Annotated in this window: 55 protein-coding genes, 3 tRNA genes and 1 pseudogene (2 of these 59 cut by a window edge); 43 read left to right on the top strand and 16 right to left on the bottom strand. The window is 55.0% G+C overall.

Annotated elements, in window-relative coordinates:
- The 3 genes from efp to ecnB all read left to right on the top strand — a co-directional run.
- Nucleotides 1-368, top strand: partial view of an elongation factor P gene (gene efp / locus ACUY4Q_RS22025; protein ID WP_458044778.1) — the 3' portion only. Its footprint begins 199 nt before the window's first position; only the last 368 of its 567 coding nucleotides appear in the window; its start codon lies beyond the left edge, outside the window; it ends in the stop codon at nt 366-368.
- A gap of 97 nt (nt 369-465) precedes the next feature.
- Nucleotides 466-600 (top strand): entericidin A/B family lipoprotein, encoded by a 135-nt coding sequence (locus ACUY4Q_RS22020; RefSeq protein WP_458044777.1) that lies wholly within the window; start codon nt 466-468, stop codon nt 598-600.
- Nucleotides 601-707: 107 nt separating this feature from the next.
- Nucleotides 708-854 carry a lipoprotein toxin entericidin B gene (gene ecnB, locus ACUY4Q_RS22015; RefSeq protein ID WP_458044776.1) on the top strand — a complete coding sequence of 49 codons (147 nt, stop codon included), beginning with the start codon at nt 708-710 and terminating at the stop codon, nt 852-854.
- A gap of 29 nt (nt 855-883) precedes the next feature.
- On the opposite strand, the gene ACUY4Q_RS22010 is transcribed toward ecnB, so the two are convergent.
- Entirely contained in the window at nt 884-1,516 is a 633-nt protein-coding gene (locus ACUY4Q_RS22010) for a LuxR C-terminal-related transcriptional regulator (protein ID WP_458044775.1), read from the bottom strand.
- 263 nt (nt 1,517-1,779) lie between these two features.
- Between ACUY4Q_RS22010 and sugE the strand changes: the two genes are divergently transcribed.
- Nucleotides 1,780-2,097, top strand: coding sequence for a quaternary ammonium compound efflux SMR transporter SugE (sugE, locus tag ACUY4Q_RS22005; protein ID WP_458044774.1), 318 nt, complete (start codon nt 1,780-1,782; stop codon nt 2,095-2,097).
- Here the strand turns inward: sugE and ACUY4Q_RS22000 are convergent.
- From ACUY4Q_RS22000 to frdA, 5 genes are all read right to left on the bottom strand, one after another.
- Nucleotides 2,094-2,624, bottom strand: a complete 531-nt coding sequence (locus ACUY4Q_RS22000; RefSeq protein WP_458044773.1) for a lipocalin family protein — start codon at nt 2,622-2,624, stop codon at nt 2,094-2,096. The two genes, sugE and ACUY4Q_RS22000, sit on opposite strands and share 4 nt — an antisense overlap.
- 84 nt (nt 2,625-2,708) lie before the next feature.
- Nucleotides 2,709-3,068, bottom strand: coding sequence for a fumarate reductase subunit FrdD (frdD, locus tag ACUY4Q_RS21995; protein ID WP_458044772.1), 360 nt, complete (start codon nt 3,066-3,068; stop codon nt 2,709-2,711).
- A gap of 10 nt (nt 3,069-3,078) precedes the next feature.
- A complete protein-coding gene (gene frdC, locus ACUY4Q_RS21990; RefSeq protein ID WP_458044771.1) occupies nt 3,079-3,471 on the bottom strand; it encodes a fumarate reductase subunit FrdC in 393 nt (130 codons plus the stop codon).
- A gap of 10 nt (nt 3,472-3,481) precedes the next feature.
- Nucleotides 3,482-4,216: a succinate dehydrogenase/fumarate reductase iron-sulfur subunit gene (locus ACUY4Q_RS21985; protein WP_458044770.1), complete on the bottom strand. Its 735-nt coding sequence runs from the start codon at nt 4,214-4,216 to the stop codon at nt 3,482-3,484.
- Nucleotides 4,209-5,999 (bottom strand): fumarate reductase (quinol) flavoprotein subunit, encoded by a 1,791-nt coding sequence (gene frdA / locus ACUY4Q_RS21980; RefSeq protein WP_458044769.1) that lies wholly within the window; start codon nt 5,997-5,999, stop codon nt 4,209-4,211. Before frdA ends, ACUY4Q_RS21985 begins: the two co-directional genes overlap by 8 nt.
- A gap of 292 nt (nt 6,000-6,291) precedes the next feature.
- Here frdA and epmA point away from each other — a divergent pair, with 292 nt between their 5' ends.
- Nucleotides 6,292-7,269 (top strand): elongation factor P--(R)-beta-lysine ligase, encoded by a 978-nt coding sequence (gene epmA / locus ACUY4Q_RS21975; RefSeq protein ID WP_458044768.1) that lies wholly within the window; start codon nt 6,292-6,294, stop codon nt 7,267-7,269.
- A 331-nt stretch (nt 7,270-7,600) separates the two neighbouring features.
- On the opposite strand, the gene mscM is transcribed toward epmA, so the two are convergent.
- The 3 genes from mscM to rsgA form a co-directional block, all read right to left on the bottom strand.
- On the bottom strand, nt 7,601-10,933 hold the full coding sequence (gene mscM / locus ACUY4Q_RS21970) for a miniconductance mechanosensitive channel MscM (RefSeq protein WP_458044767.1): 3,333 nt from the start codon (nt 10,931-10,933) through the stop codon (nt 7,601-7,603).
- 17 nt (nt 10,934-10,950) lie between these two features.
- Nucleotides 10,951-11,919, bottom strand: coding sequence for an archaetidylserine decarboxylase (gene asd / locus ACUY4Q_RS21965; RefSeq protein ID WP_458044766.1), 969 nt, complete (start codon nt 11,917-11,919; stop codon nt 10,951-10,953).
- Nucleotides 11,920-12,015: 96 nt separating this feature from the next.
- Nucleotides 12,016-13,068 (bottom strand): small ribosomal subunit biogenesis GTPase RsgA, encoded by a 1,053-nt coding sequence (gene rsgA / locus ACUY4Q_RS21960; protein WP_458044765.1) that lies wholly within the window; start codon nt 13,066-13,068, stop codon nt 12,016-12,018.
- A 105-nt stretch (nt 13,069-13,173) separates the two neighbouring features.
- Between rsgA and orn the strand changes: the two genes are divergently transcribed.
- From orn to ACUY4Q_RS21940, 4 genes are all read left to right on the top strand, one after another.
- Nucleotides 13,174-13,719 (top strand): oligoribonuclease, encoded by a 546-nt coding sequence (gene orn / locus ACUY4Q_RS21955; protein WP_458044764.1) that lies wholly within the window; start codon nt 13,174-13,176, stop codon nt 13,717-13,719.
- A 224-nt stretch (nt 13,720-13,943) separates the two neighbouring features.
- Nucleotides 13,944-14,019 (top strand) — tRNA-Gly (locus ACUY4Q_RS21950).
- A 73-nt stretch (nt 14,020-14,092) separates the two neighbouring features.
- Nucleotides 14,093-14,168 (top strand) — tRNA-Gly (locus tag ACUY4Q_RS21945).
- 35 nt (nt 14,169-14,203) lie between these two features.
- Nucleotides 14,204-14,279: transfer RNA gene (locus tag ACUY4Q_RS21940), tRNA-Gly, on the top strand.
- Nucleotides 14,280-14,548: 269 nt separating this feature from the next.
- Here the strand turns inward: ACUY4Q_RS21940 and queG are convergent.
- On the bottom strand, nt 14,549-15,688 hold the full coding sequence (queG, locus tag ACUY4Q_RS21935; protein WP_458044763.1) for a tRNA epoxyqueuosine(34) reductase QueG: 1,140 nt from the start codon (nt 15,686-15,688) through the stop codon (nt 14,549-14,551).
- Between queG and nnr the strand changes: the two are divergent.
- From nnr to ACUY4Q_RS21800, 27 genes and pseudogenes are all read left to right on the top strand, one after another.
- Nucleotides 15,687-17,232 (top strand): annotated as a pseudogene (gene nnr, locus ACUY4Q_RS21930) (bifunctional ADP-dependent NAD(P)H-hydrate dehydratase/NAD(P)H-hydrate epimerase). The gene queG and the pseudogene nnr sit on opposite strands and share 2 nt — an antisense overlap.
- Nucleotides 17,204-17,671, top strand: coding sequence for a tRNA (adenosine(37)-N6)-threonylcarbamoyltransferase complex ATPase subunit type 1 TsaE (gene tsaE, locus ACUY4Q_RS21925; protein ID WP_458044762.1), 468 nt, complete (start codon nt 17,204-17,206; stop codon nt 17,669-17,671). The pseudogene nnr and the gene tsaE overlap by 29 nt, the downstream one beginning before the upstream one ends.
- Nucleotides 17,672-17,681: 10 nt before the next feature.
- Entirely contained in the window at nt 17,682-19,013 is a 1,332-nt protein-coding gene (gene amiB / locus ACUY4Q_RS21920) for an N-acetylmuramoyl-L-alanine amidase AmiB (RefSeq protein WP_458044761.1), read from the top strand.
- A gap of 9 nt (nt 19,014-19,022) precedes the next feature.
- On the top strand, nt 19,023-20,891 hold the full coding sequence (mutL, locus tag ACUY4Q_RS21915) for a DNA mismatch repair endonuclease MutL (protein WP_458044760.1): 1,869 nt from the start codon (nt 19,023-19,025) through the stop codon (nt 20,889-20,891).
- Nucleotides 20,884-21,834 (top strand): tRNA (adenosine(37)-N6)-dimethylallyltransferase MiaA, encoded by a 951-nt coding sequence (miaA, locus tag ACUY4Q_RS21910; RefSeq protein ID WP_458044759.1) that lies wholly within the window; start codon nt 20,884-20,886, stop codon nt 21,832-21,834. Before mutL ends, miaA begins: the two co-directional genes overlap by 8 nt.
- Before the next feature lie 96 nt (nt 21,835-21,930).
- The gene (gene hfq, locus ACUY4Q_RS21905) at nt 21,931-22,236 is read left to right on the top strand and encodes an RNA chaperone Hfq (RefSeq protein ID WP_458044758.1); all 306 of its coding nucleotides are present in this window, start codon (nt 21,931-21,933) and stop codon (nt 22,234-22,236) included.
- A gap of 74 nt (nt 22,237-22,310) precedes the next feature.
- A complete protein-coding gene (gene hflX / locus ACUY4Q_RS21900) occupies nt 22,311-23,591 on the top strand; it encodes a ribosome rescue GTPase HflX (RefSeq protein WP_458044757.1) in 1,281 nt (426 codons plus the stop codon).
- Between the two features lie 189 nt (nt 23,592-23,780).
- Complete coding sequence (gene hflK, locus ACUY4Q_RS21895) at nt 23,781-25,046, top strand: FtsH protease activity modulator HflK (RefSeq protein WP_458044756.1); 1,266 nt, start codon at nt 23,781-23,783, stop codon at nt 25,044-25,046.
- A gap of 2 nt (nt 25,047-25,048) precedes the next feature.
- Nucleotides 25,049-26,053 (top strand): protease modulator HflC, encoded by a 1,005-nt coding sequence (hflC, locus tag ACUY4Q_RS21890; RefSeq protein ID WP_458044755.1) that lies wholly within the window; start codon nt 25,049-25,051, stop codon nt 26,051-26,053.
- A 73-nt stretch (nt 26,054-26,126) separates the two neighbouring features.
- Nucleotides 26,127-26,324 (top strand): DUF2065 domain-containing protein, encoded by a 198-nt coding sequence (locus ACUY4Q_RS21885; RefSeq protein WP_458044754.1) that lies wholly within the window; start codon nt 26,127-26,129, stop codon nt 26,322-26,324.
- 102 nt (nt 26,325-26,426) lie between these two features.
- Nucleotides 26,427-27,725, top strand: coding sequence for an adenylosuccinate synthase (locus ACUY4Q_RS21880; RefSeq protein WP_458044753.1), 1,299 nt, complete (start codon nt 26,427-26,429; stop codon nt 27,723-27,725).
- Nucleotides 27,726-27,875: 150 nt separating this feature from the next.
- Entirely contained in the window at nt 27,876-28,304 is a 429-nt protein-coding gene (gene nsrR, locus ACUY4Q_RS21875) for a nitric oxide-sensing transcriptional repressor NsrR (protein ID WP_458044752.1), read from the top strand.
- A 51-nt stretch (nt 28,305-28,355) separates the two neighbouring features.
- Nucleotides 28,356-30,788: a ribonuclease R gene (gene rnr, locus ACUY4Q_RS21870; RefSeq protein WP_458044751.1), complete on the top strand. Its 2,433-nt coding sequence runs from the start codon at nt 28,356-28,358 to the stop codon at nt 30,786-30,788.
- A 222-nt stretch (nt 30,789-31,010) separates the two neighbouring features.
- The gene (cuyA, locus tag ACUY4Q_RS21865; RefSeq protein ID WP_458044750.1) at nt 31,011-32,027 is read left to right on the top strand and encodes a D-cysteate sulfo-lyase; all 1,017 of its coding nucleotides are present in this window, start codon (nt 31,011-31,013) and stop codon (nt 32,025-32,027) included.
- Nucleotides 32,020-32,745 (top strand): cysteate racemase, encoded by a 726-nt coding sequence (cuyB, locus tag ACUY4Q_RS21860; RefSeq protein WP_458044749.1) that lies wholly within the window; start codon nt 32,020-32,022, stop codon nt 32,743-32,745. The genes cuyA and cuyB overlap by 8 nt, the downstream gene beginning before the upstream one ends.
- Before the next feature lie 75 nt (nt 32,746-32,820).
- On the top strand, nt 32,821-33,822 hold the full coding sequence (locus ACUY4Q_RS21855; protein WP_458044748.1) for a taurine ABC transporter substrate-binding protein: 1,002 nt from the start codon (nt 32,821-32,823) through the stop codon (nt 33,820-33,822).
- Nucleotides 33,819-34,589, top strand: a complete 771-nt coding sequence (locus ACUY4Q_RS21850) for an ABC transporter permease (RefSeq protein ID WP_079497688.1) — start codon at nt 33,819-33,821, stop codon at nt 34,587-34,589. The genes ACUY4Q_RS21855 and ACUY4Q_RS21850 overlap by 4 nt, the downstream gene beginning before the upstream one ends.
- The gene (locus ACUY4Q_RS21845) at nt 34,589-35,365 is read left to right on the top strand and encodes an ABC transporter ATP-binding protein (protein WP_079497689.1); all 777 of its coding nucleotides are present in this window, start codon (nt 34,589-34,591) and stop codon (nt 35,363-35,365) included. Before ACUY4Q_RS21850 ends, ACUY4Q_RS21845 begins: the two co-directional genes overlap by 1 nt.
- Before the next feature lie 54 nt (nt 35,366-35,419).
- Nucleotides 35,420-36,637 carry a M20 family metallopeptidase gene (locus ACUY4Q_RS21840; protein WP_458044747.1) on the top strand — a complete coding sequence of 406 codons (1,218 nt, stop codon included), beginning with the start codon at nt 35,420-35,422 and terminating at the stop codon, nt 36,635-36,637.
- Between the two features lie 23 nt (nt 36,638-36,660).
- Entirely contained in the window at nt 36,661-38,223 is a 1,563-nt protein-coding gene (locus tag ACUY4Q_RS21835; RefSeq protein ID WP_458044746.1) for an ABC transporter substrate-binding protein, read from the top strand.
- A gap of 12 nt (nt 38,224-38,235) precedes the next feature.
- Nucleotides 38,236-39,192 (top strand): ABC transporter permease, encoded by a 957-nt coding sequence (locus ACUY4Q_RS21830; RefSeq protein ID WP_458044745.1) that lies wholly within the window; start codon nt 38,236-38,238, stop codon nt 39,190-39,192.
- Nucleotides 39,192-40,049: an ABC transporter permease gene (locus ACUY4Q_RS21825; RefSeq protein ID WP_458044744.1), complete on the top strand. Its 858-nt coding sequence runs from the start codon at nt 39,192-39,194 to the stop codon at nt 40,047-40,049. Before ACUY4Q_RS21830 ends, ACUY4Q_RS21825 begins: the two co-directional genes overlap by 1 nt.
- Nucleotides 40,042-41,034 (top strand): ABC transporter ATP-binding protein, encoded by a 993-nt coding sequence (locus ACUY4Q_RS21820; protein WP_458044743.1) that lies wholly within the window; start codon nt 40,042-40,044, stop codon nt 41,032-41,034. The genes ACUY4Q_RS21825 and ACUY4Q_RS21820 overlap by 8 nt, the downstream gene beginning before the upstream one ends.
- A complete protein-coding gene (locus tag ACUY4Q_RS21815) occupies nt 41,031-41,828 on the top strand; it encodes an ABC transporter ATP-binding protein (protein ID WP_458044742.1) in 798 nt (265 codons plus the stop codon). The genes ACUY4Q_RS21820 and ACUY4Q_RS21815 overlap by 4 nt, the downstream gene beginning before the upstream one ends.
- A gap of 103 nt (nt 41,829-41,931) precedes the next feature.
- Nucleotides 41,932-42,666, top strand: coding sequence for a 23S rRNA (guanosine(2251)-2'-O)-methyltransferase RlmB (rlmB, locus tag ACUY4Q_RS21810; RefSeq protein ID WP_039077803.1), 735 nt, complete (start codon nt 41,932-41,934; stop codon nt 42,664-42,666).
- 532 nt (nt 42,667-43,198) lie between these two features.
- Nucleotides 43,199-43,711, top strand: a complete 513-nt coding sequence (locus ACUY4Q_RS21805; RefSeq protein ID WP_072042734.1) for a helix-turn-helix domain-containing protein — start codon at nt 43,199-43,201, stop codon at nt 43,709-43,711.
- A complete protein-coding gene (locus tag ACUY4Q_RS21800; protein ID WP_458047417.1) occupies nt 43,696-44,541 on the top strand; it encodes an IS3 family transposase in 846 nt (281 codons plus the stop codon). The genes ACUY4Q_RS21805 and ACUY4Q_RS21800 overlap by 16 nt, the downstream gene beginning before the upstream one ends.
- Nucleotides 44,542-44,660: 119 nt before the next feature.
- Here the strand turns inward: ACUY4Q_RS21800 and ACUY4Q_RS21795 are convergent, their stop codons facing one another.
- Nucleotides 44,661-45,941 carry an MFS transporter gene (locus ACUY4Q_RS21795; protein ID WP_458044741.1) on the bottom strand — a complete coding sequence of 427 codons (1,281 nt, stop codon included), beginning with the start codon at nt 45,939-45,941 and terminating at the stop codon, nt 44,661-44,663.
- Nucleotides 45,942-46,103: 162 nt separating this feature from the next.
- Between ACUY4Q_RS21795 and ACUY4Q_RS21790 the strand changes: the two genes are divergently transcribed.
- Complete coding sequence (locus ACUY4Q_RS21790) at nt 46,104-47,723, top strand: isovaleryl-CoA dehydrogenase (protein ID WP_458044740.1); 1,620 nt, start codon at nt 46,104-46,106, stop codon at nt 47,721-47,723.
- Here ACUY4Q_RS21790 and ACUY4Q_RS21785 read toward each other — a convergent pair.
- The 3 genes from ACUY4Q_RS21785 to bsmA all read right to left on the bottom strand — a co-directional run bounded on the left by ACUY4Q_RS21785 (nt 47,720) and on the right by bsmA (nt 50,565).
- Nucleotides 47,720-49,654 carry a methyl-accepting chemotaxis protein gene (locus ACUY4Q_RS21785; protein ID WP_458044739.1) on the bottom strand — a complete coding sequence of 645 codons (1,935 nt, stop codon included), beginning with the start codon at nt 49,652-49,654 and terminating at the stop codon, nt 47,720-47,722. The genes ACUY4Q_RS21790 and ACUY4Q_RS21785 overlap by 4 nt on opposite strands.
- A gap of 174 nt (nt 49,655-49,828) precedes the next feature.
- Nucleotides 49,829-50,104, bottom strand: a complete 276-nt coding sequence (yjfN, locus tag ACUY4Q_RS21780; protein WP_458044738.1) for a DUF1471 family protease activator YjfN — start codon at nt 50,102-50,104, stop codon at nt 49,829-49,831.
- Between the two features lie 131 nt (nt 50,105-50,235).
- The gene (bsmA, locus tag ACUY4Q_RS21775) at nt 50,236-50,565 is read right to left on the bottom strand and encodes a biofilm peroxide resistance protein BsmA (protein ID WP_458044737.1); all 330 of its coding nucleotides are present in this window, start codon (nt 50,563-50,565) and stop codon (nt 50,236-50,238) included.
- 186 nt (nt 50,566-50,751) lie between these two features.
- Between bsmA and yjfP the strand changes: the two genes are divergently transcribed.
- Nucleotides 50,752-51,501 (top strand): esterase, encoded by a 750-nt coding sequence (gene yjfP / locus ACUY4Q_RS21770; protein ID WP_458044736.1) that lies wholly within the window; start codon nt 50,752-50,754, stop codon nt 51,499-51,501.
- Here yjfP and ulaR read toward each other — a convergent pair whose 3' ends face one another.
- Together ulaR and ulaG are read right to left on the bottom strand one after the other, a co-directional pair.
- Complete coding sequence (ulaR, locus tag ACUY4Q_RS21765; RefSeq protein ID WP_458044735.1) at nt 51,502-52,257, bottom strand: HTH-type transcriptional regulator UlaR; 756 nt, start codon at nt 52,255-52,257, stop codon at nt 51,502-51,504.
- Between the two features lie 119 nt (nt 52,258-52,376).
- Complete coding sequence (gene ulaG / locus ACUY4Q_RS21760) at nt 52,377-53,441, bottom strand: L-ascorbate 6-phosphate lactonase (protein ID WP_458044734.1); 1,065 nt, start codon at nt 53,439-53,441, stop codon at nt 52,377-52,379.
- Nucleotides 53,442-53,807: 366 nt separating this feature from the next.
- On the opposite strand from ulaG, the gene ulaA reads away from it, so the two are divergent.
- The 5 genes in view from ulaA to ACUY4Q_RS21735 are tightly spaced (at most 14 nt apart) and all read left to right on the top strand, a layout consistent with a single transcriptional unit that may run on beyond the window.
- The gene (ulaA, locus tag ACUY4Q_RS21755; RefSeq protein WP_458044733.1) at nt 53,808-55,202 is read left to right on the top strand and encodes a PTS ascorbate transporter subunit IIC; all 1,395 of its coding nucleotides are present in this window, start codon (nt 53,808-53,810) and stop codon (nt 55,200-55,202) included.
- 14 nt (nt 55,203-55,216) lie between these two features.
- A complete protein-coding gene (gene ulaB, locus ACUY4Q_RS21750) occupies nt 55,217-55,522 on the top strand; it encodes a PTS ascorbate transporter subunit IIB (RefSeq protein WP_437886883.1) in 306 nt (101 codons plus the stop codon).
- 9 nt (nt 55,523-55,531) lie between these two features.
- Complete coding sequence (ulaC, locus tag ACUY4Q_RS21745) at nt 55,532-55,999, top strand: PTS ascorbate transporter subunit IIA (protein WP_458044732.1); 468 nt, start codon at nt 55,532-55,534, stop codon at nt 55,997-55,999.
- A gap of 13 nt (nt 56,000-56,012) precedes the next feature.
- The gene (locus ACUY4Q_RS21740; protein ID WP_458044731.1) at nt 56,013-56,666 is read left to right on the top strand and encodes a 3-keto-L-gulonate-6-phosphate decarboxylase UlaD; all 654 of its coding nucleotides are present in this window, start codon (nt 56,013-56,015) and stop codon (nt 56,664-56,666) included.
- 9 nt (nt 56,667-56,675) lie between these two features.
- A protein-coding gene (locus ACUY4Q_RS21735; RefSeq protein ID WP_458044730.1) for an L-ribulose-5-phosphate 3-epimerase crosses the window boundary here: on the top strand, nt 56,676-56,704 show its 5' end (the start). Its footprint extends 826 nt past the window's final position; the window shows 29 of its 855 coding nt (coding positions 1-29); the start codon lies at nt 56,676-56,678; the stop codon falls past the right edge of the window.

Raw genomic sequence — 56,704 nt, 5'->3', positions numbered from 1 at the left:
TTGTCGATATGAACCTGACTTACCTGTACAACGACGGTGAGTTCTACCACTTCATGAACAACGAGACCTTCGAGCAGCTGGCTGCTGACGAGAAAGCGGTTGGCGACAACGCGAAATGGCTGCTGGATCAGGCTGAATGTATCGTTACCCTGTGGAACGGTCGTCCGATCGCGGTTCTGCCGCCGAACTTCGTTGAGCTGGAAATCATTGAAACCGACCCAGGCCTGAAAGGCGACACCGCAGGTACCGGCGGTAAACCAGCAACGCTGAGCACTGGCGCAGTGGTTAAAGTTCCGCTGTTCGTACAGATTGGCGAAGTGATCAAAGTGGATACCCGCTCAGGCGAATACGTATCCCGCGTTAAGTAATCCACGTTATCTTTTAAGCGGCCTTATCGCAGCTTGAAGATTTTGTGTTGAGTGATGGCGCAGCAGCCCTGTTGCGCCATTATTTTTCAGGGCAGAAATGATGAAACGTCTTCTCAGTCTTGTCGCGCTTATTCTTGTCGCCACTACCTTGCTCGCCGGGTGCAATACCGCACGTGGTTTTGGTGAAGACATTAAACACCTCGGCAGTTCTATTTCCCACGCTGCCAGCTAATACTTTCACATCGTCCTAAAAATCATCTCTCTTCCGGCATGTTGCGCAATCTTGTCTATGCTTAAGTGGCTATACACAAACAATATTGGCTATAAAAGGAAGATATTATGGTTAAGAAGACAATTGCTGCGATCTTTTCTGTTCTGGTACTTTCTACTGTGCTGACTGGCTGTAACACCACCCGTGGTGTGGGTCAGGATATCTCCGATGGCGGCAGCGCTATCTCGGGCGCAGCAACGAAAGCGCAGCAGTAATCCCTGTCGGTACGGCGTATGCCGTACCGTTAATTCAGGCTTTCTGGCAAAGAATGCGCGATTGCGGTCACTTCTGGCAGTGACAGAAACGGTGTAAAACGAGTCCCCATCCCCAGCTTCATTCTGATATTTCGCTTATAGGTATAAACCGTTTTTCCGTTGATGCTGAGCTTACTGGCGATTGACTGGTTACTTCTGCCTTCCATCCATAGCGATAACACTTTCTCTTCCTGACGTGTCAAAAGCGGCGTGGCAAGTTGTGGCACATGACGAATAGGGCGTGCCAACACCGCAGCATCAATCGCGTAGGCCAGTGTCTCCAGCGGAACCGTCTTCAACAGGCTCGCATGAACGGCATATTGTGCACAGTACTCCGTAAGCGCTTCATCCTTCCCTGAATCAAGAAGAATCAGGCGGTTCTCTTCGCTGCATGCGGAGAACAAAGAGGAGAGCTGGTGGATATGGTGCAGATCGTTTTTGAAGCCAAACAGATCGGCAATGATCAGATCGGGTTGCCATTGTGCAATATGCTCTTTAGCGAGCATTAAGTTATTCAGTGCCGTCACCAGGAATGAGGCGGGGAAAAGATCGGTTTGATTGAGCCAGGTTTCCAGCCCCGTTCGGGTGAAATAACAACGGTCAATCAAGAGGATTTTGAACATTTTTTTCTTCGCAGTAGAGTAGTGGCGCACGGCTTCCTTTTCCCGGATAGCACCTCATCATAGGGGGTAGAGATGGCGAATAAATGCCTGAACTACGCTGCTAACAGTGGCTATTTCTTGCTTTAAGTCACTTAAATCGATGCAATTGCAAAAATATTGCATTGTGACTGTTGCTGAGCCAGAATTTACTTTCTCTCACCAGCCTGTCGGGACGACCCGATAGCGCCATTCACAACGGGGACGGCCCCACACTGGAGCCAAACATGTCCTGGTTAATTCTTCTTATTGCAGGTCTTCTGGAAGTGGTTTGGGCTATCGGCCTGAAGTACACGCAGGGATTCACGCGTTTAACGCCCAGCATTATTACCGTAACGGCAATGATTGCCAGCGTCGTCCTGCTGTCATGGGCGATGAAAAGCCTGCCGGTCGGTACGGCTTATGCGATCTGGACCGGCATTGGCGCGGTGGGGGCAGCGATTACGGGGATGGTGCTGCTCGGCGAGTCAGCCAGCCCCGCCCGATTGCTCAGTCTGGGGCTGATTGTTGCAGGTATTATTGGGCTTAAACTCAGCACCCATTAATAGGTCTGATTAATCCACATCAGTTTTTCTACCGCAAAGCCTTCGCGGGCGGCGATATCAACCATCTGTTTTTTCACTGTATCCGGTAATGTCGGCGTGCGGGACAAAATCCACAGATAGTCGCGATTCGGCCCGCACACCAGCGCATGCTGGTAATCTTTATCGAGCGCAATGATGTTATAGCCGCCGTAGAATGGCCCGAAGAACGACACTTTCAGTGCAGCACGGCGGGTATCGCCGGTGAAATAGGCTTTACCCACCGACTGTTGCCACTTACCCCTTTCCCGATTGTATCCCCGGTTGATGACCTGAATGCCCCCATCGTCCATGGTGCTGTAGGTGGCAGTGACCTTTTCGAGACCGCGTTCAAAGCTGTGGTCGAGACGCGCGATTTCATACCAGCGGCCGAGATAACGCTGGGCATCAAAATTTTCAACAACGGTTACACCAGAGGGTGGGGTGGGAGTGCTACAGGCCACAAGCAAAAACGCAGCGGCAGCAGTGGCAATGACAGGCAGCAAGCGCATGATATTTTCCTTTCAGGTTTTTTAGCTAAGTGTAGAACCTGGCGGAAAAATTGCTCCCCTGCCGATGCAGGAGAGCAAGCAATATCAAATAAAAATCACGCCTACCAGGGTTACCACACTCAGGATGGCAGCGAGACCGTAAAACACCCACTTGCCGTTTGGCACATGGACTTTGATATCGTGCATGGCGTGGTGCAAGCGGTGAAGACCGCACCAGAGCGGCAGGACGATCATCAGGAACAGGAAGGCGCGGCCCATCAAGCTCTGGGCGAAGGCCAGTACGCGTTCATAGCCGAGCGCCTCGCCTGGGTAGAGTCCTAGCGGCAGCAGTATACCGACCAGCAGCACTATCACCGGGGCAACGATAGCCCCCCACATGCCGCCTGCGCCAAACAATCCCCAGAAGACGGGTTCGTCAGAACGTTTTGGATTTGGATTAATCATCGTGGTCTCCTTACCAGAACAGGGCGATGAAGAGGATGACCAGGGTCACCAGCACGGTTACCGCCCACAGCCCTTTAATAATCGGCCCGGGTTTCAGCTTCTCATCTTTAATGATGACGTTCGCCGCCTTCGGCGCCAGCTCAAACCAGGTTTTGGTATGCAGGAGTGCAGCGGCCAGGGTTATCAGATTTAAGATCACCACAATCGGGTTTTGCAGAAAACTGACAAAGCTCATCCAGGACTCTGGACCATGCTTAAGAGAAAAAAGGCCGAAGATCAGCACAATACTGAACCATACGGTGGGCAGAGCGGTACCTTCACGCAGCATGTAGAAGCGATAAAACGGCAGCGATTTCCACCAGCTCGACGGCATGGGCCGGACATAAGGTTTGCGTTGGGTCATTTTGCGTTCCTTAGCGTGGTTTCAGGGTGGCGATAAGAAAGTCTTTCGAGCTTTCTACTTTGCCCTGTTGGATGGCGGCAGCCGGATCGACATGTTTCGGGCACACTTCCGAACAGTAACCGACGAAGGTGCAGCTCCAGACCCCGTTCGGGCTGTTCAGTTGCGCCATTCGCTGCTGCTGGCCTTTGTCCCGGCTGTCGAGGTTGTAACGGTGCGCCAGGGTGATCGCCGCCGGGCCTATAAACTCTGGGTTCAGCCCAAACTGCGGGCAGGCTGCATAGCACAGGCCGCAGTTGATACAGCCGGAGAACTGATGGTATTTCGCCATCTGTGCCGGGGTTTGCTTGTTAGGCCCCTGATCCGGCGTACGGGGATTACCAATAATGTACGGTTTGATGGCTTCCAGGCTTTCGATAAAGTGGGTCATGTCGACCACCAGATCGCGCTCAATGGGGAAGTTTGCCAGCGCTTCGATTTTCATCCCTTTACTGTATTCACGTAAAAAGGTTTTACAGGCAAGCTTCGGCACTTTATTGACCATCATGCCGCAGGAACCGCAAATCGCCATACGGCATGACCAGCGGTAGCTAAGGTCGGGCGCCAGGTTATCTTTAATGTACCCGAGCGCATCCAGCAGCGAGGTTTGCTCATCATAAGGCACATCGTAAAAGGCACTGTGAGGGGCAACGTCTGCTTCCGGGTTGTAGCGGACCACCTCAACTTTTAAGGTCTTCATCTCAGCCATGGGTCGCTTCCTTCTTCTCAGCGGCTTCCGCTTCAGCACCATAAACGCGTTTTGCAGGCGGTAACGTGGTGATTTTCACGTCGCTGTAGTCAAGACGCGTGGTGCCGTCTGCATCACGGTATGCCAGCGTATGTTTCAGGAAATTCACGTCATCGCGCTCGGTGCAGCCTTCATCCAGCCGCTGGTGCGCGCCGCGTGACTCTTTGCGGGCCAGTGCGGAATGCGCCATACATTCCGCCACGTTCAGGCCGTGTCCCAATTCGATGGTGTAAAGAATGTCGGTATTAAAGACGCTGGAGGTGTCGGTAATACGCACCCGTTTAAAACGCTCTTGCAGTTCCGCCAGTTTATCGACGGTTTTTTGCATCAGCTCTGGCGTACGGTAAATGCCGCAGCCTTCCTCCATCGACTCGCCCATCTCATCACGGATTTTTGCCCAGTTTTCCGTGCCTTCCTGGTTAACCAGATTTTTGAGGCGCTGTTCAACGTCTTTAGCCTGCGCATTCAGTGCGGCATCATTCGCGGTATTCACAGAGTTTGCCCGCGCCATGGCCTGCTCACCGGCCAGTCGACCAAATACCACCAGTTCAGCCAGCGAATTGGAACCGAGGCGGTTAGCGCCGTGCAGTCCTACCGAGGAACATTCGCCTACGGCAAACAGCCCCTGAATCTGGGTTTCGCATTGTTGATTGGTTTCGATACCGCCCATGGTGTAGTGCGCGGTTGGACGAACCGGAATCGGCTCTTTCACCGGGTCGACACCCACATAGGCTTTCGCCAGTTCACAGATGAACGGTAAGCGCTCCAGCAGTTTTTTCTCGCCCAGGTGGCGCAGGTCGAGGTGCACCACGTCGCCGCGTGGGGTGGGGATGGTGTTGCCTTTCCGCCATTCGTGCCAGAAGGCCTGGGAGACTTTGTCGCGCGGGCCAAGCTCCATGTATTTGTTTTTCGGCTCGCCCAGCGGAGTTTCGGGCCCCATGCCGTAATCCTGCAGATAACGGTAGCCATTTTTATTTACCAAAATGCCGCCTTCACCACGGCAACCCTCTGTCATGAGAATGCCGGAACCCGGCAACCCGGTTGGGTGGTATTGTACAAACTCCATATCCCGCAGCGGGACGCCATGCGCGAGCGCCATCCCCATGCCATCGCCAGTGACGATGCCGCCGTTAGTATTGAAGCGGTAGACGCGGCCTGCGCCGCCAGTAGCCATGATCACGGCGTTGGCGCGAATCTGCACCAGCGTGCCCTCCATCATATTCATTGCGACCAGGCCTCGCGCCTGGCCATCGTCGACGAGAATGTCGAGCACGAAATGCTCGTCAAAACGCTGAATTTGTGGGAACTGAAGTGAAGCCTGGAAGAGGGTGTGCAGCATATGGAAGCCGGTTTTGTCGGCGGCAAACCAGGTACGCTCAATTTTCATCCCGCCAAAGCGGCGAACGTTCACTGAGCCATCGGGTCGACGGCTCCACGGACAGCCCCACTGCTCCAGTTGGGTCATCTCTGTCGGGCATTGATGCACGAAATAATCGACAACATCCTGTTCGCACAGCCAGTCACCGCCAGCGACCGTGTCATGGAAATGATATTCAAAGCTGTCATGATCCTGCGCGACAGCGGCGGATCCACCCTCTGCGGCCACGGTATGGCTTCGCATTGGGTAAACTTTGGAAATGAGGGCGATTTTGGCATCAGGATTCGCTTGGGCGGCAGCGATAGCGGCGCGAAGTCCCGCTCCGCCTGCGCCTATCACAGCAAGATCGGCTTGAAAGGTATGCACGACATTCCTCCAGGTTTTATTATTTCGCACAACGGCATGCGCCGAAGACGAACGTGTTTACTACTCCTTTTTGTCGGGGGGAGTATAACCTTAGGAGAAAAAGGGAAATTTGATGTGTTCGATTGTTTTGCCGTTCTTCACCACCCATTAATCACTCAGGTTGATAAATGTCAGTCTGGAAGCGTGATCTGGCGTCCATTTATCATGTTCAGTAAATGTATTGCGCAAAATTTGTCTCTCCTGGCCGATGCGGGTAGACTTCGTGCCCTTATCAGAATTCGGAGAAAGTACCATGAGCGAGACGGCAACCTGGCAGCCGAGCGCATCCATTCCTAACTTGTTGAAACGCGCGGCTATCATGGCAGAAGTTCGCCGCTTCTTTGCCGATCGCGGTGTGCTGGAAGTGGAAACGCCTTGCATGAGCCAGGCCACGGTAACAGATATTCACCTGTTCCCGTTTGAAACTCGCTTTGTGGGACCGGGTCATTCTCAGGGAATGAACCTCTACCTGATGACCAGCCCCGAGTACCATATGAAGCGCCTGCTGGCCGCTGGGTGTGGGCCGGTGTTCCAGCTGTGCCGCAGTTTCCGTAATGAAGAGATGGGGCGTCACCACAACCCGGAATTCACCATGCTGGAGTGGTACAGACCGCACTACGACATGTACCGACTGATGAATGAAGTAGACGATCTTTTACAGCAGGTGCTGGAGTGCCCGGCCGCAGAGTCACTTTCTTATCAGCAGGCTTTCCAGCGTCATCTGGATATTGACCCGCTTTCTGCTGACAAAACCGCGTTACGCGGCGTAGCGGCAAAGCTCGATCTAAGCAATATTGCCGATACCGAAGAAGACCGTGACACCTTGCTGCAATTACTCTTCACCATGGGCGTTGAGCCGCATATTGGTAAAGACCGTCCGGCATTTGTCTACCACTTCCCGGCAAGCCAGGCCGCGCTGGCGCAGATCAGTACCGAAGATCACCGCGTGGCAGAGCGTTTTGAGGTTTACTTCAAAGGTATTGAGCTGGCGAATGGGTTCCATGAACTGACGGATGCCCGTGAGCAGCAGCAGCGTTTTGATCAGGATAACCGTAAACGTGCGGCCCGTGGTTTACCACAGCAGCCGGTAGATACCAACCTGCTGGATGCACTGAAGGCCGGCATGCCAGATTGCTCCGGCGTGGCGCTGGGCGTGGACCGCCTGGTAATGCTGGCGCTGGGCGCAGAAAGCCTGGCAGACGTGATGGCGTTTACCGTCGACCGGGCTTGATGTAAAAGCAAACGGCAACCATCGGGTTGCCGTTTTGGGGTTTTCTCCCTCTCCCAGTGGGGCTGAGGAATCCCCAGTAATATTACGTTTTACAGCGATAACACTGCGCCATGAGAATAAAACCGTCACCGCGATGACAGGGTCCTGTTGCTATAGAAAAGCAAGAAACATAAGGTGAATGGAATACCCCTCTAAGCCGCATGTTTCCCCTCACCCTTGCCCTCTCCCCAAAGAGGAGAGGGAACTGTCCGTGCTCGTATTATTTGGTAGGGCTCCCTCTTCCCGTGGGTGAGGGCCGCAGGCTGCTCTAACCCCTAATGCCCCCGTCTTCCTACAAACTTCCTGCCGGACGCTTATTGTTACCTGCCGACGTTAAGGTGCGCGCTGTTTTACGCCCATCCAGACTTTCCAGACGCATCTGGAAGGGTGGGAATGGCAGCTCGATCCCATGCTCACGGAAGCCTGCCAGTATCAACTGGTGGATTTCGTGGCGCAGCGGCATACGATGGCCCATCTCTGCTGCATAAATTCGCAGTTCAAATAGTTGAATACCCTGCTGGAGATCCACCAGGAATACTTCCGGCGGCGGGTTATCAATCACCAGAGAACAGCGCTCTGCCGCGGTATGCAGGATTTGCGTCACCTCTTCGCTATTGGCATCGCCCGGCGCAGGTACCGTCAGCACCACACGCGTTACCGAATCCGACAACGACCAGTTAATAAACTGCTCGGTGATGAACGCCTTGTTTGGCACGATGATCTCTTTACGATCCCAGTCGCTGATGGTCGTAGCACGGGTGTTGATCTTGGTGATGCTTCCCGTGAGATCGCGGATTGTCACGGTATCGCCAATACGAATCGGTTTCTCAAAGAGGATAATCAGGCCTGAGATAAAGTTGGCAAAGATTTCCTGCAAGCCAAAGCCCAAACCGACGCCGAGCGCCGCCACCAGCCACTGCAGTTTTGCCCATTCAATGCCGATCATTGAGAAGCCCACCAGGCCGCCAAACAGCATCAACAGGTATTTGGTGATGGTGGTGATGGCGTAGCCGGTACCCGGCGTTAAATCCAGGTGTTGCAGCAGCGCCAGTTCGAGCAGGGCAGGGAAGTTACGCACCAGTTGGGTGGTAATGATAAAGACCAGAATAGCGATCAGCACCGCGCCCAGGGTGATAGGCTCAAGGCTTTCCACGCCCTGTACGGTGGAGGTGACATCCCAGAGCGAAATGTTTTCCAGGAAACCAAACGCAGAGTGGATTTCCGACCACAGCACGATGACCGAAAGCAGCGCAATCAGCATCAGAATCGAACGGACCAGGCGCAACGACTGCACGCTGATGGCATCCAGATCCAGCTCTTTTTCATCAATTTCAACAGAACCTTCGGTGCTGGTGGCATGCGCCGCGTCATCTTCGCCTTTCGCACGCTGAGCAAGAATTTCAGCACGGCGATGGCGGGCACGATCGAAGGCGAGGCGACGGCGCTGGATCAGCATCCAGCGACGTATGACGTGGTAAACCACCAGCAACAGGAACCAGATGGCGACCGAAGTTTCAAGACGCGCCAGCAGCGCTTGCGACGTGGCCAGATAACCCACGGCAGCGGCAAGAATGGCCAGCAGAGGCGCACTCAGCAGCATATTCCACAACAGACGGTTCGCCATGTTGTCACCGCTGCCGGTTTTGTCGACATACAGGGGAATGCCTGCACGTTTCAGGCTCAGGGTCACCACGGTTAACGCGCCGCAGATCAGAATGAAGCACAAGCGTCCCAGCGAGCCGGAGAATTCCCGGTCGTTGAGATTATCAAACATGATGAGCGCCATAATCAGAGGCACAATAAAGCCGATGCTCATCAGGTAGTTACGCATTCCACGCGCCACCCGGTGGCGCGGCCAGCCAAAGTGGGCAACAAACAAGCCGGTCGGGCGGGCAAAGGTGGCGCAAATCATCACCACCCACAGTAACGGTACGGTAGCCGTTACCCCATCGCCAATGGCAACCGCCAGCGGATAGGGCCAGGCTTCGCGCAGACCGTAGCCGAGCGTAGCCCACAGAACCGGGAGCGGCAGGGCAACGAGAATCGACCAGAACACCGTTCGCAAGGTGAGCCAGAAGTGGTCCTGGGTGACCTTGCCGACTTTAGCGCTGGAGCGCTCAAGGAAGCGGGTAAAATGTTTGCGGGAATAGAGACTGAAACCCACCAGCACCAGCGCGCCAAAGAGTGGGAACAACGTCTCTTTGCTGGTAACCATCATTAGCCCCGCTTTGCCCAACTGACTGAAGGTGTCGAGCGAGATGAGGCGCTGCAGATCCTGGACGATTTCAATCGGCCAGGCGAAGGTCATCGGGCTGACATCGGCGGTCCAGAAAAGATAGCGGTGTGTCGCCTCATTGACTTCACGGAGCGCATCTTCAAGCTGGCTGTTGGAGACTTTCAGTTTCGTCAGCTCCAGGATCAGCGTATCGCCCCCCTGAAGCAGAGAAGAGAGCAGCTCACGTTGGGTACGAAGCTGGGCTTCCAGAATACGGTTCTGCTCGCTGGTCAACTGCTCACCGTCAACCTGGCGGGTCTGCCGCAGTTGAGGCTGCTTATTCATCAGATCCTCATACCGCATGCGATGCACGCGCAGCTGGGCCATTTCGGTATCCAACTGCTGCGGTTTGGGCATTTCCGGCAGACGAGCGACCTGCGCACGCAGCGCCTCACCCAGCATATTCGAAGCACCCAGCCATTGTGACTGTTCACGCAACGTATTCAGCGCCTGGCGAACCTGTAGGGTCTGATTGGTGGCCTGACGTTGCTGGGAAGCAACCAGATCCATACGCTGGGCCTGCTGATTCAGCGCCTGCGAGAGTTCACGGTTAATCTTGAACTGCTCAATAATGCCCTGCGGCAGGTTATCGCTGTTCTCGGCCAGCAGTTCGGTACTTTCCAGCGCCTGCTCGGCTTCACGCTGGCGCTGGCTGTTGAGTTGATTTCTTAAATTTTGCAGGTAGGTATCAAGCTGCTGCGCCTGCTTTTGCGCCAGCTCAGCGCGCATACGTGCCAGCTCCTGCCGGTTGTTCGCCGACAATTGCCCCAGCTCCAGCTCATCGACCAGCGCCCGGAGTTTGGCAGATTCGGCCTGTGCACTCAGATTCTGTGCCTGGGCGAGCGGGGTCGCTGCAGACTGAGCACCGATTCGACGCTCGACTTCGTTTACTTGGCGGCGGGCGTCCGTCTGCTGTTGAGGCAGTTGGCTCAGGGAGTCATTGATTTCGCGTGCGCGTTCTTGTTCCTGCTGCGCCTGACGGGTTTTGTCCAGCAGTTGGCTGCTGACCTGCAGGATCTCCTGGTTCAGCGCATCGGTACTCATGTTTGCTGGCACTGACTTTGGTTCGTCGCGTAGGTTATCCAGCTGCGAACGCAACGTGCGGGAAAGCTTAGGGAAATTGTCGATGACGTCTTGATACTGCGCCGCGCGCTCAAGGGAACCTTTACGTTCCTCAAGCGCGTTAAGCGCACCCTGGAGCAGCTCTACCGTTTCGGTTTGATCCGGTGTCGCTTTTGCCGCTTTGGCCTGCTCCAGTTCTTGTGAGATCTGTTTTGCGTCGGGGGCTGTTGCCGCATAAGCCCCCAGGCTGAGGCACCAGGCCATCAGAAAAATGATAATCAGGCGCACAGCAGCTTACCTTTTCGTTAAACTTCGTCTTTTTTATCGTCAACCAGCGGGCTGGCTTCATGTTCTGCTGCGATCTCTTCTGCTGGCAGCGGTGTGGGTTCCACATCGGGTGTGACCAGCGTTTCTGTCGACGCCGCCAGCGGTTCACCGATTTTTGTCACTGACAGATTTTGCAGATGGGCAGCGAGTTCAACTTTACCCGGCGCAAAGAGGTTGATGACGGTTGAGCCCAGTTTGAAACGGCCCATCTCCTGACCTTTCAACAGGGCAACAGCGCCATCGCTTTCGCCCGCAGGCCAGGTCCAACGTTTGATAATGCCTTCGCGTGGCGGCGTGATGGTGCCAGCCCAGACGGTTTCAATGCTGCCCACGATAGTGGCGCCCACCAGAATTTGCGCCATCGGGCCAAACTCGGTATCGAACAGGCAAATGACGCGTTCGTTACGGGCAAACAGATTGGGCACGTTCTGCGCGGTCAGGTGGTTTACCGAGAACAGATCGCCCGGCACGTAGATCATCTCACGCAGGATACCGTTGCAGGGCATATGTACACGGTGATAATCACGCGGTGACAGATAGGTAGTTGCGAATGAACCGTTGCGGAACAGATCGGCCATCAGGTAGTTGCCAGCCAGCAGGGCTTCAAGGCTGAAATAGTGGCCTTTGGCCTGCAACAATTTGTCGTTATCGATTTTTCCTAACTGGCTGATCACGCCATCTGCCGGCATCACCAGCACGTTCGGGTCAGTGTTAAGCGGACGAACGTCATCGCGCAGAGGGCGGACGAAAAAATCATTGAAGGTACGATAGCTGGCAGTATCCGGCTTTTGCGCCTCGTTCATATCGACCTTGTAATACTTCACGAACAGATCGATGACCAGTTTGGTCAGCCAGCCTGCTCGTTTGCTTGCGCCCCAACCCGCCAGGCGAGTGAGCCACAGTTTAGGCAGAATGTATTGAAGCGAAAGTTTGAATGAGTTTAACAAGGTAGCCTCCAGGCCATTGTTTTGTCGTTCCTGACCCGGTGTTATTCACCGGATCTATAGAAAAGGGGACGATTCTAGCGACGCTTAGCTTAGTTGTCAGTCATCGGATTCAGAAAAGTTTTTACGCGTTTTTACCTGCGCCATGCTTTCTAAAATGCGGTGATAATTTTCAAACCGGGTCTCGGCAATTTCACCTTTTTCGACCGCCTCGCGGATAGCGCATCCCGGGTCGGTATCGTGTTTGCAGTCGCGATATTTGCAGTGGCCTAAATAGTCATGGAATTCGACAAAGCCGTTAAAGATTTGTTCCGGCTCAAGGTGCCAGAGGCCGAACTCGCGCACACCGGGGGAGTCAATCACATCCCCGCCGTGAGGGAAATGATAGAGGCGCGAGGCCGTTGTGGTGTGCTGACCCAGACCGGAGTTATCCGAGACCTCGTTGGTCAGAATCTCATTCTGTAAGCCGAGCAGGTTATTCAAAAGACTGGATTTGCCGACGCCAGACTGGCCAGCAAAAATGCTGATGCGGTCGGTTAACGCCTCTTCAAGCGGCTTAAGCCCGTCTTTTTTATGGCTTGAGACCATCAGCACGCGATACCCAATTTTGCGATAGATATCCATCTGTTCATTCACAAAATCCATGCCTTCGTCATCCAGCAGGTCGATTTTGTTCAGGACAATCAGTGGCTCGACATCTAAGGTTTCGCAGGCGACAAGGTAGCGGTCGATAATGTTCAGCGACAGTTCCGGAAGGATCGCGGAAACAATCACAATCTGGTTGATGTTCGCGGCGATAGGCTTTACGCCATCGTAGAAGTCCGGACGATTCAAAACAGAGGTGCGCTCGTGTACCGCTTCGACAATGCCTTTTACCGTCACGCCTTCAGCGGCTTCTTTACCCGGACGCCAGACCACGCGGTCGCCGGTAACCAGTGAACGAATGGTGCGGCGAATGTTGCAACGGTGCACGGCGCCGTCCGCGGATTCGACGTCGGCATGCATGCCAAAACGGCTAATAACAGTACCTTCGGCAGTTTCACCGAACAGGTTGTCATCGAACTCTTTTTTCTCCGCAGACGTTTTTAACCTACGCTCATGGTTGGCATTCACGCGGCGCTGCTGGCCTTTGGAGAGTTTATTTTTACTCAATCGAGCTGGCTCCTGGTCGCCCCGTATGGGCAAAACCTTTATGATACACGCAATTTTAGATGAATATAGTCACGCTGGTATGACGCGAGAAGGGTGGAAAATAGCATGAGTGCAAATGAAAACAACCTCATTTGGATCGATCTTGAGATGACGGGGTTAGATCCCGAGCGCGATCGCATTATTGAGATCGCGACACTGGTGACCGATGCGAATCTGAATATCCTGGCGGAAGGGCCGACTATCGCCGTGCATCAGTCTGATGCGCAGCTGGCGTTAATGGATGACTGGAACGTGCGGACCCATACGGGGAGCGGTCTGGTGGACCGGGTCAAAGCAAGCCAGCAGGACGACCGTGCGGCTGAACTCGCCACGCTGGAATTCCTTAAGCAGTGGGTCCCGGCGGGAAAATCACCCATTTGCGGTAACAGCATTGGGCAGGATCGCCGTTTCCTGTTTAAGTACATGCCGGAACTCGAAGCGTATTTCCATTATCGCTATCTGGATGTCAGCACGCTGAAAGAGCTGGCGCGTCGCTGGAAACCAGAAATTCTGGACGGCTTTAAAAAGCAGGGCACGCATCAGGCAATGGATGATATCCGTGAGTCGGTGGCAGAACTCTCTTACTACCGCGAACATTTTATTCAGCTTTAAACAGAACGCTGGCGGCGTGGTGTCAGGCGTAATGTCGGATAATCTGACGAAAAAACACCCGCCTCCGGTGTAAAAACAGGCAATGTGACGAATAATCGAGCACTTGAACCAAAATTAAAAAAAAACGGTTTTAGGGGGCTTGCAGGAGAAAGGAATTCTCGTATAATGCGCCTCCCGTGAAGACACAGAAATGTGAAAGCACGATAGCAAGAAAAATGATGTTTGCGGGAATAGCTCAGTTGGTAGAGCACGACCTTGCCAAGGTCGGGGTCGCGAGTTCGAGTCTCGTTTCCCGCTCCAAAATTTGAATGCACCATCCTAATCAGCGGATTCCTGTCTCGCGAAAGCGCAGCACAGTGGAGCCCAGTATTATGCGGGAATAGCTCAGTTGGTAGAGCACGACCTTGCCAAGGTCGGGGTCGCGAGTTCGAGTCTCGTTTCCCGCTCCAAATTTGAAAAGTATCGCAAGATACGCACCACCCAAGCGGGAATAGCTCAGTTGGTAGAGCACGACCTTGCCAAGGTCGGGGTCGCGAGTTCGAGTCTCGTTTCCCGCTCCAAATTTTACTTACCCTTCAAATTATCCACAGCGAAATATCAGGCTGGGGACGATTCTTTTCGCCGTTCAAAAATATTGTGAACAGAGTTATCCACAGGTTCTGATTTCTCTTTAAATATTTAAATTACTTCGCTTGATTAATAGTATCTTGTTAATACATTGAATTTTATGAATAAAATAACATTTCAAATTGTTAACGCGATCGCTTGACGAATTTGGTCACGTTGAATCGCAATGCATTTTTAATTTTATTCACATGCTGTGGACGACTCAGGCATCACGTGCTAGCCCTTTTTCAATCACCCTGACCAGCCGTTGTTTCTGCGACGTCTGTACCTCAATAACGCAGGCATTTCGCTTTTCGATTTGCTGCGCAATCGCCCAGTCTATGTGTTCATCGAGAAGTGGGTGCTCACCTCGGCGCTGCTCAAGAGCCTGAATGTTTGCTTCACCCCAGGGCGCATTTCCCAACGCAACGGCAATATTACGCAGCCAGCGTAAATGACCGATGCGGCGTATCGCTGAACCTTCGGTCAGTTTCAGGAATTTGCTCTCACTCCAGGCAAACAGTTCTGTCAGTTCAGGTGCATGCAGGGCTTTGCGTGGGCTGAAATCCGCTTCGTCGGTTAACTGTGAGAAACGATTCCACGGGCAAATCAGCTGGCAGTCGTCGCAGCCGTAGATGCGGTTGCCAATAAGCGGACGGAATGCTTCTGGAATGGCACCTTCCAACTCAATCGTCAGATAAGAGATACAGCGGCGCGCATCAACGGTGTAGGGCTCGACAATCGCACCGGTCGGGCAAATGGTGAGACAGGCGACACAGCGGCCGCAGCCTTCTTCAATGGGTTTATCAACGGGCAGCGGTATATCGACCAGCAGTTCGCCAAGGAAAAAGAAAGAACCGGCATCGCGATTAAGGATAAGTGAGTGCTTACCTGTCCATCCAAGCCCGGCTTTTTCGGCCAAAGGGCGTTCCAGAATGGGCGCAGAGTCAACAAAAGGTCTAAAATTCAGCGTGGCATATTGCTGCTGGATTTTTTCACCGAGCTGCTTTAGTCGGTTACGCAGCAGTTTGTGGTAATCGCGACCCAATGCGTAGCGGCTGACGTAGCCCAGCGCCGGGTTTTTGAGTGTGCTGGCGAAAGCGGCATTGGCGGGTAGGTAGTTCATCCTGACGCTAATGACTCGTAGGGTGCCGGGCAGAAGCTCGTGTGGGCGAGCACGCATCATACCGTGACGTGCCATCCACTCCATTTCGCCATGGTATTGTTTATCCAGCCACGCCTGCAGTTTAGGCTCGCTGGCCGACAGATCGGTATCGGCAATGCCGACCTGCTGAAACCCCAGTTCAGTGCCCCACTGTTTAATGTTTTGCGCTAATTGATTGAGATCGAGGGGTTCTGACATGACGGACCATACAATGAAGAAAAACGCAGCAAGTATACCACACTCCATTTGGCCTGCGGATGCACTACGACAGGCAGAAAAAGAAGCGGCAGACAGTCTCGGTATTTCGCTGTATGAATTAATGCAACGCGCAGGACTGGCTGCCTTCGACATTGCCCGCTTGCATTTTCCACATACGCAACACTGGCTGATTTTGTGTGGGCAGGGTAATAACGGAGGCGATGGTTATGTCGTCGCCCGGCTTGCCGTCGCTGCGGGAATCACTGTCACCTTGCTTGCGCTTGATAGCACAAAGCCATTGCCGGAAGAAGCGCAGGCCGCGCGCGAGGCCTGGCTTGAGGCGGGCGGCACCATTCATGCGGCAGATATCGTCTGGCCGGAAGGCATCGACCTGATCGTTGATGGTTTGTTGGGCACCGGAATTCACAGTGCGCCGAGAGATCCCATTGCAACGTTAATCACCCATGCGAATCAGCACGCCGCTCCGGTTCTGGCACTGGACATTCCCTCCGGGCTGATAGCACAAACCGGTGCCGCACCGGGTGCGGTGATCAACGCTGCCCACACGGTCACTTTTATTGCACTGAAACCGGGGTTGCTGACGGGTAACGCCCGTGATGTGGTGGGCACGCTTCATCACCACGCCCTGGGTCTTGATATCTGGCTCGCGGGTCAGGAGACCACTCTTTCGCGTGTTGATGCCTCGCAGCTTTCACAGTGGTTTCCACCTCGTCGCCCCACGTCACACAAAGGTACTCACGGGCGACTGGTGATTATTGGCGGCGATCATGGTACTGCCGGGGCGATTCGTATGGCGGGAGAAGCCGCGTTACGTGCCGGGGCAGGCCTGGTGCGCGTATTAACCCGACGGGAAAACATCGCGCCTATTATCACCGCACGCCCTGAGCTTATGGTGCATGAGCTTACGCCTGAATCGCTGGATGAAAGTCTGGAGTGGGCCGACGTGGCGGTGATTGGTCCTGGTCTGGGTCAGCACGAATGGGGTAAAAAAGCGCTGCAAAAAATTGAGAATTTTCGCAAACCCATGCTGTGGGATGCCGACGCGCTGAACCTTCTGGCAATCAACCCCGATAAACGTCACAATCGCATTCTGACGCCGCATCCCGGCGAAGCAGCCCGTTTGCTCAACTGTTCCGTTGCAGAAATTGAAAGCGATCGCTTACTTTCTGCACAACGTCTGCTACAACGTTACGCAGGCGTTATCGTTTTAAAAGGCGCAGGGACAGTGGTGAGCGCTGAAAATGGTAAGACCAGCATTATTGATGCCGGCAATGCCGGTATGGCCAGTGGCGGCATGGGTGATGTCCTTTCTGGCATTATTGGTGCGCTGCTCGGTCAAAAACATGAGTTGTACGATGCCGCCTGTGCCGGCTGCCTGGCGCATAGTGCCGCGGCCGATGTTCTTGCGGCCAGTCAAGGGACGCGAGGCATGCTGGCGACCGACCTTTTTTCCACGCTGGTGCGTGTAGTTAACCCGGATGTTAGTGATACAGAATGATGAACCGAGTAATACCTTTACCTGACGAGCAAGCGACCCTGAATTTTGGCCAACGCATGGCATACGCTTGCGAGGGCGCAACTGTCATTTATCTGTACGGTGATTTGGGCGCGGGTAAAACAACCTTCAGCCGGGGCTTTTTACAGGCACTGGGCCATAACGGCAATGTGAAGAGTCCAACCTATACGCTGGTCGAACCCTATACGCTGGAGGGTTTAAATGTGTATCACTTCGACCTGTATCGCCTTGCGGATCCTGAGGAGCTGGAATTTATGGGGATCCGCGACTATTTTGCCAACGACGCAATATGCCTGGTCGAGTGGCCGCAACAAGGCGCGGGTGTACTGCCTGACCCGGATGTCGAAATCCATATTGATTACCAGGCGCAGGGGCGTGAGGCGCGCATTACTGCTGTTTCCTCATCTGGCGTTTCGTTGCTGGCACGTTTAGCCAGCGAGTTTTAGGGATGACGGGATGATTTATCGCGTGAAAAGTTGGCTGGTTGCAGCGCTGGTATTGCTCAGCGCCCATGTAAGTGCGGCGAGTTTGTCAGATATTCAGGTCTCCAATGGCGACGCGCAGGCCCGCATTACCTTCAGTTTTATGGGCGACCCGGAGTATGCATTCTCGCAGGAAGGCAAACGTAGCGTGGCGCTGGATATTAAACAAACCGGCATCATTCAGGGGCTGCCGTTGCAGTTTAGCGGTAATAACCTGGTGAAAAGCATTCGCTCCGGGACGCCGAAAGATAACCAGTCGCTACGCCTGGTCGTCGATCTCACCCAGAACGGTAAAACCCGTGCGGTGAAACAACAAAACGGTGCCGGCTACTCCGTGGTGTTTACGATTGATGCCGATGTTCCGCCTCCGCCACCGCCGCCAAAAGCCGTGGTGCAGCGCGTCGAGACACCGGCTGTTGCGCCGCGCCCGGCTGAACCTGCGCGCAACCCTTTTAAATCGAACAATGATCGCATTACCAGCGTGACCAGCAGTAATACAACGGTGCGACCTGCGGTCCAGTCGCGGGTGGCGACGGGCGATAAAATCATTATCGCCATTGATGCAGGACACGGTGGACAGGATCCGGGGGCGATTGGTCCTGGCGGTACTCAGGAGAAAAACGTCACCATTGCCGTCGCACGCAAGCTGCGTACGTTGCTGAATGACGATCCGATGTTTAAAGCGGTGCTGACCCGTGATGGCGATTACTTTATTTCGGTGATGGGCCGTTCCGATGTGGCGCGCAAGCAAAACGCCAATTTCCTCGTGTCGATCCATGCTGATGCAGCACCCAACCGAAGTGCGACTGGCGCTTCGGTCTGGGTACTGTCAAACCGCCGGGCTAACAGTGAAATGGCGAACTGGCTGGAAGAACATGAGAAACAGTCTGAACTGCTGGGCGGTGCCGGTGACGTGCTGGCAAACAGTCAGTCCGACCCCTACCTGAGCCAGGCGGTACTGGATTTACAATTCGGCCATTCCCAGCGTGTCGGGTATGATGTTGCAGCAAACATGCTGACCCAGCTTTCGCGCATCGGCGCACTGCATAAACGTCGCCCTGAACACGCGAGCCTCGGTGTCTTACGCTCACCGGATATTCCGTCGGTGCTGGTTGAAACCGGGTTTATCAGCAATAACAGCGAAGAGCGCCTGCTTGATAGCAGTGATTATCAGCAACAGCTGGCTGAAGCCATCTATGGCGGTTTGCGCACTTACTTCCAGGCGCACCCGTTGCAGTCCGCTCCGCAGGGCGGCACCGGGCAAACTGCCAGCGCAGAAACCCCTTCACACGGGTTGTTTAACTAAGGAGTCTTCATGCCGATTCAGATTCTGCCGCCACAGCTTGCGAACCAGATCGCCGCTGGCGAAGTGGTGGAGCGCCCTGCGTCGGTGGTGAAAGAACTGGTAGAAAATAGCCTGGATGCGGGGGCAACCCGCATCGATATTGATATTGAACGCGGCGGCGCCAGGCTTATCCGTATTCGTGATAATGGTGGTGGGATTAAAAAAGACGAGCTGGCGCTGGCGCTGGCGCGCCATGCCACCAGTAAAATCGCCTCACTCGATGACCTGGAAGCGATTATCAGCCTTGGTTTTCGCGGTGAGGCGCTCGCCAGTATCAGCTCTGTCTCGCGTCTGATGCTCACCTCGCGTACCGCCGAACAGCCTGAAGCCTGGCAGGCCTACGCCGAGGGGCGAGACATGGAGGTCACCGTCAAACCGGCGGCCCACCCGGTCGGCACCACGCTTGAAGTGCTGGACCTGTTTTACAACACCCCTGCGCGCCGTAAGTTTATGCGCACCGAAAAAACCGAGTTTGCCCATATTGATGAGGTGGTGCGTCGCATTGCGCTGGCCCGTTTTGATGTGACCATTAATCTCAGTCACAACGGAAAGATGGTGCGTCATTATCGTGCTGTTGCGCAGGGCGGGCAGAATGAGCGCCGCCTTGGGGCCATTTGCGGAACCGCTTTTCTGGAAAAAGCGTTGGCTATTGAGTGGCAGCATGGCGATCTTGCGCTGCGCGGTTGGGTGGCCGAGCCTGGCGCGACGACGTCTGCATTCGCCGAAATCCAGTACTGCTATGTGAACGGCCGCATGATGCGTGACCGACTCATTAATCATGCCATCCGTCAGGCCTGCGAGGACAAACTGGGCGCCGATCAGCAACCTGCGTTTGTTCTTTACCTTGAGATTGATCCTCATCAGGTTGACGTGAATGTCCACCCGGCGAAACACGAAGTCCGTTTTCACCAGTCGCGGCTGGTGCATGATTTTATCTACCAGGGCGTATTAAGCGTCCTTCAGCAACAGGCTGAGAACGCCCTGCCGTTAGTGGACGAGGCAGTACCCGCGTCGCGCATCATTCCGCAAAATCGGGTGGCGGCAGGCCGTAACCAGTTTGCTGAACCTGCGGTCAGTCGTGAACCTTCCGTTTTGCGCGATTTGTCTGCGTCGGGCCAGTACTCATCTGATGCCTCTTCCGCTCGTACGCCTGCCTGGCCGAATGCGCAGCCAGGGTACCAGAAACAGCAGGGCGCACTCTATCGCCAGTTGCTGGATACGCCGAACGTTGAGCACAAAACGGCAATCACACCGCAGACAACTACCTCCGCGCTGGAGGCGCATAGTCAGAGCCTGGGTCGTGTGCTGACAATCATTGCTCCTGAATATGCTTTGCTCGAACGCGACGGCAAACTGATTCTGCTGGCGCTGCCCGTGGCAGAACGCTGGCTACGCTATCGACAGCTTTCAACAGACGCTGGCCCGGTCTGTGGTCAACCGTTATTGATTCCGGTGCGCCTGAAAGTTTCGTCGCAAGAGAGTGCGACGTTGAAACAGGCGCAGGCGGTACTGGCGGAGATGGGGATTGAATTTGTCCCTGATGGGCAGCACGTCACGCTGCGTGCGGTGCCTTTACCCTTACGCCAACAAAATTTACAAATCTTGATTCCTGAACTGATAGGCTACCTGGCGCAGCAGACAACGATTGATGCGGTGAATACTGCCCAGTGGATTGCCCGCCATCTGGCCAGTGAGCACAGCCAGTGGACTATGGCGCAGGCCATTACCTTATTAACTGACGTCGAACGTCTTTGTCCGCATCTGGTGAGGAACCCACCGGATGGTTTATTACAACCTGTTGATTTATCTATGGCGATGAACGCCCTGAAACATGAGTGATGTGAGTAAGGCTGGCCTGCCAAAGGCCATTTTTTTGATGGGGCCAACCGCCTCCGGCAAAACGGCGTTAGCCATTGAGTTACGTAAAGTTTTGCCAGTTGAGTTGATAAGCGTCGATTCTGCCCTTATCTATCAGGGGATGGATATCGGTACGGCGAAACCGACCGCCGACGAATTGCGTGCTGCCCCCCATCGTTTACTGGATATTCGCGATCCTTCTCAGGCCTATTCGGCGGCGGATTTCCGCCGCGATGCCCTGGCTGAGATGAACGCAATTACCGCCGCAGGACGTATTCCCCTGCTGGTGGGCGGCACGATGCTCTACTTTAAGGCGCTGCTGGAAGGCCTATCACCACTCCCTTCCGCCGACCCAACGGTCAGAGCTGAAATTGAGCAACAGGCAGCAGAGCGTGGATGGGAAGCGCTACATCAGCAGTTACAGGAGATTGATCCTGTTGCTGCTGCGCGAATCCATCCAAATGATCCGCAAAGGCTTTCCCGGGCACTGGAAGTTTTTTTCATTTCGGGTAAAACTTTAACAGATCTGACGCAAACGTCAGGAGACGCTCTGCCGTATCAGGTGCATCAGTTCGCCATCGCCCCGGCGAGCCGTGAACTGCTCCATCAGCGAATTGAGCAGCGTTTTCATCAGATGTTGGCTTCAGGTTTTGAAGCAGAAGTGCGGGCTTTATTTGCCCGCGGTGATTTGCATACGGACATGCCTTCCATTCGTTGCGTGGGATACCGCCAGATGTGGTCATATCTTGAAGGCGAGATTTCATACGACGAAATGGTTTACAGAGGTGTTTGCGCCACGAGGCAGTTAGCCAAGCGGCAGATAACCTGGTTGCGCGGGTGGGACGGCGTTCATTGGTTAGACAGTGAAAAGCCGCAACAATCGCACAACGATGTGTTACAGGTTATTGGTGCTATAGCGGGTTGAGTGTGTACAATTAAGTTGTATCGTGCGCAAAATTTTACGCAGTTTTCAGAACTCCCGGGTTCTAAGTACAAAACAAGCATATAAGGAAAAGATAGAATGGCTAAGGGGCAATCTTTACAAGATCCGTTCCTGAACGCACTGCGTCGGGAACGTGTTCCAGTTTCAATTTATTTGGTGAATGGTATTAAGCTGCAAGGGCAAATTGAGTCTTTCGATCAGTTCGTGATCCTGTTGAAAAACACGGTCAGCCAGATGGTCTATAAGCATGCTATCTCTACTGTTGTTCCGTCTCGCCCGGTTTCTCATCATAGCAACAACGCGGGTGGCGGCACTGGCAGTAACTACCATCATGGTAGCAATGCTCAGACGTCTGCGCAGCAGGACAGCGAAGAAACCGAATAAGGTTAATGGCTGTTTTTCCATGTCGGGGAGCCAGGATTCTGAGTTCCCCGCTGGTATTTTAGGAGAGTTTACGCTTGTTTGACCGTTATGAAGCCGGTGAGCAGGCGGTGCTGGTACACATCTATTTTTCGCAAGACAAAGACATAGAAGACCTCCAGGAGTTTGAATCTCTGGTCTCTTCTGCCGGTGTCGAAGCAATGCAGGTGATTACTGGTAGCCGTAAAGCGCCGCACCCTAAGTATTTTGTAGGTGAAGGTAAGGCTGTCGAAATTGCGGAAGCCGTAAAAGCGACAGGGGCTTCTGTTGTTTTATTTGATCACGCATTGAGTCCGGCCCAGGAACGTAACCTTGAAGGGTTATGCGAATGCCGGGTTATCGACCGTACAGGTCTGATATTGGATATTTTTGCTCAACGTGCGCGTACCCATGAAGGTAAATTGCAGGTTGAGCTGGCGCAGTTGCGCCATCTCGCTACGCGCCTGGTGCGTGGCTGGACCCACCTTGAAAGACAAAAGGGCGGGATTGGTTTGCGTGGCCCGGGTGAAACCCAGCTCGAAACTGACCGCCGTTTGCTGCGTAATCGTATTATGCAAATCCTCTCGCGGCTTGAGAAAGTGGAAAAGCAGCGAGAACAGGGACGCCGCTCGCGCAAGAAAGCGGATATTCCAACGGTGTCGCTGGTGGGTTATACCAACGCCGGCAAATCCTCCCTGTTTAACCAGATAACCGAGGCCCAGGTGTACGCGGCGGACCAACTGTTCGCCACGCTGGACCCCACCCTGCGTCGTATTGATGTCGCTGACGTAGGCGAAACCGTGTTGGCGGATACCGTTGGGTTTATCCGCCATTTGCCACACGATCTTGTGGCCGCGTTTAAAGCAACGCTGCAGGAAACCCGGCAGGCCACGTTGCTGTTGCATGTCATTGACGCCGCTGATGTGCGGTTGCAGGACAATATTGATGCCGTAAACATTGTGCTCGAGGAAATCGATGCGCATGAAATCCCGACGCTGCTTGTGATGAATAAGATCGATATGCTGGACGATTTTGAGCCACGTATTGACCGGGATGAAGAGAACAAACCGATTCGGGTCTGGTTATCTGCCCAGACCGGAGTGGGCGTACCACTGTTATTTCAGGCTTTAACTGAACGTCTGTCTGGCGAGGTGGCACAACATACGTTGCGCTTGCCGGCAAAAGAGGGGCGCCTGAGAAGTCGTTTTTATCAGCTTCAGGCCATCGAAAAAGAGTGGATGGAGGACGACGGGAGTCTGGGCATGCAGGTGCGCATGCCGATCGTGGACTGGCGTCGCCTCTGTAAACAAGAACCGGCACTGGAAGACTACGTCGTCTGACCGGTTGGAGATGGCTTGAAGATTTTTTCGCCTCTATACCTTTTGGATTTTGAGGTGCAGGAAGGCGGCAAGCCCAGAAATCCTCAGGAGCATGGTGAACCATGTGACTGAGGTTGATGGGTGTAGCCAACGCACATGCAGCACAAAAGACATAGGTATAGCACCGCATAACAAATATGGAGCACATACATGGCGTGGAATCAGCCCGGTAATAACGGACAAGACCGCGACCCGTGGGGAAGCAGCAAACCAGGCGGCAACTCTGAGGGAAATGGAAACAAAGGCGGTCGCGATCAGGGGCCACCTGATCTGGATGATATCTTCCGTAAGCTGAGCAAAAAACTCGGCGGCCTGGGCGGTGGCAAAGGCACCGGTTCTGGCGGAGGAAGCCAACAACCTTCAGGCCCGCGTGGCCACATTGGCGGACGTATCGTCAGCATCGTTGCGGCGGCTGCCGTCATTATCTGGGCTGCCAGTGGGTTCTACACCATTAAAGAAGCCGAGCGCGGCGTGGTAACGCGTTTTGGTAAGTTCAGCCATCTGGTTGAGCCTGGTCTGAACTGGAAACCCACTTTCATCGATAACGTGACGGCGGTAAACGTCGAGTCCGTTCGTGAGCTGGCGGCGTCCGGTGTGATGCTGACGTCTGATGAGAACGTGGTGCGTGTAGAGATGAACGTGCAGTACCGAGTGACCGATCCAGAGCGCTATCTCTTTAGCGTGACCAGCGCTGATGACAGCCTGCGTCAGGCTACCGACAGCGCGTTGCGTGGCGTAATCGGTAAATACTCCATGGACCGTATCCTCACCGAAGGCCGTACCGTTATTCGTAGCGATACCCAGCGTGAGCTGGAAGAGACCGTGCGTCCATACAACATGGGGATCACCCTGCTGGACGTCAACTTCCAGGCGGCACGTCCACCTGAAGAGGTGAAAGCCGCGTTTGATGATGCCATTGCTGCACGTGAAAACGAACAGCAATACATCCGTGAGGCAGAAGCCTATACCAACGAAGTGCAGCCGCGTGCTAACGGTCAGGCGCAGCGTATTCTGGAAGAAGCGCGCGCATACAAAACCCAGACCGTGCTGGAAGCGCAGGGTGAAGTGGCTCGCTTTGCAAAAATTTTGCCGGAGTATAAAGCCGCACCGCAGATTACCCGTGAGCGTCTCTATATCGAGACCATGGAAAAAGTGCTGAGCCACACCCGCAAAGTGCTGGTGAACGACAAAGGCGGCAACCTGATGGTTCTGCCGCTGGATCAGATGCTGAAAGGCGGTAACGCCCCTGCAGCAAAGAGTGACAGCAGTGGCGCAAACAATCTCCTGCGCCTGCCGCCTGCGTCCTCTTCTGGCTCAAGTGGCGCAAGCAACACATCGTCCGCTAACCAGGGCGACATCATGGACCAACGCCGTGCTAACGCGCAGCGTAACGACTACCAGCGTCAGGGGGAATAACGATGCGTAAGTCAGTTATCGCGATTATCATCATCGTGCTGGTAGCGCTCTACACCTCTGTTTTTGTGGTGAAAGAGGGCGAACGTGGCATCTCCTTGCGTTTCGGCAAGGTGCTGCGTGACGACGAAAACAAACCACGCGTCTTCGAGCCGGGTTTGCATTTCAAACTGCCGTTTATTGAAACCGTTAAAACACTCGATGCCCGTATCCAGACCATGGATAACCAGGCTGATCGTTTTGTAACGAAAGAGAAAAAAGACCTGATCGTCGACTCCTACATCAAGTGGCGAATCAGCGACTTCAGCCGTTACTACCTGGCAACCGGTGGTGGCGATGTGTCTCAGGCTGAGGTACTGCTGAAACGTAAATTCTCTGACCGTCTGCGTTCTGAGATCGGTCGTCTGGATGTGAAAGACATCGTGACCGATTCTCGTGGTCGTCTGACCCTGGAAGTGCGTGACGCGTTGAACTCCGGTTCTTCGGGTGCAGAAGGCGAAGTGGCAACACCTGCGGCTGATGATGCCATTGCCAAAGCGGCTCAGCGTGTAGCAACCGAAACCAACGGCAAAGTCCCGGTAGTGAATCCGAACAGTATGGCGGCACTGGGTATTGAAGTAGTGGATGTGCGCATCAAGCAGATCAACCTGCCAACTGAAGTCTCGGAAGCGATCTTCAACCGTATGCGCGCTGAGCGTGAAGCGGTTGCCCGTCGCCACCGCTCTCAGGGTCAGGAAGAGGCTGAAAAACTGCGTGCAACAGCGGATTACGAAGTCACCAAAACGTTAGCTGAAGCTGAGCGCCAGGGCCGCATTATGCGCGGTGAAGGCGATGCAGAAGCCGCTAAACTGTTTGCTGACGCCTTCAGCCAGGATCCGGACTTCTATGCCTTTATTCGTAGCTTGCGTGCCTATGAAAGCAGCTTCGAGAGCAATCAGGATGTCATGGTGCTCAGCCCGGACAGCGACTTCTTCCGCTATATGAAGTCGCCGACGCCCGTGACGCGCTAAGTTCACCTGACGGTAGAATAAAAAAACCACCGGCTCCTCAAAGAGCGGTGGTTTTCTTTTTATAAGGATAAAAATGAACGCAACAATTTGGCTGGCGCTGGCCCTTGTTTTGGTCCTGGAAGGGTTAGGCCCGATGCTTTACCCGCGTGCCTGGCGCCGGATGATCGCGACGATGAGTAGTCTGCCGGATAATATTTTACGCCGCTTCGGCGGGGGACTTGTGGTCGCTGGCATCGTTGTCTACTACATGTTGAGGAAAACGATTGGCTGATCAAAAAGCGGTCAGTTTTGCCTTAATTTGGGTACAAAAAGTGCTGTCTATCTGAAAATCCGATGGTAGAATCCATTTTTAAGCAAACGGTGATTTTGAAAAATGGGTAACAACGTCGTCGTACTGGGCACCCAATGGGGTGACGAAGGTAAAGGGAAGATTGTTGATCTTCTGACTGAACGGGCTAAATATGTTGTACGCTACCAGGGCGGTCACAACGCAGGCCATACTCTCGTAATCAACGGTGAAAAAACCGTCCTCCATCTGATTCCATCAGGCATCCTCCGCGAAAACGTAACCAGCATCATCGGCAACGGTGTTGTGCTGTCTCCGGCTGCGCTGATGAAAGAGATGAAAGGTCTGGAAGACCGTGGTGTCCCGGTTCGTGAACGCCTGCTGTTGTCCGAAGCCTGCCCGCTGATCCTTGATTATCACGTGGCGCTGGACGTAGCACGTGAGAAAGCGCGCGGTGCGAAAGCTATCGGCACTACCGGTCGCGGTATCGGGCCAGCTTATGAAGATAAGGTGGCACGTCGCGGTCTGCGCGTTGGCGATCTGTTCGACAAAGCGACCTTTGCTGACAAACTGAAAGAAGTGATGGAATATCACAACTTCCAGTTGGTGAATTTCTATAAAGCAGAAGCCGTTGACTACCAGAAAGTGCTGGACGATGTGATGGCGATTGCCGACATCCTCACTGCGATGGTTGTTGATGTTTCCGATCTGCTGGACCAGGCGCGTCAGCGTGGCGATTTCGTCATGTTTGAAGGCGCGCAGGGTACGCTGCTGGATATCGACCACGGTACCTATCCGTACGTGACCTCTTCTAACACCACCGCGGGTGGCGTGGCGACCGGCTCCGGCCTGGGTCCACGTTATGTCGATTACGTTCTTGGGATCATCAAAGCCTACTCCACGCGCGTGGGTGCAGGTCCGTTCCCGACTGAACTGTTTGACGACATCGGTGAGTTCCTGTGCAAGCAGGGCAACGAATTCGGTGCCACCACTGGCCGCCGCCGTCGTACGGGCTGGCTGGATATCGTTGCGATCCGTCGCGCGGTGCAGATCAACTCCCTGTCTGGTTTCTGCCTGACCAAGCTGGACGTGCTGGATGGTCTGAAAGAAGTGAAAATCTGCGTGGGTTACCGCATGCCGGATGGCCGTGAAGTCACCACGACTCCGCTGGCTGCCGACAACTGGGAAGGTATTGAGCCGATTTATGAATCAATGCCGGGCTGGTCTGAAACCACCTTTGGTGTGAAAACGCGTGATGGCCTGCCACAGGCTGCGCTGGACTACATCAAACGCATTGAAGAACTGACTGGCGTGCCGATCGACATCATCTCTACCGGTCCGGACCGTTCTGAAACGATGATCCTGCGCGACCCGTTCGACGCATAATCATCATCAGGGGCTTGCCAGGCAAGCCCCTTGTTCCTGCTTTTTCCCCCTCCCATTCAAATAAATTAGCGGCATTCCTGCTGGCTGGTTTATCATCAATAGAGTCAATACCTGCGGGTATCTCATTTTTCCCCTGTTTCTGAGGTTGATGTGCAGTTAACGAGTTTTACGGATTACGGATTACGTGCGTTGATTTATATGGCGTCATTGCCAGAAGGGAAAATGACGAATATCACCGAAGTCACTGAGATTTATGGTGTGTCCCGTAATCATATGGTCAAAATAATCAACCAACTTAGTCGTGAAGGCTACGTAATGGCCGTCAGGGGAAAAAACGGCGGGATTCGGCTGGGTAAACCTGCAAGAGACATTCGCATTGGCGATGTCGTGCGTGACCTGGAGCCGCTTACGTTGGTGAACTGCCACAGTGCGTTTTGCCATATTACTTCCGCCTGCCGTCTCAAGCTGGCGCTTTCCAAGGCCGTACAGAGTTTCCTTATGGAACTGGATAACTATACGCTGGCCGAATTGGTTGAAGAGAATCAACCGCTTTACAAATTACTGTTGGTGGAAGAATAAAGCCTGAACATTGAAGGGACTTTCACCAGAGATGACAACGGAGGAACCGCTATGTCACACGATCCTTTCCTGGAACGCGAAGCTGAAAAATATTCTAACCCCATCCCCAGCCGCGAATTTATCCTCGAACACCTCACTAAACGTGAAAAACCCGCCAATCGCGAAGAACTGGCGGTAGAACTCAATATTGAAGGCGAAGAACAGCAAGAAGCCCTGCGCCGCCGCCTGCGTGCCATGGAGCGCGATGGTCAACTGGTCTTCACCCGCCGCCAGTGTTACGCCCTGCCAGAACGTCTCGACCTGCTGAAAGGCATGGTTATTGGTCACCGTGATGGTTTTGGCTTCCTGCGCGTCGAAGGCCGCAAAGATGACCTCTATCTTTCCAGCGAACAGATGAAAATGTGCATGCACGGCGACCAGATTCTGGCTCAGCCGATGGGTGCCGACCGTAAAGGCCGTCGCGAAGCACGTGTTGTGCGCATCCTGGTACCGAAAACGGGCCAGATTGTGGGCCGTTACTTTACCGACGCGGGCGTAGGCTTTGTTGTGCCTGACGACAGCCGCTTGAGCTTTGACATTCTGGTGCCGCCGGAAGAGACGATGGGCGCGCGTATGGGCTTTGTGGTGGTGGTCGAACTGACCCAGCGCCCGACCCGTCGCACCAAAGCCATCGGTAAAATTGTTGAGGTATTGGGCGACAACATGGGCACCGGCATGGCCGTTGATATGGCGCTGCGTACCCATGAAATTCCGTATGTCTGGCCGCCAGCGGTTGAGCAACAGATTTCCGGGCTGAAGGAACAGGTGCCGGAAGAAGCCAAAATTGGTCGCATCGATCTGCGTTCACTACCACTGGTCACCATCGACGGTGAAGATGCCCGTGACTTCGACGACGCCGTTCACTGTGAGAAGAAACGCGGCGGTGGCTGGCGCTTATGGGTGGCTATTGCCGACGTCAGCTACTACGTCCGTCCGGGCACGCCGCTGGATGATGAAGCCCGTGGCCGTGGGACCTCGGTCTATTTCCCATCCCAGGTTGTGCCGATGCTGCCGGAAGTGCTCTCCAACGGCCTGTGCTCACTCAACCCGCAGGTTGACCGGCTGTGCATGGTTTGCGAAATGACCATTTCAGCAAAAGGCCGCCTGACAAGTTACACCTTCTACGAAGCGGTAATGAGCTCCCATGCCCGTCTGACCTACAACAAGGTCTGGCATATACTGCAAGGCGATCAGGATCTGCGTGAGCAGTACGCACCGCTGGTTAAGCATATCGAAGAGCTGCATAACCTCTATAAAGTTCTTGATGCCTCCCGTGCCGAACGTGGCGGTATCTCTTTTGAGAGCGAAGAAGCGAAGTTCATCTTCAACGCCGAGCGTCGTATTGAACGCATTGAGCAAACTCAGCGCAATGATGCCCATAAGCTGATTGAAGAGTGCATGATCCTCGCGAATATCTCGGCGGCGCGTTTCGTTGAGAAAGAGCATGAACCTGCGCTGTTCCGTATCCACGACAAGCCAACCACTGAAGCGATCACCTCCTTCCGTACCGTTCTGGCGGAACTGGGGCTGGAACTGCCCGGCGGTAACAAGCCGGAGCCTGCGGATTATGCCGCGCTGCTTGAGTCCATCGCCGATCGTCCCGATCATGAAATGCTGCAAACCATGCTGCTGCGTTCCATGAAGCAGGCGGTCTATGATCCGGAAAACCGCGGTCACTTTGGCCTGGCACTGCAATCTTATGCGCACTTCACCTCGCCGATCCGTCGTTATCCTGACCTGTCGCTGCACCGCGCCATCAAATATCTGCTGGCGAAGGATGAGGGGCATACCGGCAACAGCACTGAGACTGGCGGCTGGCACTACTCTCTGGAAGAGATGCTGCAACTGGGCCAGCACTGTTCAATGACCGAACGCCGCGCGGATGAAGCGACCCGTGAAGTCTCTGACTGGCTGAAGTGCGACTTTATGCAGGATCAGGTGGGCAACACCTTCCCTGGCGTGATTGCCAGCGTGACCGGCTTTGGCTTCTTTGTGCGCCTGACCGATCTGTTTATCGACGGTCTGGTGCATGTCTCGACGCTGGATAACGACTACTATCGCTTCGACCAGGTGGGCCAGCGTCTGATTGGCGAATCGGGCGGTCAGACTTACCGTCTGGGCGACAAAGTGGAAGTGCGTGTGGAAGCGGTCAACATGGACGAGCGTAAAATCGACTTCTCGTTGATTTCCAGCGAGCGTGGCCCGCGTAATGTGGGTAAAACCGCACGTGAAAACGCGAAGAAAGGCAGCGCCGCCAGGCCTTCGGGCAAACGTCGTCAGAGCGGAAAGAAAGTCAATTTCGAGCCTGATAGCGCATTTCGGAAAGCGAAAGAACCTGCGAAACCGAAGAAAGAAAAAAGCGTGAAAAAACCGTCGGTAAAAACGCAAAAAATTGCCGCAGCGACCAAAGCGAAGCGTGCGTCAAAAAAGAGTGACGCTGAATAATTAGCCCGTAAATATCGACTCATAACCCCTCTCCATGCAGAGGGGTTATTCTTTTTTAACGTAATATATTCCCGCGCGTAATAGATATAGCCCTCCGGACGGTTATTTCCCTGCTTAGTTAAATTGTGAAAATCGATATTTATTATTGGTGATTAGCCGCCAGAATCAGATGTGTATAGTGACTTGCATCAGCTATTCGCTTATTTAGCAAGGAGTCACCCCATGCACCTGGCGCGTTTTCCCCGACTGTCACTCGGCCATTTTCCTACTCCACTGGAGCCATTAAATAATCTCACTGCCTTGCTCGGTGGTCCCAAAATATGGATTAAGCGTGATGATGCAACGGGACTTGCCAGCGGCGGAAATAAAACCCGCAAACTGGAATTTCTGCTGGCCGATGCGCTGGAGAAAAAAGCCGACGTCATTATTACCCAGGGCGCAACGCAATCTAACCATGTGCGCCAGACCATTGCCGGGGCGGCAAAATTGGGGCTTGCCGCGAAAGTGTTGCTGGAAAAACGGGTCACTGATTTTGGTGAAGATTACCAGCGCTCCGGCAACGTCCTGTTGGATGATTTGCTGGGGGGCGAAATTGTCGCGCATCTGCCGGGCGGCACCGACATGCAGCAGGCGATGGAGGAGTATGCTGCGACGCTGCGTGAACAAGGGCATAACCCCTACATCATCCCTGGCGGTGGGTCTAACCCGATTGGTGCGCTGGGCTACGTCGCCTGCGCCGAAGAGCTCCTCTATCAATCTTCACAGTTACGTTTGCGTATTGATCATGTGGTGCACGCCACCGGCAGCACCGGCACCCAGGCCGGGCTGGTCGCCGGGTTTACCGCAACGAACAGCCAGGTGCCGGTGCTGGGGATAAGCGTTCGCGCACCCAGGGCAAAACAGGAAGAGAACGTCTGGAATCTGGCTTCACGCACCCTGGCGTTGCTGGGTGTGCCGGGTGAGCTGCCGCGTGAGGCGGTGGTGGCGAACAGCGATTACGTCGGTGACGGCTACGGTCTGCCGGCCGAGAGTATGCTGGAGGCGCTGACCCTCTTTGCGCGTCACGAAGGCATTCTGCTGGATCCGGTCTATTCCGGGAAAGGGGCTGCCGGGCTTATCGACCTGATTCGTAAAGGCCATTTCCGTAAGGATGAGAACGTGGTGTTTATCCACACCGGTGGTTCCGTTGGCCTGTTTGGCTATCGCCAGGTGCTGGAGGCGCATGCCCGTCATGGCTAAGCCTTTCTTGCTTGGTGTGCTGGGCGGCATGGGGCCGCTCGCCACCCTTGATTTTCAGCACCAATTGCTCGACGTCACCCCGGCGCAGAGCGATCAGCATCACCTGCCATCGGTGGTCTGGAACGTGCCGCAAATCGCCGACCGGCAAAAAGCGCTGGCTGGGGTTGGCCCGTCGCCATTGCCTCAACTGCTTGAGGGCATTGAAAAACTGAATCGGGCGGGGGCGAGCCATATCGCGATCCCCTGCAATACCGCACACCACTGGTATCCGCAGCTCCGCGCCGCCAGCGATGCGCCCATTTTGCACATCGTAGATGCCACCCTGGATGCGCTGCTAACGGCGGCTAACAAGCCCGAACGTGTGGGCATTATCGCCACCAAAGGGACGCTGGACGCCGGCTGGTTTCAGCAGCGTTTCAGTGAACAGGGCATTGAATCCATTACGCCCACCGAAGACGAACTGGCGGAGTGGTTTGTGCCCGGCTGCTATGCGGTGAAGCGCGGCAAACTGGCTGAAGGCGGCGAGCTGCTCTCATTGCAGGCGCAGGCGCTGATGGCGCGCGGCGCGCAGCAACTGGTGCTGGCCTGCACGGAAGTCCCGGTGGCGCTGCGTGCGGTGGATGCACCGTTCCTGTCACTTACCTACGACCCCGCACGCGCGCTGGCCGAGCGATGTTCCCGCCTCTGGCAGGACTATCGCCTCACGCAGCTGGCATAAAACAACACGCTTTGATTGACCCTTTTCTCCTGCGTCGCGGGAGAAATGACGCGCATTTACCGCAAGGAAAAACAAATGAAAAAAACGCTCGGAATATTACTCGCCGCAGGCAGCCTGTGGGCCAATATCAGTATGGCCGCCAATCCTCCTGAAGTCCGCGTGGCTTATAGCGGCGGCTCGCAGGTATTAATGCTCGCCAAAGCCGACGGCTCTTTAGATAAAACCTTACACAGCCAGGTGAAGTGGGTGCAATTTGCGTCCGGTGCCGATGCCCTTAATTATTTCGCCAGCAATGCGATTGATATTGCCAATTTTGGCTCCAGTCCGGCAACCGCAGGTATTGTCCGCAAATTGCCTGTGGAAATTATTGGCGTCTCAGGCGTCATTGCCAGCTATGAACGTTTAATTGGCAAAGACGGCATCAACACGATTAAAGATATTGAAGGGAAGCGCGTGGCCTATCCGCCAAATTCTACGGCGGCTTATGCTCTGGAAGCGGCAATCAGCGTCAATAAACTCGATCGCAGCAAAATAACGCTGTTGCCTTTGCGCCCGGCAGAGATGGTGGCGGCGTGGAAACGCGGCGATATTGACGCAGGGTACGTCTGGGCCCCCTTTGCGCAGGAGCTGGAATCCTCCGGCGGCCATCAGGTCTTTGCCACCAAAGATCTGCAGAAAGATGGTTACCTGATTTACAACAACTACGTGGTACGCAAGGCCTTTGCCGAACAGTACCCGGAAGCAGTGAGCGCCTTCCTGCGCGTGCATCAGCAGAAAGTCGACGATTTTAAGAAAGACCCGGAAAGCGCTGCCGCCATCGTTGCGAAAGAAGTAGGCGCACCGGTCACCACTGCTGCCAATACGCTGGGCGGGCTGGAGTACCCAACGCTTGCTGAGCAGGGCACTGCGGCCTGGCTGGGTAACGGCACGGACACCACCCATAGCGGCATCGGCAAGGCGCTGACTAAAACCTCTAACTTCCTCGCAGGCATTGGCGAAATTCGTAAGCAGGATATCCCGGACAACTGGGACACGGCGATTGATTCTCGTTACATCCGGGAAGCGGCGGCAAAATGAAAGTAGGTCAGCATATCGCCATCAGCGTGTTTTCGGTGGCGGTTTTCTTCGCGCTCTGGCAACTGGCGGCCACCCGGCAATGGGTGGACCCGCTGTTACTGCCGTCACTCACCGATATTGGCCTGACGGCTGAAGAGCTGCTGGCGGACGGTTACCGCCAGGTCCCGCTCTGGCAGCATGTGGCGGTGAGCCTGGCCCGTGCGCTGAGCGCTTTTGCGGTCGCGATTGTGCTGGGTATCCCGCTCGGACTGCTGATGGGGCTGTCGCCCGGTTTGTCCGCGGTGCTTAACCCGTTTGTGCAGTTCCTGCGCCCGTTACCGAAAATCGCGCTGATCCCGCTGGCCGTGGTCTGGCTGGGGATAGGGGAAGCGTCGAAATTCTTCCTGATCTTTATCGCCACCTTCCTGAGTGTGGTGGTGGGGGCGTCGGCGGCGGTGGAGCGGATTGGTCGGGCACGCATACGGGTCGCGCAAACGCTGGGCGCCACCAAAGGGCAGATTTTCCTGCGCGTGGTGCTGCCGGATGCCCTGCCGGATCTCTTTACCACCGTCAGGCTCTCTATTGGTATTGGCTGGACCTCGTTGATTGCCGCTGAGATGGTCGCCGCCAGTTCAGGCCTCGGCTGGATGGTGATTAACGCCAGCTCTTATTTGCGTACCGATATCGTCATGCTCGGCATCCTGCTCTTGGGCGGGACGGGGTATCTGTTGGATTTATTACTGCTGGGGCTGCAACGTCTGTTTGTCCCATGGGCGGGGAAAGAATAATGAGTGCCATCGCGCTTGAAAATGTCTCCCTCTCGTTTGCGGCTAAACCGCAGCCGTTTACGGTGCTGGAGGGGATAGATCTCACCCTCGATAAAGGGGAGTTTGTCGTACTGTTAGGCCCGTCGGGCTGCGGCAAATCCACCATTCTCAACCTCGTCGCCGGGTTTACCAAACCGGACAGCGGCCGCGTGCTGGCGAGCGGAAAACCGGTGCGGCAGCCGGGGCCGGAGCGCGGCATGATTTTCCAGCAGCCGAATCTGTTCCCGTGGCTGTCGGTGCTGGATAACGTCACCTTTGGCCCGCGCCTGGGCCGCTATCAAAAAGAAGAGGTCAATGCGCGGGCGCAGGACTGGCTGAACCGCGTGGGCCTGAAAGGCTTTGAGCAGCATGCGCCGTGGCAGCTTTCCGGGGGTATGAAGCAGCGTGTGGCGCTGGCCCGCGCCTGGCTGCCGGGGCCAGAAGTGCTGCTGCTGGATGAACCCTTCGGCGCACTGGATGCACAAACCCGCCTGATGATGCAGGAGCTGCTGCGTGAAGCCTGGCTGACGACCGGCACCACGCTGCTGTTCGTCACCCACGATGTGGAAGAAGCACTGTTTCTGGCCGACCGCATTCTGGTGATGTCGGCCAAACCGGGAAAAATCGTCGAAGAGATTGTCCTGCCCTTTGGCCGCGAGCGCGATATCGAAACGCTGGCGGAGCACCCGCGTTACGGCGAAATCAAGCAGCACGTTTTACACCGCGTCCGCCAGGAGGCGAAGCGTCATTTAGGTTAACTCCCTGTTCCCGGTGTCGGGAATGAATCAACTGTCATTACTGAGGTGGAAGCAATGAGCACGAGCGAATTACGAGACCGTCTGGAAGAGAGCATTCATCAGCACCGCGACGAGTATGTGGCAATAGCCAAAGATATTCATGCCCATCCCGAAACCGGGAATAACGAGTATTACGCCAACGGGGTGCTGACCCAACTGCTGGAGAAGCATGGCTTTACCGTGACCTCCAACGTGGCCGGGCACGAGACCGCCTTTTACGCCGTCAAAGAGAGCGGTAAACCGGGGCCAACCATTGCGTATCTGGCGGAATACGATGCGCTGATCGACATTGGTCACGCCTGCGGACACAACATCATTGGCGTCACCAGCATTGCGGCGGCGGTAGCCTTAAGTCAGGTGCTGGATCAGACCGGCGGTAAAGTGGTAGTGCTCGGCACTCCGGCGGAAGAGGGTGGACTGCGCGGTAAAGGCGGCGCGAACGGTAACGTGAAAGCCCGCTTTGTTGAGCATGGCTTCCTTGATAATGTTGATGTCGCACTGATGGTGCACCCGGCAGGTAAAACCCGCCTTTCCGGCCCGTCGCTGGCCAACAATCATCTCTATTTCCATTTCTACGGTAAGCCTTCCCATGCGGGGAGCTCGCCGCACAAAGGGGTCAACGCGCTGGATGCGCTGGTCCTGCTCTACAACGGCATCAGCGTGCTGCGCCAGCAGTTGCCGGACGGGATTCGCGTCCACGGCATTATCACTAACGGCGGTCAGGCTCCAAACGTGATCCCGGAATACGCTTCCGCCCACTACTACATTCGCGCCCATACCCGCGAAGAGGTGCTGGCGCTTGAGCCGCGCATCCGCGCCATTGCCGAAGGCGTTGCACTGGCAACCGGCACCACGGTGAAAATTGAGCACCAGGTTGGCCCGCGTGATTTCAACATCAACCATACCCTGAACAGCGTCCTGCTCGACGAGTTCACCGCCGCCGGGGAAGAGGTCGAGCTGAAAGAGAAAGAGGGGCTGGGTTCAACCGACGCCGGCGATATCAGCCATGCGGTACCGACCGGACACCCCTATATCAAAATCGGCCCGGACGATCTTATCGGTCACACCGTGGCATTCCGTGAAGCAGCGAACTCGGTAAAAGGCTACGAAGCCCTGGTCACCGGCGCGCAGGTGCTGGCGCGTACCGGCCTGCGTTTACTGACCGATGCGGCGCTGTTGCAGGAAACCAAAGATGAATTCGCCGGGCGCAGTACTGCGACCCAGGCTGCCTGATACCCGACTGGAGCCACAACATAATGAAAATGCTGTTTTCTGCCGCCGCGCTGATGCTGGCGGCGGTTTTACCTCTGGGGAATGCGCAGGCGGAAACCGTTAATCGGAACGCCACGCTCAATATCGCTTACGGTAACCGTCCGGGAACGCTGGACCCGTATCTCACCACCAACAACGCCACTTCGGATGTGGACCGCCATATCTTCGAGACGCTATTTACCATTAATGCCCGCTACGAGCCGGTGCCGGAGCTGGTGCAGAGCTACACACTAAGCGACGATCGCAAAACCTACACCTTCGTATTGCGTGATGGTATTCATTTCCACGACGGACAGTTGCTTACCGCCGATGACGTGGTGGCCTCCATGAACCGCTGGCTCACTGTGTCGACCCAGGGTAAAGCCAACCTGCCGGGCGTGCAGTTCAGCAAAGTCGACGACAAGACCGTCACCTTTACCCTGCCCGCGCCGTCGCTCATTACTCTCAACGTGCTGGCGGACGTGAAAAACATCGCTGCCATCATGCCGAAACGCATTATTGATGAAGCGAACAGCAGTAAAAAACCGGTCACTGAACTGATTGGCACCGGCCCCTACAAGCTGGCGGAATTTAAAGCCGGAGATTATCTGCATCTGACCCGTTACGACCAGTATGCCTCGCGTACCGAAGCGGCCAGCGGGCTGTCCGGGCAGAAAAAAGCGGACGTCAAAGACATCTGGTTCCGCTACATCACTGATGAGTCCACCCGCCTGGCGGGGGCGATGACCGGGGAGTATGACCTGGTGTTCCAGTTGCCGAAGGACAATATCGATACCCTCGCCAGCGCGCCGGACATTTCGCTGTTCCAGCCGCAAAGCGGTGGTTCGCTTATCACTTATCTGTTTAATAAAAATCAGGGGCCGTTTGCCAACGTCAAGCTGCGCCAGGCGTTTAACCTGGCGCTGGATGTGCACCAGACTCTGCTGGCGGGCTATAGCGATCCGCGCTTCTTTAAAGAGGGGCCATCGCTGGGCTTCCCGGATCAGGTGGACTGGTACAGCGATGCCGGTAAGCCGTACTGGAATCAGCATAAGCTGGATGAGGCGCGCAAGCTGGTACAAGAGTCGGGCTATAAAGGCGAAGAGGTGGTGATTATCGCCACCAAAGAGTATGCCGAGCTGTATAACCTGGCGATCGTCGCCCAGCAGGTGCTCAAACAGATTGGCGTGAAGTCCCGTCTCGATGTTTACGACTGGCCGACGGTGCTGCAGCGCCGCCAGGATCCGAAAAACTTCGATCTCTGTGCGCTGGAGTTCACCATGCGCCAGGTGCTGCATCAGTATCCGTTCCTCGACTCGCGGGCAAAATTCCCGGGATTAAGCGATAGCCCGGAAATTGACGGCGTGCTGGATGCCATCAAGCAGGCCGCGACCCTGAAAGAGACGCGTCCGCTGGTGGATAAACTCAACGTTCTGCTCTGGCAGTACCTGCCGGTGATTGTGCTGGGGCGCACCACGCCGGATGCGGTCGCGATTAAAAACAACGTTAAAGGTTATCAGGATCTGAGCGGGCCGATTCTGTGGAACCTGAGCGTCACTCAGCCCTGACGGGAGAAGGCGATGAAACGATACCTCTTTCACCGCCTGCTGGCGCTGCTGCCGGTACTGCTGGTGGTTTCGGTGGTGGTGTTCTGTTTGATTCATCTGGCGCCGGGCGATCCGGCGCTGGTTATCCTCGGTAACGATGCAAGCCCGGCTGACGTTGCCGCTATGCGCCAACAGATGGGGCTGGACAGGCCGCTGCTGGTGCAGTTTGTCAGTTGGTTTGCTGGCATCTTAACGGGCGACCTCGGTCATTCGCTGTTTCTTAATACCAGCGTGATGACCCTCTTTTTACAGCATCTGACCCCGACGCTGGCGCTGGCGCTCTATGCCCAGGCCATCGCGCTGGTGCTTGGGCTGCTCGGCGGTGTGGTGAGTGCGTGGCAGCATGGTGGTGTTATCGATAAAGCCATTCGTGCGCTCGCCACCTTAGGCATGTCAGTCCCCGGCTTTCTGCTGGGGCTGTTTCTGATCTTCTTTTTTGCCGTCCAGCTGCGCTGGTTCCCGGTGGTAGGGTACCGCTCTACCAACGACTCGCTGTGGCTTAACGTCTGGTATCTCACCCTGCCGGCGTTCGCGCTGGGGTTGCGCATTGCGGCACTGATTGCCCGTATGACCCGGGCGGTGATGCTGGATGTGATGCAGGAGCATTTTATCAGCACGGCGCGGGCGAAAGGGGTGCCGGAGCGGTTGGTGCTGCTGCGCCATACGTTGCGTAATGCGCTGATCCCGATTCTGACTATTTGTGGGGAATCCTTCGCCTCACTGGTGACGGGCACGATTGTCATTGAGAGCGTGTTCGGCATTCCCGGCGTTGGCTCATTGATTGTTGATTCGATAGAGCGGCGCGACGTGACGGTGATTCAGGGCGTAGTGCTGCTGATTACCGTGTGCTATGTGCTGGTGAATCTGGCGGTGGATCTGCTGAGCTACCTTGCCGATCCACGTTTGTCCGTTGAGGGGGAAAGCCGCTGATGATCGGAAAAAATCCCGGAGTCTGGATCTGGCCCGCGCTGTTGCTGGCGATCGTGCTGCTGTCGTTTTTTGCCAGCGCCATCAGCCCCTACGACCCTTACAGCATCGACCCGCTGAGCCGCCTGAAGCCGCCTTCGTTACAACATTGGTTCGGAACCGACAACTTTGGTCGCGATCTCTTTGTGCGTGTCGCACTGGCGGTGCGCGTATCGCTGTCGGTGGGTGCGGCGGTGGCGGTAATTGCAGGTGTAACAGGCCTGGCCATCGGTCTGCTGTGCGCCTGGTATCGTCCGGTGGATCGCATTCTGATGCGCGTCTGCGACGGACTCTTTGCCTTCCCGTCGCTGCTGCTGGCGATTGCGATTGTTGGCGTGTTAGGGCCAAAAATCAGCAACGTGGTGCTGGCGTTGTCGCTGGTCTACGTGCCGTCGATTGCCCGTGTGATTCGCGGTGCGGCGATGGTCATCAAAGAGAAAAACTTTATCGAGGCACTGCGGGCGCAGGGGGCATCGGCCTCACGCATTATCTGGCTGCATCTGCTGCCGAATGTGGTGTCGCCGTTTATCGTGCAGGTGAGCTGGGTCTTCTCGGTCGCCATTCTCACCGAGGCGGCGCTCAGTTTTCTCGGTTCCGGCGTGCCTCCGCCGATGCCCAGCCTGGGTAACCTTCTGCTGGAAGGAAAAGCCGTGATCTTTACCGCCTGGTGGATGACCTTCTTCCCTGGGGCGGCCATTGTGCTGCTGATTCTGGGGTTGAATATTATCGGCGACGATCTGCGCGACAGCGCCGATCCTGGCCTGAAACCACTGCCACGGCGCGTGCTGCGCTTGCTAAAACAGGGAGGGCGTCATGGCTGAGACATTGCTACAGGTCAGGCACCTTGAAGTCAATTTCGCCACCCGTCAGGGGGTGATATCCCCCGTGCGCGGCGTCTCTTTTGAGGTAAACGCCCATGAAACGTTGGGCATTATTGGCGAGTCAGGCTGTGGTAAAAGCGTCACCGCCCAGGCCCTGATGGGGCTGCTCTCACCCCGCACGACGCGGATTGAAGGGGAGGTGATGCTGGCAGGCCAGGCGTTGCATACGCTCTCCGCCAGGGCGCGTCGGCAGCGCAGCGGTCGCGATATGGCAATGATTTTCCAGGACCCGCTTGCCAGCCTCAATCCGGTGATGACCGTCGGCTATCAAATTGCGGAAAGTTTACGCTTACATACCACGCTGACTCGCCGCCAGCGGCAGGAAAAAATCCTCAGCCTGCTCGAACAGGTCGGCATACCCGACCCTGGCCGTTGTGCCAGCGCCTGGCCCCATGAGCTCTCCGGCGGGATGCGCCAGCGGGTGATGATCGCAATGGCGATTGCCACCTCGCCATCGCTGCTGATTGCTGACGAGCCCACCACCGCGCTGGATGCCACTATTCAGGCACAAATCCTCGACTTGCTGGATGACATCAAACAGCAGACGGGCATGGGTATCGTGTTTATTACCCACGATCTCAGCGTGGTGGCGCGGTTGTGCCAGCGTGTAGTGGTGCTCTATGCCGGTCAGGTTGTCGAAGAGACCGACGTCCACACGCTTTTTGCCAGCCCGCGCCATCCTTACACGCGGGCGCTGCTGGCGGCTCGTCCATCGGTGGAGCACCAATCAAAAACCCCGCTGGCAGAAATTCGCGGCCAGGTTCCCTCGTTGCATGATTTACCGGCTGGCTGTACCTATGCCGATCGCTGCCCGCTGGCGCAGCCGCGTTGTCGGGCACAACCGCCGGCGTTGCGAAAGGTAAACGGTGAACATCACAACGTGCGCTGCTGGCGCGCAGACGAAACGGAGGGGTTACCGGGATGACGGCACTTTTGCAGGTGAACAACTTATCCAGAACCTTTCACCGCCGTGGGCAGACGGTGCAGGCGGTGGACAACGTCAGTTTCTCGATTAACGCCGGGGAAACCTGGGCGCTGGTGGGAGAATCTGGCAGTGGTAAAAGTACCACCGGACGGTTGATTCTGGGGCTGACGCCAGCCTCAGGTGGCGAGGTGCACTTTGAGGGGCAGTCGCTGCTGGGGCAAAGTGCCACGCAGTGGCAGCGGGTGCGTCGGGAGATGCAGATGATTTTTCAGGACCCGCTCTCCTCCCTCGACCCAAAGCGCAGCATTGGCTACAGCCTGGAGGAGCCGCTTATCATCCACGGTGTCAAAAATCGCAAAGCACAGGTCGCAGAAATGCTGGAGCATGTAGGGCTACGCCCGCAGGATGTCGCCCGCTACCCGCACGAATTCTCCGGCGGTCAGCGCCAGCGAATCGGCATTGCCAGGGCGTTGATTCTAAAGCCTAAGCTCATTATCTGCGATGAGCCCGTCTCCGCACTGGACGTTTCCATTCAGTCGCAAATCCTCAACCTGCTGATGTCACTCCAGCGGGAATATGGGCTGGCCTATCTGTTTATCTCTCACGATTTAAACGTGGTGCGCCATATTGCTGACCGTGTGGGGGTGATGTACCGCGGCAAGATTGTGGAGCAGGGGGAGAGCGAGCGCATCTTCACCCAGCCGACGCAGGACTACACGCGCTATTTACTGAGTGCGCGGCTGCCTGAATACCCGGTGACTTACGAGGCCAGACGCGCGGTGGTGAACGGTTGAACGTTCAGGAGTCGATTTGAAGGCTATGTCGGTTATAATGGGGCGATGTGAATGTCTCACAGCTTCTTTAACCCGGCGATATCGCCTCAAATGAGTACCATTGATGAGTGAAATGATTTACGGCATCCATGCGGTGCAGGCCCTGCTGGAACGCGCTCCGGAGCGTTTTCAGGAAGTCTTTATTCTTAAGGGTCGCGAAGACAAACGCCTGATGCCCCTGATCCATGCGCTGGAAGCGCAGGGTGTCGTGATTCAGGTCGCTAACCGTCAATATCTGGATGAGAAAAGCGAAGGCGCGGTTCATCAGGGCATCATCGCCCGCGTGAAGCCAGGCCGTCAGTACCAGGAAAACGATCTGCCGGATCTGATCGCCAGCCTCGATCAGCCTTTCTTCTTGATCCTCGATGGCGTCACCGATCCACACAATCTGGGGGCCTGCCTGCGTAGCGCCGATGCGGCGGGCGTTCACGCTATCATCGTGCCGAAAGACAAATCAGCCCAGTTAAACGCGACCGCCAAAAAAGTGGCCTGTGGTGCGGCAGAAAACGTCCCGCTGATCCGGGTGACCAACCTGGCGCGTACCATGCGGTTGCTGCAGGAAGAGAATATCTGGATTGTCGGCACTGCGGGTGAAGCTGACCACACCCTGTTCCAGAGCAAAATGACCGGCCCGATGGCGCTGGTGATGGGTGCGGAAGGTGAGGGGATGCGTCGTCTGACACGTGAGCATTGCGATGAGTTGATCAGCATTCCGATGGCGGGCAGCGTGTCGTCACTGAACGTGTCGGTCGCCACCGGCATCTGCCTGTTCGAAGCCGTTCGCCAGCGCACAAAATAAACTGCAAAAGGCAACGTAAGTTGCCTTTTTAGTGTTTGCACCCTCTCCCTCAAGGGCTGAGGGAGCCCCAGTAACAGTACGTATTACAGCGATAACACTGCGCCATGAGAATAAAACAGTCACCGCGATGACTGGGTCCGGCTGAAAATCGACGAAGCGTATCCGCAAGGCCGGGGCGCCGCGCAGGGATGCGCGGCGAGGGCGACTTTACACGGACGTTACCTTCGCCCGTCCCCGATTAGCCTGAAGGAATATGCGCAGTGGACCGCGCCAGCGGCGATTTTCCTGGCCGGGAGCCCGGGTCGCCAGGGTGGTGGCGGTGAACCACCCTGGCACGTTCACAGGTTTATAGAAAAGCAAGGAACATAAGGTGAACGGAATAACCCTCAGAGCCGCATGTTTCCCCTCACCCTTACCCTCTCCCCAAAGAGGAGAGGGGACTGTCCGTGCACGCATTATTTGTGGGGATCCCTCCCCCCGTTGATCTGAACCCCGAAACCTGGAATCCCAAACCAGTTTTTCGGAGGTTCTTATGAAGTACACATTCGACATTAAGCTGGCCGCCGTCCGGGCGTATGTGGAGGGCGGCAACAGCCTCACATCCACTGCACGCCAGTACGGCTGTCCCGAGCCCTCTCTTCGTGCCTGGGTCAGCGCTTACGGCTTTCATGGTGAGGCTGCACTTCGCCCCTCACGCCGTTCTTACTCCGATGATTTTCGCCTTCAGGTCATCCAGACCATGCAGCGTGAACATCTCTCTGTGCGAATGACGGCTGCACGGTTTAATATTCCTGATCACAAAACAGTCAGTAGCTGGGCCAGACGCGCAGCAAACGGACAGTTAGCGCCAGACAGTCACGAGGATAAACATATGATCCGTAAGCCATCACATCGCGGTAAACCGCCTGAGGAAATGACACCGGAACAACTGGTTGATGAAGTGCTTTACCTGCGTGCCGAAAAAGCTTATCTGGAAAAGCTGGACGCCCTGATGAAAGAAAAAGCGCAAAAGGGAAAGAAAAAGCCCTTATCGTCAGGGCACTGATCCCCGAACACCGGCTGTCCCGCTTGCTGGAAGCGGCTGAGCTTGCGCAAAGCACATGGTATGACCGGCAAAAGCGCGACGCACGTGTGGTCAGTCCGGATCCGATATGCGACCTCATTATGTCCACTGCTGTTCGCCATAAACGGCGCTACGGCTACCGGCGGGTGACAAATGAGCTGCAGGCGCAGGGCCACCGCATTAACCATAAAAAAGTGTCGAGGTTGATGAGAGAGCTGGACTGTCAGGCGCTGACACGCAGGAAGAAATACCGGAGCTGGCAGGGGGCCGCTGAACTGGAGCCCGTCGACAATCTGTTAAACAGGGACTTCAGCGCTGACACGTGGGGAGTGAAACTGGTAACCGATGTGACGGAGTTCCGGGTGGGCAACGCGAAACTGTATCTGTCTGTGGTAATGGACCTTTACAACAGGGAAATAGTGGCGGCCAATATGGCATCGCGTCCGGCGTATGTGCTGGCGGAAAAAATGCTGGATGCCCTGCTGAGTTCAGGCACTGTCAGACAGGGAGCGGTACTGCACAGCGATCAGGGCTGGATGTATCGGATGCGTCAATGGCGAAGCACGCTGGAGAAACACGGGCTCCACCAGAGCATGTCGCGACGGGGTAACTGTCTGGATAATGCGGCAATGGAGAGCTTCTTCGCGGTGCTGAAAACGGAGATGTTCTACGGAATAAGGTATGAAAACGTGTCGGAGCTGGAAACGGCGACAGGGAAATACATCCATTACTATAACCATGACAGAATAAAGATGGGACTGGGAGGGCTGAGCCCGGTAAATTACCGGACTCAGTGGCACGCTCAGACCTGAATCTGTTCCAGGTTATGGGGTTCAGATCACGTGGGAGAGGGCTGGGGTGAGGGCATCAGACCGCACGGTTTGCTCCCTCTCCCCGTGGGAGAGGGCTGGGGTGAGGGCATCAGACCGCACTACTCCTCCAGTGAACGCTGATGGTCGTCCTTCCTGAGCGTCATCAGCGCAATCACGCTGACCACCGCCGTCGCCATCACGTAATATGCCGGAATATCCAGATTCCCCGTCTGCTTAATCAGTCCGGTAATGATCAACCCCGCACAGCCTGAGAAAATCGCATTCGACAGTGAATAGGCCAGCCCCAGACCGGTGTAACGCACCCTGGTTGGGAACATCTCCGCCAGCATGGCGGGCCCAGGCCCTGCCAGCATTCCTACCAGCCCACCAGCGATAAACACCACCACCGCCTTGATAAATATCGTGCTTGATTCCGCCTGTAAGACTTTCAGCAGCGGCAGCGCCAGGATGAGTAACAGCACTGCGGCGGTGACCATCACGGTGCGTCGACCTATCCGATCACTGAGCATGCCGGAGGGGATAATCGTCAGAGCGAACCCGGCATTAGAAATCACCGCAATCAGCAATGCCTGGTTAAAGCCAGTGTGCAGCGCCGACTGAAGGTAGGTTGGCATAATCACCAGATAGGTATAACCCGCTGCGGACCAGACCATCAGGCGGCCAATGCCGGTGATGATGGCTTTCAACGTACTGACGAAACTGGCAGCCTGAGGAGGCGCGGCCTGGGTTTGCTGACGTACAAAGCTGGGCGTTTCTTCCATATGAACACGAAGCCAGAGCGCAACGGCGCCCATGGGAATCGCGAGGAAAAAGGGAATGCGCCAGCCCCAATCGTGGAGGGCTTCCGGGGAGAGCAGGACCGACAGGAGCGCCACCACACCTGCGCCTGCCAGCAGGCCGAGAGCGACGGTTAATGACTGCCATGCACCGTACAATCCACGCTTACCCTTTGGGGCAAACTCAGTCATCAGCGAGACGGCACCCCCGTATTCTCCACCGGCGAACAGACCCTGCAGAATGCGCAGAATGGTAATAAGCAGCGGCGCGGCAACGCCTATACTCGCATACACCGGCACCAGGCCAATGGCCGCCGTGGCTAGCGTCATCAGTACGAGGACAATAATCAGCGTCGGTTTACGACCTATCCTGTCGCCCATGCGGCCAAACACCACCGCACCTAACGGGCGAAAGAAAAACGCCACTGCAAACGCCGCATAGGTAAGAATGAGGCTGGTAATGGCGGATTCCCCTTCGAGGGTGAAGAAGTTTTTCGCTATTACCGTGGCCAGAAAGCCATAGACGGCAAATTCGTACCATTCAATAAAATTACCGATAGAGCCTGCGACCAGTGCTCTTCTTTGCGCGAGTGTCGTTGTCATGGGCATCACCGTTCCTGGTTTCATGAACTTAAGCCTCGCTGCTAAGTGCGGGTAACGCAAACAGAAAGCGCCCATACACACCGTTTTGTGACCGTCATCGCGGGCGGAACGCTACTCATCTGACCATACTTACCCTCACTGCCATTGATGGAGGGCAAACAGATGCACTGGCAAACGCATACCGTTTTCAATCAACCCATCCCCCTGAATAACAGTAATCTTTTCCTGTCCGATCGTGCCTTATATGACGCCGTCATGCGCGAAGGCGCTGCCTGGGATGCCGATTTACTGGCGAGCATTGGTCAGCAACTGGGCACCGCCGAATCGCTGGAGCTTGGCAGACTGGCGAACGTTAATCCTCCCGAATTACTGCGCTATGACCCGACGGGGGCACGGCTTGATGATGTGCGCTTTCATCCGGCCTGGCATTTACTGATGCAAGGGTTATGCGCCAATCGGGTGCACAATCTTCCCTGGGAAGAGGAGGCGCGCAGCGGCGCATTTGTTGCACGCGCGGCCCGGTTTGTGCTCCACGCGCAGGTGGAAGCCGGTTCGTTATGCCCCGTCACCATGACGTTTGCCGCGACCCCCCTGCTGCAACAGGCGCTGCCAACGCCTTTCCGGGACTGGCTGAAACCCCTGATGAGCGACCGTTACGATCCGCATCTGGCCCCTGGCAACCAAAAGCGCGGTCTGCTGATTGGCATGGGAATGACGGAAAAGCAGGGGGGATCGGACGTACTCAGCAATACCACCCGTGCAGAACGCAGCGGCGACAGCTATCGGCTGGTGGGGCATAAATGGTTTTTCTCAGTGCCACAGAGCGACGCGCATCTGGTGCTCGCCCAGGCAGAGGGCGGGCTTTCCTGCTTCTTTGTGCCGCGTTTCTTGCCTGACGGGCAGCGCAACGCTGTGCGGCTGGAACGCCTGAAAGATAAGCTGGGTAACCGTTCAAATGCCAGTAGCGAAGCGGAGTTCTTTGATGCCAGCGGCTGGCTATTAGGAGACGAAGGGGACGGCGTGCGTCAAATCCTCAAAATGGGCGGCCTGACCCGTTTTGACTGCGCGCTGGGGAGCCATGGGTTAATGCGTCGGGCATTTTCAGTGGCCCTGTATCATGCTCATCAACGCCAGGTCTTTGGCAAAAACCTCGTCGATCAACCGATGATGCGCGACGTGCTCAGTCGGATGGCGCTACAACTGGAAGGGCAGACGGCGTTTTTATTTCGTCTTGCGCGTGCCTGGGATGCGCGTGCAACACCGGAAGAGGCGCTCTGGGCTCGGCTGTTTACGCCGGTGGCGAAATTTGCGGTCTGCAAGGCGGGTATGCCGTTTGTGGCTGAGGCGATGGAAGTGCTCGGCGGCATTGGCTATTGTGAGGAGAGCGAGCTTCCCCGGCTTTACCGGGAAATGCCCGTCAACAGCATTTGGGAAGGCTCCGGCAATATCATGTGTCTCGACGCCTTGCGCGTGCTGACCAAACAGCAGGGTATCAACGAACTGTTGCATGATGCGTTTGGGGCAGTAAAAGGCCAGGACCGACATTTCGATCGGGCTTGGCGACAGTTACAGCAGCAGTTGCGTAAACCGCAGGAAGCACAAGGGCGAGAAATAACGCAGCAGCTCTATCTGTTAGCGACGGGGGCGCAGATGCTGCAATTTGCGCCCCCGACGATGGCGCAGGCCTGGTGCCGGATGATGCTGGATATGCGTGGCGCTTCAGTGGTGGGTCAGCAGGTACAAAATGACCTGCTGCTGCGTGCCACGGGTGGTGCGGGTTAATCTGTCTTCAGGCTAAACAGGCGCACCACCTCGGTCAGGTGCGCCCCTTTTTCGCGCAGGGTGCCAGCGGTTTGCTCACTGCGCGAAACCCGTCCGGCGTTGATGTGCGTTGCCTCACCAATGTGTGTCATGGCGATATTAACCTGATTAATGCCTGCCGATTGCTCGTGAGAGGCGTTATTGATCTCATTAACCAGTTGATTAATATGGTTCATATGCGCAGTGATGGATTCCATCGCCTGGCGCGTGTTGTCAGATAACGTGTGGCCCTCACGGACTTTTTTCAGCGTATCACTGGTCAGTTCGTCGATCTCTTTTACCGCGTTGGCGCTGCGCGCGGCCAGCGCGCGTACTTCCTGAGCCACGACCGCAAAGCCCTTACCGTGTTCCCCGGCACGCGCGGCTTCCACTGCTGCGTTCAGCGCCAGGATATTGGTCTGGAAGGAGATGGATTCAATCACATGTGTGATATCGGCAATGCGCTGTGAGGCGGTACGGATCGCGTCCATGGTGGTCACGGCCTCTCCGACAGTCGTTCCCCCCTTTTGTACTTCCTGACAGGTTTCATTGACCAGTGACTGCATCTCTTCCATGTTGGCCGCATTTTGCTGCACGGTGGCCGCGAGCTGCTCCATGCTGGCTGAGGTTTCCTCAACGCTGCTGGCCTGCTTGTTGATCTGCTCACTGATTTCACTGCTGTCGGCGGCAAGCTGATTGGTGCCGAGATGAATGTCGCTGGCGGATTCACGCACTTGTAACACGATGGCGTGCAGGCCCTTTCCGATTCCGTTAATCGCATCAATGAGTTGCCCCACTTCATCCTGGCGTTTGACCTCCAGGCTGGCCCGCAAATCTCCTGATGCATAACGGCTGGCGAGACCAATGGCATCACGCAGCGGACGGGTAAGCCAGCGGCGAACAATCACCACAAACAGCGCTGCAAATAGCAAAGAGAGCACCAGCCCGGCTATCAGGAACTGGTTGCGTAGGCTGTTAACGTCATTAAGCAATACCGCTTTATCGACTTCGCCCACCACCGTCCAGTTCCAGCCAGGTACGGTTATCCAGGAGAGCATACGCTGGCGTCCATCAGGACGCTGCTGTTCCAGTGTACCGGTCGTCTTTTGCAGCAGGGTTTCGAGCTCCTGTTCATCCCACTGTGGACGTTTCCCCTCCTCACTGGGGTGGAACAGGTAGTTACCGTAGTTTTTGCCGCGATTGCGATCCAGTACGAAGAAATGACCGCTTTCACCCAGCTGGCGTCCGAGGATCTTACTGCGCATGACCTCCCACGAGTGGGTGATGTCCATGCCGACAAATAAAATGGCAATGGTGTTACCCTGGGTATCCTTAACTGGCTGGTATTGTGTGATGTAGCGCTTGCCGAATAACAGGGCCAGACCCCGATACACTTCGCCTTTCAGGACAGGAGCAAAAGCCGGGCTGGCTTTGTCCAGTTTCGTGCCTATGGCGCGATCGCCATTCTCTTTACGTAACGAGGTGGCCACCCTGACAAAATCGTCGCCACTGCGTACAAACAGGGTGGCAATCGCGCCGGTGCGAGTCAGAAAATCATCAACGGTGGCGTTGTTTTCATGCAGGTCGCTATCGCCTCCTTTCAGCAAGGGTACGCTGATACCGTTAATTTCACGGCGTTGCGATTGATCGATGGTCACTGGCTGAGGCAGAAAACTGGTGAACAGGCGGGTATAACTTTCCACCTCTTCGCTCAGGCTGTTGTTAAACATCTCCACCATATCCTGAACGCCGGTGGACTGATTGTGGAGGTCTTCGAGCGCCAGGTTTTCCAGCTGTTGACTGGCTTTATTGCTTAACAGGAAGGTAAATACCAAAAAGAGCACGGCTACACTGGTGCCGGTAAGAAGGGAAAGTTTGGTGCCGAGTCCAATGCGACTAAAAAAGGTGCTCATAAAATATCCGCTGAAAAAAATGTCAGCACCTTCAACGGCAATAATTCGATAACATTTAATTTGTCAATGTAACTAAATATTACATAAATATATCTTTGCAGTAACTCGTTGTTAACAAAGGGTCAAAGCAAAAAAGCCACGCATTTGACGTGGCTTTTCATGATGTACGGCCTGTCAGGCATAAATGATGGCCTGAACCCGCCAGTTGTCTGCTCGCTGTTCTTCTTGCATTTGAATGATGCGATACCAGGATGCACCCTGTTCATCGGCTTTCAACGCGATAACGCGTTCGACGTCTTGTGGACTTCCGGAAATATTGTTGACAGAAATCAGGCCAATTTCATTCAGCCCAGTGACGCAATCAGCGCTCGCGAACTCTGCCGACTGCGCGGTTGTGCTTATCATACCCACTGAAAGCAGCAGTGAGGTTAAGGCAAGAGATCGTTTCATATCAGCTCCATTTCACGTTACCCCGATCGATGACAGGGCATTCCGTCGCGAGAGAATCCATACAGTCCATTGTGCACAGGCGAACATAAACGGATGAAAATCAGTGTAAATCTTCCTTAAACAATGCGTTTTTACTGGCGATACAGTAGGGCGCGGGCGTACCAGCGTCCCGGGAGAATCGTGTCATCCATCATTAAAATGACGTAGTAATCCGCCCTGGCCTGGGTCGCTTTTACCTTAATGGCCTCTTCAACATCCATCGGCGAACCCAGCACGGTCACGCTTACGGCACCCATCTCCTGCAGGCTTTGCGTCTGATTACGACTAATTTCCTGAGGATGATCGCTTACCGGAGGGGCCGCCTGCGGCTTACCTTCCAGTGCGCTACAGCTGCTTAAAACGAACGCCAGCAGAATAGCGCTGAAACTGCGCATCATTTTTTCATGTCTCCTGATTGCCATAGTGTAGTTCCTCGTTAATTTCCGCTCAGGGGAATGTTCCCGAATTGTTATCCCTGCCGTTATTTTCGAATGAAAATTCCGTGAAAGCGTAATCTATATCTCAATGTTTAAGGTTGATATGAAAACTCTGACTTGCACCTGCCGTTGCGGGGTGGCATACCAGCACTATAGAACACGGAGGCGCAAATGATTGAACTTGATCTACGGCATTTTGCAGGTATTGAAACACTCCATGCTTTCCCGCAAGGAAAGGCGGCGCAGCCGCTGCCCACGATTATTTTTTACCACGGCTTTTTGTCATCAAAGCTGGTTTACAGCTACTTTGCCGTGGCGTTGGCGCAGGCCGGATTTCGGGTGATTATGCCGGATGCCCCCCTGCATGGCGCTCGCTTTAACCATGATGAAACCGGCAGGTTGCAGCAGTTCTGGCAAATCTTACAGGGCAATTTTGCGGAGTTTCCCGCACTACGGGATGCGCTTTATCAGGCTGATTTAGTGGAAGGTGATCGGCTGGCCGTGGGGGGCGCATCAATGGGCGGAATGACCGCGCTCGGTATCATGACCCAGTTCCCGGAGGTGCGTAGCGTGGCTTGTCTGATGGGTTCCGGCTATTTTTCCACGCTTTCGCGAACGCTTTTCCCACCGCTTGACCCTACTCAACCCGCTCAGGAGACGGATTTCAACGCACTTATTGCGCCCCTGGCACAATGGGATGCCACAACGCATTTGCAGCAGTTGGGAAACCGACCACTTCTGTTATGGCACGGAAAAGATGATGATGTGGTGCCCGCTGCCGAAACCGTACGCTTACAGCAGGCGCTGGCAGGAGAGGGGCTGGATAGCCAACTGACATATTTACAAGAGCCCGGCGTGAAGCACCGCATTACACCCACGGCGCTGGATGCCGCCGTCGCCTTCTTCACCCGGACGCTTTGATTACACCCGAAGCACTTTGACGCCTTGATCCTCAAGCTTTTTGAGGATCTCCGGGTTAGCTTGTTTGCCGGTAATGACCATGTCGATTTGATCGGCGCTACTGAACAGCATGCCCGCACGTTCGCCCACTTTACTGCTGTCGACCAGCACGACCAGTTTTCCCACCATGTTAAGCATTTTCTGCTCGGCCATCGCGGTGAGCATATCGGTCTTGTACAGCCCTTCGGCGGTCAGCCCTTTGCCACTGGTGAACATCCAGTGACCGGCATAGAGACTGTTTTCACTACTCTGCGGGCCCAGGGTAATCGACTGGCTTTTATTATACTGCCCGCCCATGATAACCACGCTGTCGTGTTCTTGCTCAATCAGGTAATTAGCGAGCGGCAGGTAATTGGTGATGATCTGCACCGGTTTACCGCACATCTCACGTCCCAGCAGAAACGCTGTCGAACCGCAGTTAATCACCACGCTCTCTCCGGCGTTAACCAGTTGCGAGGCGGCCCTGGCAATCCGCACTTTTTCATCATGATGCACAGCTTCATGGATGTTCATAGGGGACCAGCGCGCGCGCTGCTGGCTGATTGCCTCGGCACCGTTACGTACTTTTTTGAGCTTGCCGATTTCATCAAGCTTGTTGATATCCCGACGCGCGGTCGCCGGGGAAACGCCCAGACTTGCGATAACTTGTTCAACCGTAATAAAGCCCGCCTGCGCCAGTTTATCCAGCAATATTTGATGTCTTTGCGCTTCCGTCATGAGCTATTCCGATAAGAAATGATGTGAAAAGATGATATTTGAAATAGCCTGAAATTACTAAAGATTCGTACTGCATGCCAGTAAAAAGGGCGGGTGCTGTGCCGCAACCGCCCTGACGATTAAAGGAAAGATTTAAACGGAAGATCGGGCTCGTGGGTAAAGCAGTCATCGAAGCCGCGAGGGTAATGGTATTCAAAATTATCTTTATCCAACGGCCAGGTGAATTTACCGCCGACCTGCCAGATAAAGGGCTTGAAGCCATATTTCAGGCGATCTTTTTTCATCTCCCATAACACGCGGATTTCCTGCGGATCAGCCTGAAAGTTTGACCAGATGTCATGATGGATAGGAATAACCACTTTGGTATTGAGGGCCTCGGCCATGCGCAGCATATCGGCACTGGTCATTTTATCTGTGATGCCGCGTGGGTTCTCACCGTAAGAGCCTAAAGCCACATCAATGTGATATTCATTGCCGTGTTTGGCGTAATAGTTGGAGTAGTGGGAATCTCCACTGTGATAAAGCGTTCCAGCGGGAGTTTTAAAGACGTAGTTCACTGCACGCTGGTCCATGCCGTCTGGCAGAACGCCTGCCGCCTTTTGCTCGACGGGCAGGGTGATCAGGGCTGTGCGATCGAATGCATCAAGCGCATGAATTTCAATATCTTTGATACGTACGACATCACCGGGTTTGACCACGATACAACGCGACTTTGGCACACCCCAGCCTACCCATAAATCGACGCAGGTTTGTGGACCAATGAAAGGAACATCGTCGGCGCAGTTTTTCATGACCGCAGCGGCCACATTGACATCAATATGATCGTTGTGATCGTGGGTAGCGAGGATCGCATCTACCTGGCGGATGGCAAAGGGATCCAGCACAAACGGCGTGGTACGCAGGTTAGGCTGTAGTTTTTCCACCCCGGCCATGCGCATCATCTGGTGGCCTTTTTTCATCAGCGGGTTACCGTGACTCTGCTTACCCGTACCGCACCAGAAGTCGACACAAACATTTGCCCCCCCTTCGGATTTCAACCAAATGCCCGTACAGCCGAGCCACCACATGGAAAATGTGCCCGGTGCAACGTTTTCCTGCTCAATCTCTTCATTCAGCCAACTGCCCCATTCAGGGAACGTGCTCAGGATCCATGACTCACGGGTGATGGTTTCAATTTTACTCATCGCGCCACTCCTTACCGTTATTTATCAAAAATAATCAAATAATGACAACTTATGATTTATGTTTTCACAGTTTTTTCATGGCTGCAAGAGGGGTGACTAGATTAAATAAAAGGTCATCCAGGCCTTTAAGTATGTGCTCCTGTCATGGTTACTAAAGGGTTTTTTATTTATTCTTTTGAATATAAATGATTTTTACGGAATAGCTCGAAGAGGGTGTGGAGGCGTTTCATGGCTGAGCAAATAATTTGCGTGATTCATCACAAATAATCAAAACCAATCTTTTTGTGATTGTTTTTGATTGGTAGAGTGAATTTACACCTTGTGCTGCATCGATGAGATGAAGCACCTTTTTGACTGGAGCAAGTTATGGAGATCCTCTACAACGTCTTCACCATTTTTTTTAATCAGGTTATGACCAATGCCCCGCTGCTGTTGGGCATCGTGACCTGTATTGGCTACATCCTGCTAAGAAAAAGTGTCAGCGTCATTGTTAAAGGCACCATCAAAACCATTATTGGTTTCATGCTATTGCAGGCGGGGTCGGGGATCCTGACCAGTACCTTCAAGCCCGTCGTTGCTAAAATGTCTGAGGTCTATGGCATTAATGGTGCTATTTCAGACACCTATGCCTCGATGATGGCCACCATCGAACGTATGGGGGATGCTTACAGCTGGGTCGGTTATGCCGTGCTGCTCGCGCTGGCGCTGAACATTGCCTATGTCTTACTCCGGCGGGTAACGGGCATACGCACCATCATGCTGACCGGGCACATCATGTTTCAGCAGGCTGGGTTGATTGCGGTATTTTTCTTTATACTTGGCTACTCCATGTGGACCACCATTATCTGCTCCGCCGTCCTGGTGTCGCTCTATTGGGGAATCACCTCCAATATGATGTACAAACCGACCCAGTCCGTAACGGACAACTGCGGATTCTCCATCGGTCATCAACAGCAATTTGCCTCCTGGATAGCCTACAAACTTGCTCCTTACCTGGGCAAAAAAGAGGAGAGCGTGGAAGATCTGAAACTGCCAGGCTGGCTAAATATCTTCCATGACAACATTGTCTCCACCGCGATTGTGATGACTGTCTTCTTCGGGGCGATCCTGCTCTCGTTTGGTATCGATACCGTTCAGACGATGGCCGGGAAAGTGCACTGGACGGTCTATATCCTGCAAACCGGCTTCCAGTTCGCGGTGGCGATTTTCATCATCGTTCAGGGCGTGCGCATGTTCGTCGCCGAACTGTCAGAAGCGTTCAACGGCATTTCACAGCGTCTGATTCCGGGTGCCGTACTGGCGATCGATTGCGCGGCCATTTATAGCTTTGCGCCAAACGCCGTGGTCTGGGGCTTTATGTGGGGGACCATCGGCCAGCTGATTGCGGTTGGCATTTTGATCGCCTGCGGCTCGTCCATTCTGATCATTCCCGGCTTCATCCCAATGTTCTTCTCCAACGCCACCATCGGCGTCTTCGCCAACCACTTTGGTGGCTGGCGCGCGGCGCTCAAAATTTGCCTGGTCATGGGCATGATTGAAATTTTCGGCTGCGTCTGGGCGGTGAAACTCACTGGCATGAGCGCCTGGATGGGCATGGCTGACTGGTCAATTCTGGCACCACCGATGATGCAAGGGATGACCCTGGGCCTGTGGTTTATGGGCGTGATTATCGTGATTGCGCTGATCTACATGTTCTTCGCCGGGCGCACGCTGCGCGCTGAAGAAGACGCGGAAAAACAACTGACAGAACACTCTGCTTAAGAAGGAGTTTGACAATGACTGTACGTATTCTGGCTGTATGTGGTTGTGGGCAAGGTAGCTCGATGATCATGAAAATGAAAGTTGACCAGTTTCTGACGCAGCAGGGCGTCAACCACACGGTGAACAGCTGTGCGGTAGGCGAGTACAAAAGCGAACTTTCAGGGGCTGACATCATTATCGCCTCCACCCACGTGGCGGGTGAGATCGAAGTGTCTGGCAACAAACATGTGGTGGGCGTTCGCAATATGCTTTCAGCGGCGGATTTTGGACCGAAGCTGATGGAAGTGATTAACGCGCATTTTGCGCAGGATGTGAAATAAGGATGCGCCATGAAATTACGTGACTCACTGGCGGAGAACAATGCGATTTGTCTTCAGGCTGAGGCCAGCACCTGGCAGGACGCGGTGAAAATCGGCGTAGACCTTCTCGAAGCGGCGGGTGTTGTTGAGCCGCGTTACTACCAGGCCATTCTGTATGGCGTTGCGCGCTTCGGTCCTTATTTCGTCATTGCCCCAGGGCTGGCGATGCCTCATGGCCGGCCAGAAGAAGGCGTGAAGAAAAACGGCTTCGCACTGGTGACGTTAAAAACACCCCTGGTGTTCAACCATGAAGATAACGACCCGGTGGATATCCTCATCACGCTGGCGGCCGTTGATGCGCGGACCCATCAGGAAGACGGCATCATGCAGATCGTCAACCTGTTTGAGGATGAAGCTAATTTTGACCGTTTACGAGCCTGCCGCACGGCGCAGGATGTCCTCGATTTAATTGATAGCGCCACGGCGGCGTCTGTTTAAAGGAGCAACAATCATGTCTGATTTACCGATGTTACAGGTGGCCCTGGATAACCAGACGCTGTCCCACGCCTACGAAACCACCCGTTTGATTGCTGAAGAAGTGGACATTATCGAAGTCGGCACCATTTTATGCGTGGGTGAAGGCGTCCGCGCGGTGCGCGACCTGAAGGCGCTCTATCCGCATAAAATTGTGTTAGCCGATGCCAAGATTGCCGATGCCGGGAAAATCCTCTCCCGCATGTGCTTTGAAGCGAATGCGGACTGGGTAACCGTTATCTGTTGCGCCGATATCAATACCGCCAAAGGTGCACTTGATGTGGCGAAAGAGTTTAACGGTGATGTCCAGATTGAGCTGACCGGTTACTGGACCTGGCAACAGGCACAGCAATGGCGCGACGCAGGGATTCAGCAGGTGGTTTATCACCGTAGCCGTGATGCCCAGGCGGCAGGGGTGGCATGGGGCGAGGCTGATATCAGCGCTGTGACGAAGCTGGCGGAAATGGGCTTTAAAGTGACGGTTACCGGTGGTCTGGCGCTGGAAGATTTACCGTTGTTCCAGGGAATTCCCATCCATGTCTTTATTGCCGGACGCAGTATTCGTGATGCCGCCGATCCGGTAGAGGCTGCCCGCCAGTTCAAACGCTCAATCGCTCAGCTTTGGGATTAAGGAGGGCGCATGACACTCAAACAGAACCCGCTGGGTAT

This window comes from Phytobacter cepae (assembly GCF_054165735.1).
Note: the sequence above shows the minus strand (reverse complement) of the source record. Positions and strands in the feature narration are given on the sequence as shown.

Excerpts from the sequence above, each read along its gene's own strand:
- ACUY4Q_RS22020 (WP_458044777.1), top strand. The coding sequence starts at position 466 with ATGATGAAACGTCTTCTCAGTCTTGTCGCGCTTATTCTTGTCGCCACT.
- ecnB (WP_458044776.1), top strand. The coding sequence starts at position 708 with ATGGTTAAGAAGACAATTGCTGCGATCTTTTCTGTTCTGGTACTTTCT.
- ACUY4Q_RS22010 (WP_458044775.1), bottom strand. The coding sequence starts at position 1,516 with ATGTTCAAAATCCTCTTGATTGACCGTTGTTATTTCACCCGAACGGGG.
- sugE (WP_458044774.1), top strand. The coding sequence starts at position 1,780 with ATGTCCTGGTTAATTCTTCTTATTGCAGGTCTTCTGGAAGTGGTTTGG.
- ACUY4Q_RS22000 (WP_458044773.1), bottom strand. The coding sequence starts at position 2,624 with ATGCGCTTGCTGCCTGTCATTGCCACTGCTGCCGCTGCGTTTTTGCTT.
- frdD (WP_458044772.1), bottom strand. The coding sequence starts at position 3,068 with ATGATTAATCCAAATCCAAAACGTTCTGACGAACCCGTCTTCTGGGGA.
- frdC (WP_458044771.1), bottom strand. The coding sequence starts at position 3,471 with ATGACCCAACGCAAACCTTATGTCCGGCCCATGCCGTCGAGCTGGTGG.
- ACUY4Q_RS21985 (WP_458044770.1), bottom strand. The coding sequence starts at position 4,216 with ATGGCTGAGATGAAGACCTTAAAAGTTGAGGTGGTCCGCTACAACCCG.
- epmA (WP_458044768.1), top strand. The coding sequence starts at position 6,292 with ATGAGCGAGACGGCAACCTGGCAGCCGAGCGCATCCATTCCTAACTTG.
- orn (WP_458044764.1), top strand. The coding sequence starts at position 13,174 with ATGAGTGCAAATGAAAACAACCTCATTTGGATCGATCTTGAGATGACG.
- queG (WP_458044763.1), bottom strand. The coding sequence starts at position 15,688 with ATGTCAGAACCCCTCGATCTCAATCAATTAGCGCAAAACATTAAACAG.
- tsaE (WP_458044762.1), top strand. The coding sequence starts at position 17,204 with ATGATGAACCGAGTAATACCTTTACCTGACGAGCAAGCGACCCTGAAT.
- amiB (WP_458044761.1), top strand. The coding sequence starts at position 17,682 with ATGATTTATCGCGTGAAAAGTTGGCTGGTTGCAGCGCTGGTATTGCTC.
- mutL (WP_458044760.1), top strand. The coding sequence starts at position 19,023 with ATGCCGATTCAGATTCTGCCGCCACAGCTTGCGAACCAGATCGCCGCT.
- miaA (WP_458044759.1), top strand. The coding sequence starts at position 20,884 with ATGAGTGATGTGAGTAAGGCTGGCCTGCCAAAGGCCATTTTTTTGATG.
- hfq (WP_458044758.1), top strand. The coding sequence starts at position 21,931 with ATGGCTAAGGGGCAATCTTTACAAGATCCGTTCCTGAACGCACTGCGT.
- hflK (WP_458044756.1), top strand. The coding sequence starts at position 23,781 with ATGGCGTGGAATCAGCCCGGTAATAACGGACAAGACCGCGACCCGTGG.
- hflC (WP_458044755.1), top strand. The coding sequence starts at position 25,049 with ATGCGTAAGTCAGTTATCGCGATTATCATCATCGTGCTGGTAGCGCTC.
- ACUY4Q_RS21885 (WP_458044754.1), top strand. The coding sequence starts at position 26,127 with ATGAACGCAACAATTTGGCTGGCGCTGGCCCTTGTTTTGGTCCTGGAA.
- ACUY4Q_RS21880 (WP_458044753.1), top strand. The coding sequence starts at position 26,427 with ATGGGTAACAACGTCGTCGTACTGGGCACCCAATGGGGTGACGAAGGT.
- rnr (WP_458044751.1), top strand. The coding sequence starts at position 28,356 with ATGTCACACGATCCTTTCCTGGAACGCGAAGCTGAAAAATATTCTAAC.
- cuyA (WP_458044750.1), top strand. The coding sequence starts at position 31,011 with ATGCACCTGGCGCGTTTTCCCCGACTGTCACTCGGCCATTTTCCTACT.
- cuyB (WP_458044749.1), top strand. The coding sequence starts at position 32,020 with ATGGCTAAGCCTTTCTTGCTTGGTGTGCTGGGCGGCATGGGGCCGCTC.
- ACUY4Q_RS21855 (WP_458044748.1), top strand. The coding sequence starts at position 32,821 with ATGAAAAAAACGCTCGGAATATTACTCGCCGCAGGCAGCCTGTGGGCC.
- ACUY4Q_RS21850 (WP_079497688.1), top strand. The coding sequence starts at position 33,819 with ATGAAAGTAGGTCAGCATATCGCCATCAGCGTGTTTTCGGTGGCGGTT.
- ACUY4Q_RS21845 (WP_079497689.1), top strand. The coding sequence starts at position 34,589 with ATGAGTGCCATCGCGCTTGAAAATGTCTCCCTCTCGTTTGCGGCTAAA.
- ACUY4Q_RS21840 (WP_458044747.1), top strand. The coding sequence starts at position 35,420 with ATGAGCACGAGCGAATTACGAGACCGTCTGGAAGAGAGCATTCATCAG.
- ACUY4Q_RS21835 (WP_458044746.1), top strand. The coding sequence starts at position 36,661 with ATGAAAATGCTGTTTTCTGCCGCCGCGCTGATGCTGGCGGCGGTTTTA.
- ACUY4Q_RS21830 (WP_458044745.1), top strand. The coding sequence starts at position 38,236 with ATGAAACGATACCTCTTTCACCGCCTGCTGGCGCTGCTGCCGGTACTG.
- ACUY4Q_RS21825 (WP_458044744.1), top strand. The coding sequence starts at position 39,192 with ATGATCGGAAAAAATCCCGGAGTCTGGATCTGGCCCGCGCTGTTGCTG.
- ACUY4Q_RS21820 (WP_458044743.1), top strand. The coding sequence starts at position 40,042 with ATGGCTGAGACATTGCTACAGGTCAGGCACCTTGAAGTCAATTTCGCC.
- ACUY4Q_RS21815 (WP_458044742.1), top strand. The coding sequence starts at position 41,031 with ATGACGGCACTTTTGCAGGTGAACAACTTATCCAGAACCTTTCACCGC.
- rlmB (WP_039077803.1), top strand. The coding sequence starts at position 41,932 with ATGAGTGAAATGATTTACGGCATCCATGCGGTGCAGGCCCTGCTGGAA.
- ACUY4Q_RS21805 (WP_072042734.1), top strand. The coding sequence starts at position 43,199 with ATGAAGTACACATTCGACATTAAGCTGGCCGCCGTCCGGGCGTATGTG.
- ACUY4Q_RS21795 (WP_458044741.1), bottom strand. The coding sequence starts at position 45,941 with ATGACAACGACACTCGCGCAAAGAAGAGCACTGGTCGCAGGCTCTATC.
- ACUY4Q_RS21790 (WP_458044740.1), top strand. The coding sequence starts at position 46,104 with ATGCACTGGCAAACGCATACCGTTTTCAATCAACCCATCCCCCTGAAT.
- ACUY4Q_RS21785 (WP_458044739.1), bottom strand. The coding sequence starts at position 49,654 with ATGAGCACCTTTTTTAGTCGCATTGGACTCGGCACCAAACTTTCCCTT.
- yjfN (WP_458044738.1), bottom strand. The coding sequence starts at position 50,104 with ATGAAACGATCTCTTGCCTTAACCTCACTGCTGCTTTCAGTGGGTATG.
- bsmA (WP_458044737.1), bottom strand. The coding sequence starts at position 50,565 with ATGGCAATCAGGAGACATGAAAAAATGATGCGCAGTTTCAGCGCTATT.
- yjfP (WP_458044736.1), top strand. The coding sequence starts at position 50,752 with ATGATTGAACTTGATCTACGGCATTTTGCAGGTATTGAAACACTCCAT.
- ulaR (WP_458044735.1), bottom strand. The coding sequence starts at position 52,257 with ATGACGGAAGCGCAAAGACATCAAATATTGCTGGATAAACTGGCGCAG.
- ulaG (WP_458044734.1), bottom strand. The coding sequence starts at position 53,441 with ATGAGTAAAATTGAAACCATCACCCGTGAGTCATGGATCCTGAGCACG.
- ulaA (WP_458044733.1), top strand. The coding sequence starts at position 53,808 with ATGGAGATCCTCTACAACGTCTTCACCATTTTTTTTAATCAGGTTATG.
- ulaB (WP_437886883.1), top strand. The coding sequence starts at position 55,217 with ATGACTGTACGTATTCTGGCTGTATGTGGTTGTGGGCAAGGTAGCTCG.
- ulaC (WP_458044732.1), top strand. The coding sequence starts at position 55,532 with ATGAAATTACGTGACTCACTGGCGGAGAACAATGCGATTTGTCTTCAG.
- ACUY4Q_RS21740 (WP_458044731.1), top strand. The coding sequence starts at position 56,013 with ATGTCTGATTTACCGATGTTACAGGTGGCCCTGGATAACCAGACGCTG.